This is a genomic window from Microcoleus sp. BM001215392, from assembly GCF_036700185.1.
In the GTDB taxonomy this organism is placed as follows: Bacteria; Cyanobacteriota; Cyanobacteriia; order Cyanobacteriales; family Microcoleaceae; genus Microcoleus.
Genome location: NZ_JAUBOJ010000013.1, coordinates 1917 through 43690 on the forward strand (window position 1 = coordinate 1917; position 41774 = coordinate 43690).

Sequence of the window (41774 nt, forward strand, 5' to 3'; positions counted from 1 at the left end):
TGCAAAGTCAAATCGAGACAGCCGAGCAAAATCAAAATCAACTACAATCTCAAGTTTCCGAATTACAACAGCAGTTAGAAACAGCGCATCAAGAACAGTTGCTGCTAAGCTCGCAACTTTCCGCAGCGGGCGATCGAGAATTTGCGGAATCTGAATCAGCGCCAACAACAGGATCTACTTCGGCTGGCGGATTGGGAAAAAGTAAAGAATGGGTGGTTTGTCAAGAGGGTAAAGGCCATTATACAACTATTAGCGAAGCGGTAAAAAATGCTGCTCCCGGTACGCGGATTTACGTACAGCCAGGTTTGTATAGAGAAAGTATAATTCTCGACAAAGATGTAGAAATTATCGGCAGCACAGCCGGGGGAAAAGTCACTGTTGAAAGCACCGAATCAAACTGCATCAAAATGCAATCAGACAGTGCTTTAGTGCGCGGTTTAACAATGATTTCCACTGGGAAATTTTATGCTGTAGATGTTCGCAAAGGCGAGCTAATTGTAGAAGATAGCGATATCACTTCGGCGGGCTACTCTGTGGTAGGAATTTGCGGGCCTCAGGCTGATTCTATACTCCGCCGCTGTCAAATTCATGACGGGATCTGGAACGGAATTTTTATTTCGGATGATGGTAAAGCAACGGTGGAAGATTGCAGTATTTATGAGAATGGCAGTCTGGGAATCGGTGTGGGATTAGGAGGAAAATTGATCGCGCGCCGCTGTCGGATTAACGGTAATGGAACAGAGGCGATCGCTGTTTATAGAAATAGCATTGCTACGGTGGATGATTGCGATTTAACGGGCAATGCTGGGGGTGCTTGGCGGATTGCAGATAACGGATACGTGCGCGGGAAAGACAATCAAGAATAGAAGAAAGTTCGGCAACGGATTTTGTTTGTAGTGAGGACTTTAGTCCTTATTGGCTAGAAATCAAAGAGATGACTGAAGTCGTTACTACGAACTTTAAAATTAATTTTAGTTTTGGATGCCTAACAATCGAGCGGGATTTTCCTCGCTCATTAAATCAATTTCTGGCTGAGAAATGCCTTCATTCATCAATTTTTGCACAAATAACTTGTAACCTTCGGCTGGTAAAGGATCGGGTTTTCTTCCCAAATCTGTACTCAGGACAAAATGCTCGGCACCGATGAGTTTTATCGCTGCTACCATCCGATTAATTGATACGTGATGCCAGTTTCTGTGTCCCTTGTCGGCGGCATTTTCTCCCATCAAATCGTTGACAAATGCGAGTTCTAGAAAAGCTCCCATTGCGGCGGCTGTTTTCATGTTTTCTAGGGACAAACCGGGTACGTCGGCCATGGCGTGGGTGATCAGGATGTTTTTAATGTTGAGAAGGTTGGCTGCACCGACAACTGCCATCACTTCTGCTGAGGAAATATGCCCGGTTTCGAGCACTAAATTCTCCTTGGCTACAATCTTGAGTACCGCTGCTGTTTCCGGTGAAATTTTGCCGTTTTCTGCTACTTTAATCCCGATTCCTGACTTGTGAAAAACCTTTAAATGATGCTGGGCATCAACGGTTGGCAGCCACACTACTTTACCGTATTTGCCGCCGATGCGGTGCATTGCTTCTACAGCGTCGGGATTAAGCCCACCTACGGCACGATTGAGAACAATTCCCCCGAAAACCTGGATTTGCGGTACAATTTTGTTGACTAGAACTGCGCGCGCTGCTGTGCTGCCATAGTGATTTTTTAAGACAACTGCTTTCATGTGCGATCGCGCGGCTGACTCAGCTACCTCAAAATCGTCTAACCGGCGGGGAATCACATCGGGAGACGAATGGATGTGAAAGTCGATCGCACCTTCTATCGGCGAATCTCCGACAGCAGAAACAGGCTGGCAAAACCCACAGCAAACAATACAAAAAATTGCAACTATGGCGGCAATTTTTAACTTAATCGATCGCACAAAAAACACTTAATTTTTACGCCAGCTAACTTAAACAAAGTCGATATTGTACCAATTCTGGGGAAAGTCATCCCCTTTGTGATGTCGCAAAAGTGCGTCGCTTGTGAAATATTGGTTTGAGGCGAGAATTGTTCGCAGCGAGGCACCCTACGGCTTCCAGAATATTAGTTCGTAGTGTGGAATGCAAGTCCGCAAAATGCTGCGGACTTGCATTCCACACTACGAACCGTTAAAGAAAACATTTAATAGCATTTGCCAAATCTGCGGCATACTCTTCGTGCAGGCCCAAAGAACCAGGGATAACTCGGGATTCCACACCTGGTAATTGAGCTAATACTTCCATTTCTGCCTTAGATTTTGGCGGCGCTTTCTCAGCTATTGCTACCATTACCGGCACTGCCAAATTTTGGAAGTTGGCGACAAATTCTTCCCGGGTTTGTGCCGGATCTAAGCCACCAGTTACAAAGGCGGCTGAACCAAATCTCGCACCCGCTTTCTGGGTGACTTTCCACTTATTTTCGATGAAATCCGGCGTGACTTTTGCTGCATCGCTGTAGACGTGGCGGCGGTACATCAAAGCCAGGAATGATGGCGCAGTGTTCAGTTTGTAAAGGAATTGACCGAGTAAGGGCGATCGCACTAATTCTCTCACAACTTTGTGCCAACCGCTTTGCTGTTTGCTCATTGTCGGTAAAGGCCCGCGCCAAGTCGGTGCAGCTAACACAATCTTCGACCAAACATTCGGTTTTGATTGTGCTAATTGCATCGCATAACCCGCAGCATGACCGGCTGCAACTACAGCCACAGAACTGTTAAAAGTAGATTCAACAAAATCCTTCATAAATTGATGGTACAATTGCGGTTCGTAGTCGGTGCGCGGGCGATCCGAGTCGCCGAAACCAGGCCAATCTACACTCACAACTTGAAAATTAGGAGCTAACAATTCCGCTAAAGGACGCATTTCTGCTCGCGTCGAAACCGTACTGAAAGCTGGCAGCAATAAAATCGTGTTTCCCTGTCCTAGAGTTTCGTAAATAACTTTAATTTGTGTTCCTTTCCAGTTCCAGAGATATTCCCGAACTGCGGCGCGATAGCTGTCAGAATTAGATTGGGTTAAATCAGCAGTCTGAGTCACGGCTTTTTCTCCTGTTAATTTGCTTCTGCTTGCGCGCTCACTTCGCAAGCCAGTGCCTTATTTCTCATCATTTGAAAAATGTTGTAAAATCCGTTAGCGCGGGAAGGTGTCAGGCTCACATTCAATCCCGTATCTTGAATGAAATCTGGGGTAACTTTGACTATTTCCGCAGGCGTCAATCCGCTCAAACCTTCGACGAGCAAGCCAACTAATCCTTTGACTAACTGAGCGTCTGAATCGCCTTCAAAGGAAACTTTTCCGTCGGCTAAATTTGCAGTAATATAAACTTGCGATACGCAACCAGAAACTTTGTTTTCCGGCAGTTTATTGCTTTCGGGAAATGCTGGGAGTCGCTTAGCATACCACAGCAGTTGTTCGTAGCGCTGTTTCGGGTCAGAGTGTCGCTGAAAGCGCTGGACTATTTTAGCTAGAGTTGCGGGTAGCGCGGTATTTGCGGACATGATTTCGAGTAGCGGTTTACTAGGCTAATATTATACATTCTATTTTAGCAGCAGGTGCGATCGCCCTGCAACATCTGCCTTCGTCTGCGTTCGTCTGCGGTTAAAAATTCTAGACCTAAACTTTTGCTAAAACTCGCGTTTGTTGAGCTGTTGTATAATTAGATTTGGGATAATTTTGGATATCTAAAAAGTCGATCGCCCTGATGCGATCGATCGCCCATCCCCATAGGTTATTGTAGAGCAAAAGTGCGATCGTCCGTAAATCTCAAATGTCGCAACGATCGCGATTTTACAAAAAAACATTCGCCCCGCGCACCCTCAACTCGCCTGTAACGGTGGCAAACCTCGCAACTGGCGCAGAGAATTCATGCAAACCGGGCAGTCGCAGCCAAACAACGCCACGGCGGCATCGCTTTCTTCTTCCGTAAAGTCCATCATCGCCACAGGCTGGCCATCCGGCGACTTCGAGCCGATTGTCTGTTTAGGATTAGCAGCAGCGGTTTTTGCCGGAAGGCGCACGCAACTCAGACGTTGGGTGTGGGGCGATCGCACGCAGGTGGGCGCATCAGCCGATTTTCCCGGTGTTTCGCCAATGCTTTGAGTTTGGGCGATCGCACCCAAAGACATCACAGATCCAAACAGCGTCGGACTTACAAGTAAAGTGAGGAGCAATCTATTCATTGGTCGTCCTTAAGAACTTCAACGTACACAGTAGCCGATTATCTGTGGCAATTCAACAAGGTTTTTTGCCTGCACCAGTACAGTTTGCCGTTATTAAGGCTAAAAACCCGAATATTTTTCGATCGAACTTGCAATAATTCCCGGTATTCGCAATCACCATTTGGCGATCGGTATCACCTGCGCTTCCATATTTAAGATTTGTTGCATTTTTAGTAAATCTAGCTTGCCAGTGATAAAAAATTACTCCTATTTGGGTAAAATAATGTCACCAACGACAACTCAAAGCAGCGAACAAGTTTACATCAGAAACCAGGTGAGGAGTGATGAGCACAGTTTTAGTTGTGGAAGATTCCCGCAGCCAGCGGGAGTGCATTTCATATCAGTTGAGATGCAGCGGATTGAATGTCATTCAAGCATCAGACGGTGTGGAAGCGCTGGATCGAGTTGAGAAAAATTGCCCGGATTTAGTATTATTAGATATCGTAATGCCCCGCATGGACGGTTACGGTGTTTGCCGTTTAATTAAAGCTAATCCCGAAACTCGGAATATACCAGTAATATTTTTAACCGGGAAGGGACAGCAGCTAGCTTTGTTCTCCAGGGCGATCGATCGCGCCGAGGCCTATGTTAGCAAACCTTGGCAGCCCAGGGAACTTTTGGCAACTATCAAAAAAGTGCTGATTAATGCCGATATTAAGTTCGATCGAGCTTCGGCTGACGCTTGGACAGAATACGGAATTTTAAACTTAAATACCATAGAACTCTATCAAAGCCGCGCCGATGCTTGGACAAAATACAGCGCCCAAATTATTAAATTGTACGATACCAGCTTAGCGGCTTTCCAACAAGCTTTGGCAATTGAACCCAGCCACTCAAATGCCAACAAATATCGCAACCGAGTTCAAAAAATCCGGGCAATTTTGATGAAAAAGATTGAGCAAAATCAACCTTGCAAAGTCTGCGATTATTATTACGGCAAAGACGGCATCAATTGCGCGGTGCATCCCGCCGGCCGCCCTCAACCTGTTTGTCGCGATTGGGAGTTTAATTAAGTTGAAATGAAAACTAATAACCGCGCTTACTTGGAAAAATTGCTGCAAGAAAGAAACGAGCGACCAGAAAGAATGGCAGAAATTGATGCCAAGATTAATGCCAGTTTCTGCCAAAATCACGTAATTTTGGTAATGGATATGTCGGGATTTTCGCGAACGACAGTCCGCTACGGAATCATTCATTTTCTGGCAATGATTCACCGGATGCACGGAATTGTCAAACCGATAATTGCCGAATGTGGCGGTACTGTTGTTAAGGAAGAAGCAGACAATATTTTTGCAGTGTTTTCCGATGTAAAATCGGCGGTGGAAGCTGCAATCGACTCTCTGAAACAAACGGCGGCTGTCAACACGACTCTGCCGCCGGAGATGGATATTTACCTCTGCATTGGTATTGGCTGCGGCGATGTTTTGATGCTGGAAGGAGAGGATATGTACGGATCGGAATTTAATCTAGCAGCCAAGCTGGGAGAGGATTTAGCCCAACGGGGAGAGATTTTGCTTACCTCAGCAGCGTTTGAAAAATTGGCAGGTGATAAGCAAGATTGGGAAAGATTGGAATTTTCGATTTCGGGTTTGGAATTGGTGGCGTACAAGCAGGTATCATCTACTTAATTTATCTCAGGTTTTTTTCAGAATTCCCGAAAATAAAATTAATAATCTCCCGTGTTAAATCAAAGAAACCGGGTTGTTTCTGAATCTCTCGACTACGACATAGGATTTTAGTAAAAACCCGGTTTCTCACTACCTGTCCAGGAATATTAAATTTAAAATTAATGATTGACGAACCAAAAAATTGGAAAAATATTAATTTATCTGCGATTAAGCAGCGACTTGCTTGGGTACAACAACAGCCGGATGGAGTTATTTTTTGCCAAGAGTCGGGAGTACACTATGTTACAGTTAAAAAAGATCGAGGTCAAATTAAGCTATCTTTAGTAGAAAAGGTGAATTTGTATACAGATTTGTTGCAATCTGTGTTCAACCTCAACAATCCCCTGCATTTAGTTTCAGAATATACTCAAGCGATGATGTTGGGTTTATTGTGGCAAAATCAACCTAAAAAAGTTTATATAGCTGGGTTTGGCGGTGGCAGAATTCCGTTAGTTATGCACCATTATTTGCCGGAAACTGTTGTAGAATGTGCTGATGTAGATGCGATCGCCCTGGAAGCAGCAATCGAGTGTTTTGGAGTGCAGTCAGACAGCAGACTCAGCGTCGCAATCCAAGATGGGAGAGAGTATCTAGAACAGCAAAGCCCAGATGTGCAGTATGATATAATCATGACTGACGTGTTTTTTGGCAACGGCTACTCTTCGCACCGCCTAGCAACTAAAGAATTTTATGAACTTTGCCAAAAACATTTGTCAACCGCCGGAGTTGTTTTGGTAAATCTGCTGCAAAGAGATGAATTTTATGCGGACAAGGTAAAGACTTTTCAAAGCGTGTTTTCCCAGGTATGTGTCTGTCCTTGGAAGGATATTAATAGCGTTTTAATTGGGACTAACGGCCCTATTTTAGAGAAAGATGAGATTGTTTCCAGGGCAAAATATGTGCAAGATGGACATGAATTTTCGTTTGCTTTGACAGATAGAGCTCTTGATGTCAAAATAGGTTCAGAATTAGCTCAAATTATACCTAATTTAGACAAAGCTCAAATTTTGACCGACGATTTGCCACCCCCCGGTTATTTTGATTGCTGGTTATTTTGATTGATATCCAATACAACAAAACTGGTTCGATCGTTCGGACTTTAGTCCTCCGAAAATGAGGACTAAAGTCCGAACGATCGAACTTCATCAGTATTTTTTTTACCGGATTGGATATAATTTATCCTTTAATATATTCAGCCATTTGCTTTTCTAGGCGATCGATCAATGTATCGACATCCGCTGCTGCGAGTTCAAAACAATCAGGAGGTGCGGGGTCAATTTCAAACAAAATTAGCTTGATTTCACCTTCGCCGATCGCCAAAATCGCCACCTCTTTCTCGGGTTTGTGAGCGTTTAGCACTCCTAAAATTTCCTGAATATGACTTTTAACTTTACGGTTTAACTCTTCTACTGCCTCTTTTTTACAGTAGACGAAACGCGGCGTTCCGGCAATATCAATGCCCAAAATATCGTCGCTTTCCTCTCCCCTTTCCTGAAACAGCCCCCAAGCTAAAGCCGCCAATTCTTGTTTGTTGGCAGCCACAAATTTATCTAATTTGCGGCGCCAGTTACTTTGATTTTTTTGTTCTGAATCAGGCCCACCAAATAAAAACATTTTTTCTCTTTGCTTGTAGAAACTAATATCTTACGGTTATTGGTTATTTGTTATTTGTTATTTGTTATTGGTTACTGGTTATTTGTGATTCGTTATTGGTTATTAGAAGACTGTGAATAACTAATTACCAATGCCCAATGCCCAATGCCCAATGACCAATTACCAATTAGCAAATTCAACCTAAAAGCGCAGCGCTTTTATTTTATACCAGATTGCACGCGCCAGAGCGACGCATAAACTCCATTATGTTCGATAAGTTGTTCGTGATGCCCCGATTCTACCACTTGCCCCTGTTCCATGACAAAAATGCAATCGGCATTGCGCACAGTAGAAAGACGGTGGGCGATCGCAATGGTAGTCCGATTTTTGGTAATTCGTTCGAGCGATCGCCCAATTGCGGCCTCCGTCTCGTTATCCACTGCTGAAGTAGCTTCATCGAGAATCAAAATCGGCGGATTCTTCAACACAGCCCTGGCGATCGCAATCCGCTGGCGCTGTCCCCCCGACAATTTTTGACCGCGTTCCCCTACAATAGTGTTGTAACCATCCGGCAATTGCGCGATAAACTCGTCAGCTTCCGCTATTTGAGCAGCATTTAATATCTCTCGCTCGCTCGCCTCAAAAGTGCCGTAAGCAATATTTTCAGCCACCGTACCGTGAAACAAGAATACATCTTGACTCACCAATCCGATCGCTCTGCGCAAATCTTTTAAATTCAGGGTACTTAATTCTATACCATCGAGATAAATCTGACCGTATTGTACCTCGTACAGCCTCATAATTAATTTTACCAGCGTACTTTTTCCCGAGCCAGTCGCGCCCACAATCCCAGTAGTTTTCCCCGCCGCCAGAGTCAGGGAAAAATACTGCAAAATCGGTTTTCTTTGATTGTAATAAAAGGTAACATTTTTAAATTCCAGCGTGCCTTTAATCGAACTAACCGGCAGCCGAATATCGCCCGTGCGAATTGCGATCGGCGTATCCAACAAATTCATCACTCGATTAGTAGAAGCCATAGCCCGCTGGTATCGATCCATAGTATCACCCAGCCGAGTCAGGGGCCACAGCAACCGCTGCGTCAAAAACACCAAAACGCTGTAAGTTCCCACCGACAACCTGCCCGCCACCACCTCCAAACCGCCCAGAAATAGCGTTGCAATAAACCCCAAGAAAATCACCACCCGAATCAACGGAATAAAAGCCGCCGAAAGTACGATCGCCCGTCGGTTGCTTTGGCGGTAAGCGTTGCTTTGGGTTTCGATGCGCCCAGTTTCATAATCTTCGGAAGTAAAACTTTTAATAGTAGTGATTCCCGTCAGATTATTCGACAATTGCCCGTTCAAAAAACTCACCTTTTCCCGCACGTCAGCATACAGCGGAGCGAGGCGGTTTTGAAATGCCAGCGAACCCCAAACAATCAAAGGAATTGGCAGCATTGACAGCACAGCTACCCCAGGAGATGCCGCAAAAAAAGCCGTGCTAATCACGATAACCGTAGTAATTACCTGAATTACCTCATTAGCGCCGCCGTCCAAAAAACGTTCGAGTTGATTGATATCATCATTGAGAATAGAAATCAGTCCACCCGTGCTGCGTTCTTCAAAATAAGCTAATTCTAATTCCTGCAAATGGCTGTAAGCTTCTACACGCAAGTCGTGTTCAATATCTTGAGCCAAATTGCGCCACAAATAATCATAGGCATATTCAAAAATAGATTCCAGGGCCCAAACAATCGCGCTCACAAGAGTAATAATTGCCAGTTGCCAAACGACATTTTTTATGCCCCAGCGAGCGAGGATAGAATCTTGTTGTTTCACCACCACATCCACGGCAATACCGATTAATGCTGGCGGTGCTAAATCAAAGAATTTATTCAGCAGCGAACAAATACTTGCTATCCAAGTTTTCAGGCGGTAGCGGCGCCCGTACTTCAGCAGTCGCTTGAGAGGATGGACAGGTTTAGAGGGATTTGGTGACAATTGAGAATCCGTCATAGGGCATGGGGCATGGGGCATCGGAAATCGGGCCGAGAATTAAAAATTATAGGACTTATGCACGCTGACTTCAGAAACCGGGTTTCTGCGTATATTTTCGTTACTAAACGCAGAAAATCGTAGAAACCGGGTTTCTAGCCCCCCTATGCGCAATCCCTCAATTAGTAGGGCGTACCCTACCCTGATTTAATTTTTAATTCTCACATTCCCAGTTCCTAGGCTTTAAACGTTAACACTGGCTTCATTTTAGCGACTATCCCGACCATTTGCGCCTCAACTTGTACGTCAATTACTGGTTGAATTGGCTTGTAAGCGGCCGGGGCTTCTTCGATTCTACGTTCTTCCCGCAAGGTAATGCAATCTATGCCGGTTAATCCCAAAGCGCCGTCTGTTTTGTCAGCACCCTGGCGACTGAGATCGAAACGCGATCGCGCTCTTCCTGCACCGTGAGAAGCCGATCGCAAAAATCGATCGTTTCCCAAACCAACTAGCAAATAAGACGGCGCACCCATCGAACCAGGCACAATTACAGGCTGGCCAGAATGTGCGGGACAAGCGCCTTTGCGAGTCACCCAACCGGCACCTTCAGCTAAAGTAATATTGTGAGGCAAATCGTAAACTAAAGGAGCTTCGACATCCCCGAAAACTTGTCGCAAACGCAGTCGCAGAAGTTCTGCTAGCAACAAGCGGTTGATAAAACCATAATTGGCGGCCGTTGCTTCCGCTTGTAGGTAGCTGCTCACAAGTTCGGGATTGGCTTCGACAGACAGCGGAAACAGCCCGGATTCAGGGTATTTTAGGTTTTTCGGCCAGGCGGCGCAAGCTCGATCGCGCCACATACCGCCGATGTATTTGCCGACATTTCGCGAACCCGAGTGAATCATCAAAGCGATTTGTCCCGATCGCACTCCCCAAGTATAGGCTGTAGCTCGATCGACAACTTCTTCGACCACTTGAATTTCTACAAAATGATTGCCGCCCCCGATAGTCGCCAACCCGCCGTCCCTTACTGTGCCGTCGTTTGGGACTAATTCTTCCGGAGCCCATTTGACATCGCCATTCATGGAACCCCCTCCGAAAGTGTGTTCGCACTCAGCCGCCAACTGCTCAAAATCCGAATTTGCGGCGCTACCAATTGCCCGATCCAGCATACCATCGAGCCATCCGGGGATGCCGTGTTGGAACATCGCGCGGGCAGTTTTTGCAGTCATGCTGACATCGCGAGTACCGAAGAAATAATCGCCTTTCATCAACTCTACAAATCGATCGCGCTTTCCCAGAAATTGTTCGACAGACAAATCAGCAACGTGTAAGCGCATCCCGCAATTAATGTCGGAACCGACAGCAGCCGGAATCACCATTTTGTCAGTTTGGGCGATCGAGCCAATTGCCACACCCGCATCCCCCGGATGGAAATCTGGAGTAGCGCAGGCGCGACAAACACAACCACCTTGAGGGTGTCGAACATTCGCCAAATTTGCTAACTGTTTCAGCGCCTTTGCTTCCACCGGAAAACCCTCAGGAAGCAAAACTTCTGCTGTTATGGAACTAGGCTCTTGCCAGTTTTCTCTTGTAGCAAAAACATTTTCACTGTTTTGTGTTGTAGAATTGACATCTTGCCAGTCTTCTCCTGTAGAATTGGCATCTTGCCAGTTTTCTTTTAGAGAACTATTCAGACAAATCGAATAGACTTTGTTGTCGTAACTCACATCAAGACCTTGCCGAGACAAAGCTCGCAAAAGCCTGTTCAAATTTTTTGGCTGCTGCATAAAGAGTCTGTTGCGGGTTGCAATGCAACCCCCACAAATTGAAGAGATGTTGTAGTTAATCAAAGACTTTGGTTCAGCAGCCGCCATCTTTTGAGAGACAAGTTGAAGGCAACTTATCTAATTGTTACAAATATGGCATATTATTTTTACCCTGTCAACGTACCGAAACGATCTGCCTCAAGGGACGAGGGTGACAGGATTTAGGAACCTATTCCCGTTCTGAATTTTGGTGCTTTCATCCCCCAAAGGCCGCTCGTTTCCAGTTAGTTTTTCTGAAGTATAAATTAGAGAACTAAGAGTTAGGCTCAGTTTTCCAAGCAACCAGAATTTTCTTCAATTCCCGCCAATAACCCCCGACTTTTGTTTCTCCGAAAGCCTCCCGAATTTTTTGGAGCCTGCTGCTTCTTACAGGTGGCTGTCCGTAATAAAGAAATTGACTCATGTCTTTCGTCAGCCCGGGATTCATGAAAACTTTAACATCTTCGCGAGCCAAATATTTATCCCGAACCTCCTGCAAATATTCGTCTCGAGCATTTGTGTGAAATACCGTCCAGCTCGGGTCTTCCACCTTACACAAAGTATATTGCTGGTGCGCCTCCATATATGCGATAAATGCTTGTTCCAGCAAAAATCTGCCAAACTTATGTGTTCCTATAAATCCAGAAGCAATATATTCATCCAAACATTCTTGCATCACTGAAACGAAGGTACTGCGCTTCATCACTGAAAAATTGAGCGTGCAAGCCTGAATGAAGTACCACCCAGGCCAAGCATCGAAATGTTTAAAAGTTCGATTAAAAGCTCCGCCCACCGCAAAAATTTCATCTTTGTCCAGATAGTCGAGCGCTTCCTCTAACCAACCGTCGTGACCTTCTCTATAAGGTAACGTATCAATTTTAAAGAACAATACATACGGCTTACTAGCTATTGCTGCGGCCGTATACTCCTGAATAAAACATCTATCCTTATCATTGTCTTCATGATGCGGTACAATGACTTGCAGCTTATCAATTAAACCTTCTTGATAAAGTTCCCAGTAAACTTGTTGAGTGTCGCTATCGCTGCCACCGTCCACAACAATAACTTCCCCTGGTTTGCCTCCTAAAAACTTAAACCAATCCAGAAGAATCTCTCGATAGGCCAACCCATTGCCAAAATTGGCTGAGACCATCGACACTTCACTTAGTTTACTTAATCTATCGCTCATTAATTCTTTTTTCCAGAGTAATATGGCTTGGCTAGTCCCTTATAATTTACTAAAATTTTCTAGGAATGTCAATTTTAAATAAAATCATCATCGTAAAAATACTGAGCTGAGAATTATACTGCCTTTTTAGTTAGATTTGTAACAGAAACACTGCTGAAAACACTCCGGCTGTCATCAACCGGGTTTTTTACAGTTTACGCAAAAAACTTGGTTAATTCCAGACTCATCAACTAGCTGGTGACTTGTAGAGTTAATACATCGGGACTTGCGCGCAGAAATTTAAGAAACCGGGTGTTTCAACAGATATCCCGGGCGCTACACGCAGGATTGTGGGGTCAAATAAACCCGGTTTCAACGAAAAATCTTAGGTGTAGCAACCAAGCATCCACAAACGAACAGGGTTGTTTATCCCGTCCTAAATAACTTGGTTTCACAGCTTAAAAATGGCAAATCTTTAACCAGAGATCGCTTAAAGATAATATCTCACTGTTGTGACAACCCGACTTTTTTTAGCCAGCAAAGCCGCTTTCAAAAAGAAAGCCGTTTGATTGTGCAGCAGTCCCTCCCACCAATTTCGCGTCACAAAAGCCGGAATTATCAGCGTTAAGAACACTCCCGGCCGCCGTTCTTCAAACAAAGTCAAAAAGTGAGTCAAAGCCTCACCAACCGAACGGTAAGGCGATTCCAGAATTTCCAAAGGAATGTCAGACTGCAAATCTTGCCAAGCTGCTTGTAATTTTGCGCGATCGGTCAAACCTATATCTACATGAACTGCCACAACTTCATCCGCAATCAAACGAGCATAATCTAGAGCATCAAAAGTTCCCCGGTGCAACTGCCCCACCAACACCACCGCCGGATGTTTCACCGTCTTAACTTTAGGTCTGGGAGGATAAGATATGGGTTCTATTCCCTGAATGCTCAAGCGAGCCGCTACATAGCGATAGTGCCGGTGAATAGCTAAAAATAGACTAACTACGATCGGAATAGTTACTACCACAACCCAAGCTCCCAACAGGAATTTGGTAGCGACAATTACAGCTAAAACTCCGGTTGTTGCCACTGCACCAATACCGTTCATCACAGCACTAGATTGCCAGCCTTTGCCTCGCTCCTTAAACCAGTGAATTACCATTCCCGATTGGGAGAGAGTAAAAGAAGTAAAAACCCCAACCGCATACAGCGGAATGACTGCGGTGGTATCGCCTCGGAATATGATAATTAAAATAGCAGCGCAGAGGCTGAGCAGATTAATGCCATTAGAATAAACCAGTCGATCGCCCAACAGAGATAACTGCCTCGGCAAATACCCGTCACGCGCCAAAAAATAACAAAGTCGCGGAAAATCCGCATAACTCGTATTCGCCGCCAACAGCAAAATCAACAGAGTTGCTGCCTGCAAATAATAATAAAATATACCGACACCAAAAATATCTTTTCCCAACACAGAAAGCAGCGTTTCATCTTCTCTAGGAATCACTTGATAAATATGAGCTAAGTAACTAATGCCCAAAAACATAAATCCCAGAATTACTCCCAAATAAGTTAAAGTCAGGCGCGCATTCTTCCATTCAGGAGGCTTAAAAGCTAATACCCCGTCCGAGATAGCTTCAACTCCAGTCAGGGCTGTACAGCCTGCCGCAAAGGCGCGCGCGATCAGAAACAATCCCAAAGGTTCTTTAGCTGGAATATTTTCTAAAGCGGGCAAAACGTGACCTGTTGCCTGTTGGAATAAACCGCAGCCAATCAAGATAAAAATGCCCACGATAAACGCATAAGTTGGCACCATGAATATCTTGCCCGATTCCCGCAGTCCCCTGAGGTTGGCAAACATGATCAGGACAATACAAACTAAGCACAGTTCTACTGTATAGGGCAGCAGCGAGGGAACTGCTGAAGTCAAGGCTGCAATGCCAGCAGAAATACTCACAGTTACGGTGAGAATGTAGTCAATCATCAGTGAAGCTGCTGCGATTAAACCCGGATAAATACCCAAGTTTTCTCGCGCCACAATGTAAGCGCCACCGCCGTTAGGGTAGGCTTTAATTGTCTGTCGGTAAGAAAGCGCCACGATCGCCAACAGCAAAATAATAATTCCCGAAATCGGCAGCGATAAACTCAAACTGCTGCTCCCTGCTAGTAACAGCACCAGCAGAGTTTCTTGAGTAGCGTAGGCCACAGACGAAAGTGCATCGGAAGCAAGAACAGCTAGTCCTGTAGCGTTGCTCAGCCGTTCGTGAATAGATGCGCTGGTGGGGAGAGATTCACCCAGTAAAACCCGCTTGAGCCGAGAGTAAGTGTACATTGAAACTCAATATAGAGGCGTCCACAATCATAATCGACACGGGTACAGTTTGAAGTAATTTTGGGTTCACAAGTTGTAATTTTTTCTCGCTTGTTGAGTCAGCTTCAGCTTGTGTTCGAGAGCTTGCCAATTTTGGCTCTCGATATCGCCCATCAACTCGTCGAGACTGTCGCGGTAAATAGAGAGCGATCGCAACAATTCCTCGCGATTGTACTTGGCTACCATCACTCCCAGCTCGGGGTTGCCGCCGCCAACTCGGCTGGTGTCCCGAAAACCCGAACTCGCCAAATGTTGGGCTAAATTCACAATATCTCGATCGCCCTCTCGATCGCACGCAGCCAGCAGCGTAGCGCTAGCCATAAGCGGCAAATGAGAAATCCAAGCCACAGCTCGATCGTGATCCTCTGGCCCGCAACGGTAAACCGACGCACCCAGCAACCGGGCAATTTCCTCAACCTTCTCCACTGACTGCACCGGAGTCTGGGCTGTCGGAGTCACCACGTAAGGACGGCCCACAAACAAATCCCTTACCGCCGCCTCAATCCCACTTTCAGCAGTCCCCGCCATCGGGTGTCCCCCGACAAAATTCGGCCACAGAGCAGACACAGCCTGCACTATCGGTGTTTTTACGGAACCGACATCAGTTACAATCGTATCAGGGGAAAGATGGGAAATTAAATTTTGGACGATCGGCTCGATCGCGGATAACGGCGTGCAAATAAAAACTAAATCCGCTGCTGCCATCAGAGACAGGTGTATGCTGGCATCATTGACCACACCGCGTTCTTGGGCGCGATCGCAAGTCTGCTGTCGGCTCGAAACCCCAAAAACATCAAAGCCGCGCGATCGTAAATCCAGAGCGATCGAGCCACCAATTAAACCAAGTCCTACAATACCGATATTCATTAGCAATAAAATGGGGATATTTCGATACGGTACCGCCCCATGACAGTCGAGGAACTCCTGAAAAAATATGCCGCCGGAGAAAGAAACTTTGCCGGAATCAACCTGACTGAGGCCAACCTCAGCGGCGTCAACTTGAGCGGAGCCAACCTGACAGGTGCGAATCTGAGTGTAGCAAACCTCAGCGGAGCCAACCTCAGCAAAGCCAACCTTACCGGTGCCAAACTCAACATCGCCAGACTCAGCGGCGCCCATCTCGGCGGCGCCAACCTCACTGACGCCGACCTCAACGTCGCCTACCTAGTACGAGTTGACCTCAAAAAAGCCACACTCACAGGAGCCAAACTGATCAGAGCCGAGCTAATTAGAGCCGAGCTCAGCGGAGCCAACCTCAGCGGAGCCAACCTCAGCGGAGCCACCCTCACTGAAGCCACCCTCAGAGGAGCCAACCTCGCTCAAGCCAACCTTCGAGGCGCTCACCTCAGCGGCGCGTGCTTGACAGAAGCCAACCTCGAACAAGCCAACCTGCAAGGCGCCGACCTCAGCCGAGCCGACCTCAGCGGTGCCGACTTGCGAGGTACTGAACTGCGACAAGCCAACCTCACTCAAGCCATACTCAGCGGCGCCGACCTCAGCGGCGTCAACTTGCGCTGGGCCATCCTCAGCGGCTGCAACCTGCGCTGGGCCGACTTGAGCGAAGCCAAATTGAGCGGTGCCGACCTCAGCCGAGCCGACCTCTGCCACGCCAACTTGCTCAACGCCAGTTTAGTTCACGCCGATTTGTCAAATGCCTATCTGATCCGCGCCGATTGGATTGGAGCCGACTTAACCGGAGCCACCTTAACCGGAGCCAAACTCCACGCAGTTTCGCGGCTCGGCATCAAAACCGAAGGCATGACCTGCAAGTGGGTCGATTTGAGTCCCAACGGCGACCACAGCCAAATTTACTGGTTGAACTCTGGAGGAACCCACGAATTTTTTCACTCGTCCTTGCCCACAGTAAGGATTGTGATTGACTCGCCCTTAGACCAAGGCGCTCATTTTGCCCTAGCTGCAACTTATTACCAAATTGCCCAACAATACCCGACTTTAAGTCAGCCGCCCACCATCGAAGTCAGCTCTAGGCGCACCGTACTCGCCTTTAAAATGGACAGCGACGATAAATTATTTGCCACAGCTTACGTTGCCATCATTCCTTTTAACGACGCTGCTACAACTCAAAAAAACGTGATAGCTTTGATGAAAATGATTCAATCCCAGGATGCCAGCAAACTTAACGTCAAAGAATCAAAACACGTCCAACTATGCAGCAAAGCTCTCAACCAAGCTATCAGCAAGGTAGACCAAATTAAGATTTCAAGCTCTTTTCCCAAAATCGGCGAAAGCATCAACTTTTTTCAAATTCCCACACAAATGATTTTAATTAATTCCAGCGATCGAAGACTCAGCGTCTATCACCATCCAGCCTTCGGCAAGCGCCTGATCAAAAAATACGATTCTAACAATTCTACCTCCGCCAAGTTAGCCGAAATTACCAAATTGGGTCAATCTAATATCACTACCATTTTGGATTTTATAAAAGGCTTCCACAATATCGATGTCTGAGCATATTGCATCAAGTTACAAAAATGCTTATTCTATTTAAAAGTTGGCAAAACAAAGCTTTGTTCTAGCTAACACATCAGGGAAAGTCAAAAGCATGGACGCCGAAGAACTCATAGCTAAGTATGCCGCAGGAGAAAGAGACTTTACTGCCATCCTCCTGTGCGAAGCCAATCTCAGCAGGATCGATCTCAAGGGGGCTAATTTCAGCGAGGCAATTTTGAGCCTCACCAATATGAGCGGCACCAATCTGTCCGGCGCCAACATGAGAAAAGCCAAACTCAACGTTGCTAGACTCAGCGGTGCCAATCTCAACAAAGCCAACCTCAGCGGGGCTATTCTGAACGTGGCTAATTTGATTCGAGCCGACCTCAGCGAAGCCCAACTCGTGGAAGCTACGCTGATCAGAGCCGAATTGATTAGAGCCGACCTCAGCGGTGCTAACTTGAGCGGCGCCAACCTCAGCGAAGCAGATTTGAGAGAAGCCACGCTGCGAGAAGCCAATTTGGAGCAAGCAGACCTCAACGGGGCTCACCTTCGGGGCGCTTCCCTGACAGCGGCCAACTTGGAACGAGCTAACTTGCACAGAGCCGACCTCAGCAGGGCTGACTTGCGAGGAGTCAACCTCTGCAATGCCGAACTCAGACAAGCTAATCTGTCTCAAGCCAACCTCAGCGGCGCTGATTTGCGAGGCGCTAATCTCCGGTGGGCCGACCTCAGCGGGGCGAACCTGACGGGTGCTGACCTCGATGAAGCGAGATTGAGCGGGGCTAACTTGTACGGGGCAAATTTGAGCAATGTCAACCTGTTAAACGCTACCCTAGTACACGCAGATTTGACTCAAGCGAATTTGATTCACGCTGATTGGGTGGGTGCAGATTTGACGGGGGCGGCGCTGACGGGGGCTAAAATTTATGCGGTGTCGAGGTTTAATCTCAAAGCCGATGATATTACTTGCGATTGGGTCGATCTGAGCCCTAACGGCGATCGCAGTCACATTCAGCGCTTTACACCAGAAGAATCTCAACGGTTTTTTAATGCTACACCGCCGACAGTACAAATTATAGTCGATCGACCTCTCGACCCCGATGCCAACTTTGTCCTGGCGGCTACCTACCGCCAAATTGCCAGTCAATACTCGGGTTTGAGCAATCCTCCCAGCATAGAAGTTAATTCGCGGCGCACCATCATCTCATTTAGAATAGACCAAGACGAGCAACTATTTCCCACAGCTTTCGTGGCGATTACTCCGTTTAGCGACGCGGCATTTACTCAGAAAAATCTCATTACTCTGATTAAGATGATTCAACCGCAAAACGGCAATAATCTGGGCGTCCGAGTCTCAAATCTGGTAGTGCAATTGAACGTAACCCTCACCAAAACAATTAGAAAAATAGGAGAAATGAAAATTCAGCCGGTGCGGATCGATCGCGAATCGACATCAACTTTTTTCCAATCGCCTACCCAAACTGTACTGGCTAACTCTAGTGCCGAAAGTTTGATGGTTCACTATCACCCAGACTTTGGCAGAAACTTGACCAATTTGCCGGGAGTCAACAAAACCTCTATCGCCCCGGCAATTAAAGCCCAAAGATTCACAACTCCGCCATTAAACACTGTGATTGAGTTTGTCAAAAGTTTTTATCAAGTCGGCGATTAAATACTATAAATTAATTTGAAAAATTTGTATCTAGGTCACATAAAACTTAGCAGAGAACCATTTTATTCAGGTGTAAGCAATGGAAGCAGAAGAACTTCTCAAAAGATTTGAACTCGTAAAAAGATACACAGAAGGCGACAGAAATTTCACAGGAATCAACCTAAATGAAGCTAATCTCAGCCGCATCAATCTCAGCAAATCAATTTTAAGAAAGGCTAGCTTATTTGTCACCAACATCAGTGGCGCTAACTTGAGCGAAACTGACCTGAGCGAAGCTAACCTGAATGTGGCTAGACTCAGCAGCACCAATCTATCGCGGGCAATCTTAAATGGGGCTACTATGAATGTAGCAAATTTAGTGAGAGCCGATTTAACAGGAGCTCAATTAATCGGAGCGTCCCTGATCAGAAGTGAATTAGTCAGGTGCGAACTCAACCACACTAACTTTAGTGGCGCTAACTTGACTGAAGCCGATTTAAGAGAAGTAAAACTCACCCAAGCTAACCTGATGGGTGCTAATCTTTCCGGTGCAAACCTCAGAGGTGCTGAGGCTACATTAGCTAACTTTCAAGGAGCTAACTTGCACGGGGCAGATTTGACAAAAGCAGAAATTAACGGCGTCAATTTCTGCAATGCCGATTTAAGACAAGCTTCTTTGCAGCAGGCGAATCTCAGCGGTGCAAATTTGAGCGGAGCTAACCTTAAATGGGCAGATTTGAGCGGAGCCAACCTCAACGGCGCGGATCTGAGGGATGTTAAATTCAACGGAGCTAACCTCAACGGAACAGATTTAAGAAATACCAATTTAGCCAATGCTAGTTTGGTTCACGCTGATTTGACGGAAACTAATTTGATTAACGCAGATTGGGTCGGCTCTGATTTGACAGGGGCAACTTTAACAGGGGCAAAACTGTATTTAGTTCCCAGATTTGGCATCATCGCAGATGATGTTACTTGCCACTGGGTGGATATGAGTCCCGCAGGAGACCGCACTCTGGTTCAACAATTTAACTGGCCGTCTGAAGCGAGAAAGTTTTTAAATCATACGCCGGGGTTAGTGCGAATTGTGGTTGACGCACTTTTAGATCATTCAGCCAACAGCACTTTAGCAACAGCTTACAGCGAAATAGCTCGGCATTACGGGGAAATGAGCCGTCCTCCCAATATTGAAATCGGCTACCGTCGGACAACTCTAACTTTTAGGCTTGATAGCGACGAGCATTTATTGCCAGCAGCTTTTTTAGCGATTATTCCTTTTGATGATGCCTTAGAAACTCAGAAAAATATTGTGGCGGTTGGGAAAAATATCGTCAGTCAAGATTTGCAAAAAAAACGGATATTGCAGTTGTCGGAAGCATTAAATTCAGCGATGGATAATTTAAATGATGTGAAAACAATGCTGGAAAAATCCCTAAATTCTGGACAGCAAACAAATTTTTTTAAGTCGCCTACCCAAACTATTTTAATTAGTTCGGGGCTGGAGAGTTTGATTGTGCAGTCTCATCAAAATTTTGGTCGGCGCAGTGGAAATAATCAGGAGAGTAAATTCAGTTTGCCTGTGGGTCAAAAAGTAGTTGATTTTCTGGCAAGTTTTGATTATCTTGATTGAGAAATCCCAACTGTGAAATCGATTGATTGAGGTAGAAGTCCATAATTCGCTGCTGAGCTTTTTGCGATCGCACTCCGAGCCGCGCTGGCCCCACCATTTAACGATGGCACGGCTGGTGGCGCGGGCTTTGCGCTTGGGGCGCAGCGCTCTGATCCAAACGGGGCTGCCGGCGTCCGCTTACCGACAGCGGTATCGAGTCAGCTATTTGATGCCGATTTTGATGTGGCCCGAACCGGTGATTTTAGTGGCGCCGACACCGCTGCTGGAACATTTGCAGGAGGTGGAAATTCCGCGATTGCAAGAGTGGCTGCAAACTGATCGGCCGTTAGCGAAGCCCTCGAAGAGGATCGAGATTTATTCCCATCATGCCGCGGGACGAGGGTTGATGCTAGCAGATCCTGAATCTTGGCTGGCGTCTCGCTTGGCCCGAAATTCGGAACTTCACAGCAATATTCCGACAATTATTGACGGTGTGGATGACTTGGAAGTTTGGACCCGCCAGCAATTGACGGTGGGTTTGGCACCGGCCGATTGGACTGATTTAATGGAATCTGGGCCAATGGTGGCCGATGCAATCCTGCAAGCGCGAGTGTTGCTAACGCGGGCTGTGTTTCAGCATCCAGCGAAACCTGATGAGTGTTATTTGCTAGAAACCGCAGAGCAAAATATTTTGCAAGGGCTGTTGGAAACGATCGAACAAAACCCTGGGATTCCGCCTGCTTGGAGCAATTTTTGGCAGCGGTGGAACACAAACGGCAAACTGCGGTGGGCGCAAATTCATCGCTCTGCTGGGTCATTTTCGCTGTTTAGCGCGCCGGTGCAGGTGGCGGATGTTTTGAGCAAAATTTGGTCTGCTGTGCCTGTGGTGTTGATTGGTGGGGCGGTGGATGTGGAACAGAAGGCTCCGATCTTCCGGCAAATGATGGGATTGCCTGAGTTGACGAGTGTGAAGTTTTCGCCCGATCGACAAAACGAGTTAATTCAACTGTACATTCCGAACTGGCTGCCGCTGCCGAATACGCCGGAATTTCAGGGTGTTTTAATGGAAGAAATTCGGACTTTGCTGTTGATGAGTGCGTCGGTGGCTGGTTTGACGGTGCTGATTGTGGGCGATGTACCGCTGAAGGCTCGGATGGCGGCGATTTTGGCTTCTGAGTTCGGTACTCGGGTGCAGGTGGAAAAAACCGAGGTGGGCGAGAATGCGATTTTGGTGACTGGGTGGGAGTTTTGGCGGGAACATCAGGGGGAGTTGAGCGCACCTCACTTGCTGGCGATCGCAACTTTGCCGCTACCTTCTTTGGAAAATCCTTTGGTGACGGCGCGTGTGGCTTTTTATAAGGAGCAGCGGAGGGATTGGTTTCGGTTGTATTTGTTGCCGGCGGCGCTGAATGAGTTGCAGCGGGCGATCGCGCCGGTGCGAGAACGTCAGGGGGTTGTGGCGATTTTTGACAGCAGGGTGATTCACCGCAGTTACGGACAGCAGATTTTAGCGGCGTTGAGTCCGTTTGCGAGGATTGATTATTTGGATACGACTTGGTTGACGCAGGCTTGAGATGACCTGTTGTCCTATAATTTGGTTGTGATCGAATTGAAATCTAATTTAGCAGACAAAAATTATGGGCGAATCTAAGCGTCGTAAAGAGTCGATCGGCGATGGATACGGTAAAGAAGAGCGTATCTATCCCTGGCTACCAATTACGAAAACTCAAAGCGAAGATTTTCTGAAGTGGACAAGTCGCGGAAGCTGGGCGGGGATTAGTCTGTTGGTGGCTTGGTGGATTGTGGTGCGGTTTGTTGGCCCTGCTGCGGGTTGGTGGGTGGTTGATTGATAGTGAGGTGCGATCGACAATTGGGCGATCGCACATTGTGTCGAGTTTTCACTCGGAAACCAGCGGCTGATTTTTTAGGGAAATTTTAGTTGCTAATTGGGAGTCAGTATGTTATGGTATTTATCTGCGGGCGATTGGCACAGTGGTAGCGCGCTACCTTCACACGGTAGATGTCGCAGGTTCAAATCCTGCATCGCCCATAATAATTATTCTATTATAAATTTTTATTTAAAAAGCCGATCGCATCTATGCTGAATGTGAGTCTGTTCGGAAGTAAGTTAAGCTAGAGTAACAGACGCTCTTCTAATTGGTAATGGATACTTTTAAAACATGAAGCTCCCAAACTATGAAAGAGTAATTTATGAGCACAGCCCCTTAATTGAGGTTATTGCTCAACTTAGATTTCCAACTATCCTGAGAATTGCCAGCCAACAGCCTGTAGACTTTCAAGATAGTATTAGGTTTGAATACCCAATTTTTGAAACTTCTAGAAATTTGCAGATCCCGGTTGAGCTATCTAATCTTTTAACCCAATTCAGCTCAAATTTTACAAGTGGCCTGACTTCAAGTGACTTGAATTATCAATTTAAGTCAGAAGACTTGAGCTGTCAGATATCTTTAGACAAAAACTCTATAACGCTTGCCACGACGAAATATGAAAGATATGAAACTTTTATGGATAAATTTAAAACCGCTGTAGAACTTTTTGAAAAAATATATAATCCCTCTTTTTATTCACGAACAGGATTAAGATATCGTGATTTAATTATTAGGTCAGAACTAAATATTAAGGACAAAGAGTGGCATGAATTAATACCGCAACATATTGCTTCTGAACTATATACACCCGAAGTTGCAGATTCAATTCAAAACTTTGTTAAGAATTTACAGCTAAAAACTGAATTCGGTCAAGTTAATTTTAATCATGGGCTTGTTAACGTTAGGGACACAGAAAGAGGTATAGATGAAACAGCTTATTTATTAGATACTGATTTTTTTACTGAGGATAAAGTAGAAAGGAGTGAAAATGCCTGGAACATACTCGATAACTACAACCACACAGCCAGAAATCTCTTTCGCTGGAGTATCACGGAAGAATTGTACAGAGCAATGCGACCTCAACCAATATAATCCTATGCACGTAACAACTGGTGGTACTACAAGCAAAAATATAATTGGACACAGGTATGAAGTTTTACCAACTCCTGCTCAGACTCAGTATCGGCAAACTTTATCATCTGCTACTCCTAGCTTAAAAATCGAAGTTTCCATTGAATCACCTTTTAGTGGTGAATGGTTTGGTCAATTCAATGAAAATACCATTATTTGGGTTAAGTGTTTAACGCTACTCAATCTGCTTTTTGCTAACACTCCAGAAGGATTGGAAGAAGCATCTGAAGTGCTTGAACGCATGGTGGAATATTATAGTGACTGTCGGTCTGATTTAGGACAAACTACCTTACCTCAAGAATTAGGATTACTTACTGGTAGCGTATTACCTAGCGAAGTCAGACCACCTTTAGTCCTAGATATTGAGTAGCTAACCATGCGTAAACCTGGGATTTACAGAGCCTCCAATGACAAAGAGGCTCTCAGACAAGGGGAAATTCTGACTGGACTTATACAGATTAAACCAGTTCCAAGTGAATCTTCTCCAAACCTCGATCGAACTCAGTTTAAACCTATTGTTCATCCTTATGCAATTATTGTCACTCAGAACTGTGATTTAGATTGGGACTATAGCGCTAGGCAAAATCGAGACAAGCCTAATAAGTTGTTAAATTCTATACTTTGTTGTCAAGTACATACAGCTCAAGAAATTCGCTCCGACAAAACAGTCCAACTCAATTCAGCAGATTGGAATTTAGTAAAATCTAATCGTTATCAACAGTACCATTTTTTGGAGAAAATACCTCTAGAAGGTGAATCATCTCAGGAAGGCATACCAGAATTAACAGTAGATTTTAAAAAAATTTTTGCGATAGATGCTGAGTTCTTCTACCATCAAATAAATAATAATTTTGCTAAACGACGTGCAGTGCTTGAAAGTCCATATTTAGAAGACTTTTCACATCGTTATCATGACTTTCACGGGCGTGTCGCACTTCCTGCACAACATGAAAGTGAAAAGGGCGTATAAAGTAAAAATTAAGCAAGCATAAAATTAGAGAAATTTGGGCGGTTTCACTATCTCACTAAACCTCATAAAACACCACTTTTCATAATTAGTATAAATTGTCGCTTGACTTTGTAACACAAGCATAATACAATAACATTGTAGCTCGTGTCCCCGCCGGAGGTTTCCTCGTGACAAACCCCAATCTTCCTCAAAATTTCAACTTAATCGTGCCCGCCGGAACCCAAATTGTCGCCAAAATTGAGGTGAAAAACCCCGGCGGCGATCAATCTTGGAAACAAGGCGCAGTAGGTGTGATTGTCAAATCGCCTACGGACAATTCCCACGCATATTTAGTCAAACTCCCAGACGGAACAGAAGTTAGTCTGCGGCGACACGAATTCAGCATTCGCAAACAGTTTCAAAGCGAAGGATTAGAGTCAGGAGGAGATTTTCTTGCAGAATACAACCTCTATGATTCTGTAATTTACCGCTGCATTGTTGGTTCAAGAGCCTACGGTTTGGATAACGAGCAATCTGATACAGACAGGCGCGGGATTTACCAGCCGCCGGCAATTCTTCATTGGTCGCTTTATGGCATTCCTGAGCAATTGGAAAATAAGCAAGATCAAGAATGCTATTGGGAACTGCAAAAGTTTCTGGTTTTGGCACTAAAAGCTAATCCGAATGTGCTGGAATGTTTGTACACGCCTTTGGTAGAAACTGTTTCTCCTGTCGCGGCCCAATTGCTGGAAATTCGCGAAATCTTTCTGTCGCAATTGGTTTACCAAACTTACAATAGTTACGTTTTGTCGCAGTTTAAAAAGATGGAGCAAGACCTCCGCAATACTGGCGAAATTCGCTGGAAGCACGCGATGCACTTGATTCGCTTGCTGCTGTCAGGAATTACGGTGCTCAAGGAGGGGTTTGTACCTGTTCGGGTGCAGGATTTTCGATCGCAATTGCTATCAATCCGCAATCAGGAAATCCCCTGGGATGAGGTGAATCGTTGGCGGTTGAGCTTGCACGCAGAGTTCGATCGCGCTTTTGCTGAAACTAAGTTACCGGAACGTCCTAATTACGAGCAGGCTAATCTGTTTTTGATTAAATCGCGTCAAAGTGCGATCGGGAGTTGATTTATAATTCGGCGATTGAAATCGCTTCTTGTCAAACAAAGTCCGCCTCCGCGGACTGAAAGAATTGATAATTTTTATTGGTAAATATTGGAAAAAAATATGGTAGAATACATCTCCGAATTAGTCAAGATTATCTCCGATCGACCTTATCCGCTGCTGTTTGCGACTGTCAGCGGCTCGCACTTATACGGTTTTCCTTCCGCAGATTCTGACTTCGACTTGCGGGGAGTTCATATCTTACCGCTACCAAAAGTAATCGGACTGATTTGTGGAGACGAAACAATCGAAGTTTCGGAAGTTCGGGAGAAGATGGAACTCGATTTAGTCACTCACGATATTAAGAAGTTTCTGGAGTTGCTGTTGAAGCGCAACGGCTATGTGTTGGAACAACTGTATTCGCCACTGATAGTTTACAGTAGCGAGGAACATGAGGAGTTAAAGGATCTCGCCTCGAACTGCATTACCAAGCACCACAGCCACCACTATCTGGGTTTTGCTCAAACTCAATGGCGATTGTTTGAGAAACAAAGCCCGCGTCGGGTGAAGCCGCTGCTGTACGTTTACCGCGTGTTGCTGGCGGGGATTCATTTGATGCAAACAGGACAAGTTGAGGCGAATTTGGTTAAACTTAATGAGGAGTTCAAGTTGCCGTATATTCCCGATTTGATCGATCGCAAGTTGGCTGGGGCGGAAAAGTCGGTGCTGGAAGATACAGATATTGCATTTTATCACCAGGAGCGCGATCGACTAATTAATGTATTAGAAGAGGCAAGTTTTAACAGTCATTTACCGTCAAATCCTAATGCAAAGCTTGCTCTCAATGATTTTTTGGTAAAGGTGAGAATGGCATCTTTGAACTAAGCTGTTTTTATTTATAAATTGCAGGTGGAGGACGGGCGGGACGCCCATCCCACTCATGGTTGGGGAAGGTTTAATGATTCGGCGACGAGAGACTGTAATTGAATGCAATCGGCGCGAAGCATGGCGTCAGCCCGATCGCTTTTTTGATAAAATGAGATACAGTAAAAGTATTGTCCAAGCCTTGCACCATCAGAGGTAACAATGCAAATCACCTTCAGCCCAGATCAAACCCAAGTCCTTGAAGCTTTAGTAAAGCACGGTCAATATTCCTCCCTTGAAGAAGCAATTAACACAGCCTTGCTGTTATTAATTGACGACCTTACTTTATCCGATAGCAGCAACAACCCAAACTATTTATAGCCTTTCTCAGAAAGATGAGGTACTCATGGGAATGGGGCATTGGGCATGGGGCATAGGGCATAAGACTAGCGGGCATACCTCACTTTTTTGAGAAAGGCTATAGCTTGGGTTGAAGAAACTCGGAATAAAATCGATATAGCACGAGAACAGGCGCAACGCGGTGAGTTGCTCAATGCAGATGATGTATTAGCTCAACTTAGAGATAAGGTGAAAAAAGCTAGAGAAGTAATAGTATGAATCGCTTGCTAATTACAATAGAGGCGATCGCTTTCAACTGCTCATATACCTGAGAAAAGCGATATCTAACTCCCTCCGTTGCCGCGACTGTGCAACTGATCTAATAGATACTGCCAGATTTGCTCAATTCTTTCTTCAATTTGTTCTATCCGGCGTTCCACAGCCATAAAGTTAGCTTTGAATTCAGCAACGTCGATGGCAAAAATTTCTGATATTTTGGTAACAGCAGAAGTTAGGGCGTCGGTTCTTTCTGTTAACAAGTTAATTTTTCCTGTTAACAGGCTGATTTGCTGCTGGGATTCCTGCTGTTGTACGGCTATCTGATTAATGCGATCGGTTAACTGCTGTTGCGATTCCGCTAACTGCTGTTGCGACTCCGCTAACTGCTGTTGCGATGCGCCAAACTGGTTAATGCGATCGGCAAACTGCTGTTGCGATCGCGCGGTTTGTTCAAGAATAGCCTCAATTCGGTCTAGGCGATCGGTCATTTGCTTATTTCCTCAGTTTTTGCTGCTTTACTCCGCTTGGGCTTTGACTTGGGCGAGGTTTCGTTTTTAGATGGGCTCTTATTGCTGATTTCTGGGGTGTTTTCTGCAAGCCAGTTTTCTACGAGTTCCAATAAAACCTGGTTCATAGAAGCATTTTGGTAAGCACAAACCCATCGGAAGCGCGATCGCAAATCGTCATCGCAGTAAAAGCAGAGCTTGACTGGCTTATCTTTATCGGTATCGTTCATAACCTGTACTGGTGTCACTGTTTCTAGAGTGACACTAATGCCAGCTTTGTTCTATAGCAATTTTAGCTATTTAGTGACTTAGTGTTAATAGCGCTATAGCGCTAATATGCCAGATTCTTTAGTCCGCGGAGGCGGACATCGTTTGTATAGCAGCGGTTTCAACCGCCGAGTTTTTTCTTATTTCTCATACCTGCGCGGCGTGTAAACCCAAACATCTCCAAACTTCCGAGGAATAATCCGAGTTTGACTCGAACCGATAATTACTAAAGTTCTCATATCCGCATCTTCCGGCTGGAATTCGCCAAGAGTACAAACGCGCACGGATTGGCCCGATCGCCCGAGATTTCGCCCCAATACAACTGGGGTTTTAGGATCCCGAGTTTCTAACAAAATCTCGATCGCCCTTGAGAGTTGCCAAACCCGCTGTTTCGAGATTGGATTGTAGAATGCCATAACTAAATCCGCCGAAGCCGCCGCCGAAATCCGCTGTTCTATGACTTCCCAAGGCTTGAGAATATCCGAAAGCGAAATCGCACAAAAATCGTGTCCGAGAGGTGCTCCGATCGCAGCAGCGGCCGCCTGCATCGCGGAAATACCCGGTGCTACCCGAATGTCGATGCCTTCCCATTCGGGTTTAGCGTCAAAGTCGATCGCCTCAAACACCGCCGCAGCCATCGCAAAAATCCCCGGATCTCCCGACGAAACCACGGCGACGGATTTTCCCGATGCTGCTAAGTCTAAAGCAAAACGCGCGCGATCGATCTCTTCGCGGTTGTCGGAATCGTGCCTGTTTTGTCCTTCCCGCAGAGTTCCGGCTAAGTCGAGATAGAACTTGTAACCCACCCAATCCGTGGCTTCCCGCAGAATTTCCTTAACTTCCGGGGACATCCAAGCTGCGCCTCCGGGGCCCGTACCGACGATCGCCAGTTTGCCGCGGCCAATGCCGATCGCACTTGGATCGATCGGTTCGCTAGCAAGTGCGATCGCGCAACTAAAGGCGTTTGTGCGATCGTATCCGATCAACTGACTGTTTGCGCCCGCTGCTGTCTGGCTAATTTGGGCGGCGGTGACATCAAAACTGGAATTATATTGTATTAATTTAACTGTGTCGAATTCCACAAGTTCGGGAATATTTAAAAAACGAACTGGTACTTTAAAAAATTGACCGATCGCTTCTAAAGTCGGATTTCCCATCTCATGTTTTAAGGCAAAAAATCCGGCAACAGAAGCTGCTGCTAAATCTGCGTTTTCTAAGATTTGCTGCACGTAGGAAATTGCTATTTCCGGCTCAATATAGGATAGATTTGTCAGTGCAAATGCTGCAAGTTGCGGGTGGTAAACTAAACAGTCGGCTGTCGGTACAATGGCTTTTTCGGTGACGCGGATGGTTAATTGGGCTGCGGGGGCGAGCGGCAAATTACTCTCGGCAAGCCAGTTAGCAGCCCCTTCTAGCTGTACTTTCGCCCCGGCGAGCAAATTTGAAATAAAAGTCTTCGCATCCTCTGGATTCGCCAAATAATAGCCTTGGGGAGGACTCAGCAGGGCGGTGCGAAAGCGGATATCTCCGGTGGTGGTGATGGCGGGTTGTACGCCGAGGGCTGCTGCAATTTCTCTGGCTAAGTCGTTGACTCCGTGCAAACCTCCTAGCAGCGGTACAACGGCGCTTCCGTCTTCGGCGACTGCTAAGACTGGGGGTTCGGCGCGTTTGTCTGACAGCAGCGGGGCGAGGGTGCGGATGATGATTCCGGCGGCGCAGATGGCGATGATTGGGGTTTCTGTGGCGAATAGTTCTCGCAAGGTTTCGCCGAAGTTGCTAAAGTTGATGTCTGTGTCGGATGTGCGATCGACTAAACCATAAATCTGGGAACCAGGGAAGACTGTGGAGATTGTTTGGGCGATCGCTAGGCTGTTTTGTCCTAAGATAATTATTGCGGGAGGAACTCGATTCACAGTTTTAATTATGGCTATATTTGGATTGGTTTAATTATTTTAATCTGTTGTTACTTCAATCATACATATTTGACGACAGCCAGAAGGCGCGTTAGGCTTGCGCAGCGCGATCGCGCTAGGGCCCGAAGCAAGAGAAATTGATATTTTTTTGTGTGTCAGTGGCAAAAACATCTTTTATGTAATTTTCTGGATTAGTCTATCATACCAAATCTGGCTTTAATATCCTGTTTCTTTTTTGGTCGGCGGAGGCAGACATTGAAAAAGTTACTGTGTGGTTTTTTTAGTTTATTTTATGTAGGTAGTCATAATTATTAGGACACGGCAGTGCCGTTTCCCTACCTGTTAAGATTTTGCTGGCTATTTTTGATTAAATTAGGTTAATTGTACCTCCTATCTGTAGGCACGCGGCACTGCCGTCTCCTGGTTTCTTCGATACGAGTGGAACACAAACATCCTAGATAGTGTTTTTTGCTACATTCTGCAAAGCCGTCACCGTCAACAATGGTAGGTAAAACCACAAAGGACAGCTTTGAAATCGGCTGGCAAATAACCTATGAAACCTCGAATCATTGTTTGCGGCTTGGGCCACACGGGACACAAGATTTTTTGTTTGTTGAGACAGCAAGGGGCGATTGTGGTTGGTATTAGCGATCGCCCAATTCGCAGCGAAACTTCTGATGTGGTTGTCGGTAATTTGCAAGCAGCTTCTACTTTGTTGGCCGCGGGGATTCAAAAAGCCCACACTTTAGTCATTGCAGGTAATGATGATGCTATAAATTTGGCAGTTTTGATGCAGGCGAGGATTCTCAATCCTCAAATTCGCATCATTAACCGATTGTTCAATACTAGCTTGGGCGACAGAATCGATCAAACTTTGCCCGAACACGCTTCGATGAGTGTTTCGGCTTTGGCGGCTCCGGTTTTTGCTTTTGCTGCTCTCGGAAATCGGGCGATCGGACAGTTGCGTTTGTTCGATCGCACTTGGCCGATTCACGAGGAATATATCGATGAAGATCATCCTTGGATCGATCGACCGCTCAGCGATTTGTGGAACGATCGATCGCGAATGTTGATTTATTACCTCCCGGCTGCTAACAAAACTGATTTAGTATCGGCGGTGCTGGCGGGCCGGCAGTGTCAAAAGGGCGATCGGCTAATTGTGGCCACTCAGCCGACTATCCGCAGCCCCCAAAAAACTTTAGTTCAAAAACTCCTTAAAATCTTAACTAACCTGCGCCGATTTCAACAGCACAGCCAAGCAGCAGTAATTGTTGTACTGACGCTTTTGGCAATGATTGCAGTTGCTACTGTCACCTATATTTGTGTTGACGATAATATCTCATTTATCGATTCTCTCTATTTTTCAGTGGGGATGATTACCGGAGCCGGAGGCTATGAAAAAGTTGCCGAACAAGCTCCCGATAGCATTAAATTATTTACAGTTATGATGATGTTAGTGGGAGCCGGCATCATCGGCATTTGCTACGCACTGCTCAACGATTATGTATTGGGAACTCGCTTTACCGAATATTGGGATGTAGCACGAGTTCCGCAGCGCCATCATTACATTATTTGCGGACTGGGCGGCATGGGAATACAAATTGCTAAAGAACTGCACAATAACGGTTACGATATTGTGGCGATCGAGCAAGATCCGAACAGCCGCTTTCTAAACACGGCTCGCTCTATGCAAATTCCAGTAATTCAGGGAAGTGCCAGTTTGCCGGCAACTCTGGAAGCTGCCAATGTTAAGCAAGCATCTGCACTTTTGGCGGTAACAAGCAGCGATATGTCCAATCTAGAAATTGCCTTAACTGCTAAAGGATTGGCACCAAAACTGTCGGTAATTGTCCGCAATCAAGACTCGCATTTTGCTTTGATGGTGCAGCAAGTTTTTGAGTTTGAAGGAGTTTTGAACCCGACGGAATTAGCGGCTCCTGCTTTCGCGGCGGCGGCGATTGGAGGCAGAATTTTGGGCAACGGGATGACTGCTGACAGTCTGTGGGTTTCCTTGGCAACATTGATTACTCCCAAACATCCTTTCTGCGGCCACCGCATTCAAGATGCTGCTAAATCTGCTGATTTTGTGCCTCTTTATTTGGAAACTAATTGTCAAACTATTCACGGCTGGGATTTGCTGAATTGTTGTCTGAGTGCGGGGGATGTTTTATATTTGACGATGCCCGGAAATCGGTTAGATCAATTGTGGAGAACGACTTCGGAATTAATTAAAAGTTAAGACGATCTCAATCAATATTACTCTGCTTAAAATCTGTTCAGCAGTCAGTCATCCCCAATCTAAAATCAAAAATTAGAAATCGCAAATGGTATGATGTTGCCGATCGCCCAATTGGCACTACAAACCTGATAAACTGAGGCCTGTATAGTAAATAAAACTTACGCTTAACCCTCAGAAACCCGGTTTCTTCCCGTATTTCTCGTTACTCAACCCAAGATTTTCGCAGAAACCGGGTTTCTTAGCTTAAGTTCGAGTATAAATAACCAACAGACTCTCAATTAGTTGCGATTGATAATGAGAAAATTTTTAGGATTAGTTGTGTTTGGGATGATACTGGCGATCGCCTCTGTAGCTGTGGCCGCTCAACCTTTGTCCGTCGCTTATCCTCCCGCCAACCACAAAACAATCGCCGATCGCATTTTTCTGATCGGTACAGCCCCACCCACCGGACAAGTATCGGTAAATGGCCAGCAAATTTCCCGCACCAGCGCCGGCCATTTCGCCCCGACTTTTCCCCTGCAACTCGGCGAAAATGTCTTTAGCTTGCGTTACGACAAAAGCCAAGTCCTGCTCAAGGTGACGCGCGAGTCGAATCAGCCGCAAGTCCCCGCAGGCTTGGCTTTTGCCAAAGATTCCCTGACGCCGAAAGTCGATGTAGCCAGTTTACCCGGGGAATATATCTGCTTTGGCGCGATCGCCCCGGCGAATGCGCGAGTCGCGGTAAAATTGGCTGGGGTTGATATTCCTCTAAAAGCGCGATCGCAAGTCGAACTCCCGGACAACAAATCTGTCTTGTTAGGCGAAAACTCCCCCATCAAAAAAGGCAGCATGGAACAGTATCAAGGCTGCGCTATTACCCCCCCCAACTCCCCCTTAGCTGAGGGGCAAAATGAGTCTAATTCCCCCTCAGCTAAGGGAGAAAAACAGGATTTGGGAGTGCCTGTATTTGAGCTCGCAATCAACGATAAAATCATTACTCAAGCAGGTACTGGCAAGATTTCTATCCTATCTCCCGCCGATTTAGAAGTAGCAGAAGTCACAGCCGATCCGGGTGTTGCTAGAACCGGGGCGAGTACGGATTTCTCTCGGATGACACCGCTACCGAAGGGAACTCGCGCCACAGTTATCGGGCGCGAGGGAGAATGGATTCGCCTCGATTACGGCGCTTGGATCAAAGCATCAGAAGTGCGAATTGTCAAGGATGCAGTGCCTGCGCGATCGATTATTCGCAGCGCCAGATCGCGTCAAGTTTCCGGCTGGACAGAAGTTTTATTTCCCTTAGAAATACCCGTCCCCGTCACCGTCCAAGAAGGTGAACGCACGTTCACTTTAACGCTGTACAATACCACCGCTCAAACTGACATTATTCGCATCGACGATGACCCGGTAATTGCACGTTTGGCATGGCAACAAATCTCCCCGCAGCAAGTACAATATACTTTCAATCTCAAATCTGCCCAACAGTGGGGATATAAATTGAGATACGAAGGCACAACTTTGGTGCTGTCTTTAAAACATCCGCCGGCGAATACCAGCGCCGTGCCGATTTCTGAGCAAAAACCGCTGTCAGGAATTAAGATTCTGATCGATCCAGGACACGGCGGCCCGCAGGATTCCGGGGGGGTCGGCCCTACAGGCTACCGCGAGAAAACAGTGGCTTTAATTGTGTCGAAATTGGTGCGGGAGGAATTGGTAAATCGGGGCGCGAATGTGGTAATGACGCGGGTGGAAGATGTCGATTTGGATTTGCCGCCGAGGGTGGAAATGATTCAAAAAGAAGAACCTGCGATCGCAATTGCCATTCACTACAATGCTTTGCCGGATAACGGCGACGCCATAAATACCAAAGGCGTCGGTGCATTCTGGTTTCACCCGCAAGCACACAGTTTGGCAATGTTTTTGCACAATTATTTAGTTGCAAAACTGAACCGTCCGAGCTATGGTGTATTCTGGAACAACCTAGCCATGACTCGTCCTGCCGTTACTCCATCTGTTTTAATGGAATTGGGATTTATGATCAATCCCGAAGAGTTTGAATGGATTGTGAATCCGACAGAACAGAAAAAGTTAGCTTCGGCGATCGCTCAAGGCATTACCGAATGGTTTGCTTCGGTAAAATAACAGTTCGTAGTAAGGACTTCAGTCCTTCCAACCCAAGGAGATTAAATAAATGTTGAGTTTTAGTCAATCAAAAGCCTTTTTCATTGCCGCAGCATTTGCAAGTTTAAGTTTTTCACTTTACAGCTTTCCAGTGTTCGGGAAAGAGCAAAGTCTGGCACCCGAAAAAGTAGAAGCTTTAAAAAAGCAAACTCAATGCTCGTTTATTACAGGTGGAGGTGGGCCGGTTAATATTCGCAAAGGCCCCGGCAATAACTACCCAGTTGTAGTTAAACTCAAAAGAGGAGACGGAGTTCGGGCTGTCAGCCGACAAGGAAATTGGGTAAAAATTGCTGCCAGAACTTCTGGGAATGCTCCTAATGAAACTTTTACAATCCTTGACGGTTGGGTGAACAATCAATTTATTAATGGCTGTTCCGAAGACCAATTTGACAGGTGGCGGAAATAGGGAATTTAGCGATCGATCGGAGTTGTGGGGGCTGGTTTTACAGCAGAAAGGTCAACATTAGACTAAATCCTGCATCAATCTAGTTTGTCGTCGAGGCTCGCTCCCTTCCCATCCTCCCATCCTCCCATCGAAGATTAACATCCAGCGCTTCTTGTCCCCCCGAGTATCCTAGGGCCGCCGGGGGGATAGAAACCCCAATCGTCAGAGAGTATATCTGTGTTATATTTGAATTAGTTGTTGATACCAATTGTTTCAGAGATGGTGAATTCTGTGGGGGAAACCAATCCCTACAATTAGGAAAAAAATCTAAATTTCTATCTATCTTTAGGGGTGCCGATTCTAGTGATATTTTAGAGGACAACTGTTGCCAATTGCCCGTTGCTAATTGCCAAAATTGACAATTGCCAATTGCCCATTTCCAACAGTATTAATCGGTTGTTTTTATGTTTATTGCTGCTGTTTCTAACTTATTCGGAAGAATTGCTGAAAAATTAACTCTCAAAATATTTATAATTGTCCCCTTTGTTCTGCAAATTGTTGGGATAGTAGGGTTGATGATGACGATGTTCGTCGTTCCTGAAAACGACTTTATGATGCAAATTCACGCCCATACTCGCACGACTATCCTGCTGTGTATTGGGGCATTAATCTGGTCTACAAGTATTGCTATTTGCATTGTTACTGCTTATTGGATTGTCAAGCCAATTCTCGGTTCAAATACCAAAAATAAAAATATTGCTAACAAAAAAACGGGTAAACCAGCAGAAATTAACGGCGACGATCTAGTCGAAGAACGAGCTAGTTTATTTGACAATATGGCACTGCAAATGCAACAGTTTTTTGCCGAACAGCCATCTTTGAATGAAACCTTGGTACAAGATGAGAGCCGACTGAATCAAGTTCTAGAATCCATGGCAGTAGGGGTATTAGTTCACGATATTACCGGACAACTCATCTACGCCAATCAAACATCCCGGCAGTTACTCAATATCGAAACTTTACCCACAGCCAAAACCGAGGAATTGCCACTAACTTATCATATTTATCAGGCAGGAACCGAGCAGTTATATCCGGTAGAAAATCTACCTGTGGTTCGCTCGCTTCGGGGAGAACGAGTAAGGGTTGATGACATAGAAATTCGCGTGCCGGGTAGGACAGTTTCTTTAGAAGTTTACAGTACGCCTCTATTTGATGAAAATCAGAATATTGTCGGGGCGATCGCTACTTTTACCGACATAACAGATCGCCAGCAAGCACAAGCCGTGTGGCAAGCAAATCAGCGCCGCTATCAAACCTTAACAGAAGCTTCGCCCATTTGTATCTTCCACACAGATTTATCGGGTAATTGCATCTATGTCAATCAGCGGTGGAGTGAAATTACAGGACTTTCCTTAGCAGAAGCTAGGGAGTTAGGTTGGGCAAATACCTTACATCCAGACGATCGCGATCGCGTTTTGGCCGAATGGTACGAAGCAGCAGCCGCCAGACTGCCGTTTAAGTCAGAATACCGCCTAGTGCGTCAAGATGGCAAAATTAGCTGGGTCATCGGTCAGGCGCTGCCCGAAATCGCGAATGACCGAGAAGTTATCGGCTATGTCGGCACGATTACAAACATTAGCAATCGCAAGCAGATAGAGCAAGAAGTACGCCAATTGAGTATAGCTCTAGAAAATACTGTTGAAGGAATCTCCAGGCTGGACGTGCAAGGACGTTACATTGCTGCAAACAAAGCCTATGCCAGAATTGCTGGCTATCAACCCGAAGAAATGATCGGCATGGAATGGCCGCGAACCGTACACCCTGACGAATATGAAAAAATGATCGCTGCTTATCAAGAAATGCTCGCAATCGGCAAGGTAAAAGTTGAAACCAGAGGTATCCGCAAAGACGGCTCGATTTTTTACAAGCAACTCCTGATGGTAACAGCCTATGACGAGCAACAAAATTTCATAGGGCATTACTGCTTTATGAAGGATATCAGCGACAAAAAACAAGCAGAAGAATCGATACAGCATCAATTAGCAGTAATCGAAGCTGCTACTAACGGCATTGCAATTCTCAATAGTAATAATGAATATGTCTATCTGAATAAAGCTCATGTCACTTTATTTGGCTACAGTGATGCTAACGAGTTAATTGGTAAAACTTGGCAAGAACTCTACTACCCTAAAGAAATTAGTCGATTTGAGCGCGATATTTTTCCTAGCCTGTTGCAAAAAGGACATTGGCAAGGTGAAGCCACGGCTAAACAGCAAGATGGTACTACCTTTGCACAGGAATTGTCTTTAACCTTAATTGAGGGACAGGGGCTAATCTGTGTCTGTCAAGATATTAGCGATCGCAAACGAGCCGAAAAATCTTTAGTAGAAAGCGCACAGCGAGAAAAAGCGATCGCCACTGTCATTCAACGGATGCGCGAAACCCTGGATATTGAGACTATATTCAGCGCCACCACCGCAGAAATGCGGCAAGTCATCAAATGCGATCGTGTCGTCGTCTATCAGTTCAATTCCGACTGGAGCGGAAAATTTGTATCCGAGTCAGTGGAGGATGGCTGGATCTCTCTGATGCAGCAACAACAGATTAATCCTCACACCAACCATAGTTTTTGGTTGAATGACCCTAACTGCACTGCAAAAGCAACAATGTTCAAAGGCTTTTCCGAACCCATAGTCGATACTTATATGCAAGAAACTAAGGGCGGCTCTTACAGCAAAGGTGTCAGTTGCCGAGTTATCCCAGACATCTACAAAGCTGGATTTACCCCCTGTTATATCAACCTCTTAGAACAAATTCAAAGCAGGGCTTACATCATTGTTCCCATTTTTTGTGGCGAGGGACTGTGGGGATTGCTAGCCAGTTATCAAAATTCAGGTTCCCGTGCTTGGAGCGAAGCCGAAATAAATACTGTAATTCAAATTGGCCTTCAGTTAGGAGTAGCTTTGCAGCAAGCTCAATTACTCGAAGAAACTCAACAGCAGGCAGTACAGCTCCAACAAGCCGCCCGTGCCGCCGAAGCAGCATCCCTTGCCAAAAGTACCTTCCTCGCCAACATGAGCCACGAACTGCGAACCCCCCTCAACGGCATTATGGGCTATGCACAAATCTTGCAGCTAGACAAAGAATCTACACTTAAACAACGGCAAGGTATTGATATTATCTACAAGTGCAGCGAACATTTATTGACGCTGATTAACGATATTTTAAGCTTGGCTAAAATTGAAGCTAACAAAGTAGAACTTGAGCTAGAAATATTCGATTTTTCCGATTTTCTGCAAGAACTGTCAGGCATTTTTAGCCTCAAAGCTAACCAAAAATCAATTAAATTTACGTATATAGCTCTTACAAAACTACCCAAAAATATTTTTGCCGATAGCCACCGACTGCGCCAAATATTAATTAATTTGCTGAACAATGCGATTAAATTTACCGAAGGCGGTAGCGTAAATTTCCAAGTAGAAGTCAGAGCCAACAGTCAGGATAAATTAGCAACCAGCAACCACGAATTAAATGCCGATTATCCTTCCCATGCAAAGTCTCATTCATCCCAAAAAATTCGCTTTGAAATCGCAGATACAGGCTGTGGCATCCCGCCCGAACAATTGAAAAAAATCTTCTTGCCCTTTGAGCAAGTAGGAGATGTTTCTCGAAAAATAGAAGGTACAGGCTTGGGATTGGCAATTACTAAAAATCTGATTTCTTTAATGGGAAGTACAATTTGTGTCGAGAGCACTCCCGGAATTGGCAGCAAATTTTGGTTTGATTTAGACTTACCAGATACCTTAAATTCAACGGAATCAACCTCACTCAAATTAACCGACAGCATCGTTGGGTATCGAGGTCAAAAACAGAAAATTTTGGTAGTTGATGACCGTTGGGAGAATCGGTCTGTTATGATTAATTTGCTACAGCCTCTCGGCTTTGAAATCGCAGAGGCAGCAGACGGAAAAGCAGGTTTAGAAAAAGCTGTGGAATTCCAACCCGATTTGATTTTCTCAGACTTAGTGATGCCTGGGATAGATGGCTGGCGGCTGATCCGAGAAATTCGCCAATTACCTAATTTTCAAAGTACAAGTATCATAGCTTTCTCTGCCAGTGTCTTTAAAGCCGATCGCCAAAAATGTTTAGAATTGGGCTACAGCGATTTTCTCGCTAAGCCGATTATAGTGGCAGAATTGCTAGACAAAATCAAAATTAATTTAAATTTATCATGGATTTATCAGCCAGCAGCAACAAAGGAAAACTTGACGCAGGCTGTACCTGTAGCTGCGAACCCGCAGGAAATGACGGTGCCGCCCAAACAGGAATTGCTTGCCTTGTATCAAGCAGCTAAAGGCTGTTATGTTGAAGATGTCGAACGGGAAATTAGCCGACTGCAACAATTACAGTCCGAGTACAGTTTTTTTATAACCCGGATGCTAGAATTATCAGAAGATTTTGAATATGAAGCAATTGTCAAGTTGATCGAGCCATATATTGACAATTAATTATTGAGAATTTTTCAATATATTACTGAATGCTACCGAGCTTGATTAGACTTGCTTTGCATTCATTCACGAAAAATATTGAAATTATCTGCGTTAATAGTCGGTTGCATTTGGCTTGAAGGAGCGATCTAACATTTATGCAATCTTGTTTATTGTAAGAAAAAATATTTATCTTGCATGAAACTAATGTTTAATAGCCTAATTTTTGGGAACAATCTGCTGTTTAAATTCAAACACATTCGGATTTTTGGGATCGTAAAAAGCCCGCAACCAATGCAGGTTTGGAGAACCAAAAGTTTCAACTCTGGTAAAGTTTAGCAGTCTGGAAAGTTGAGTGTCATCGTCAAAACGGGGTAAAGGTTTGTCGATGCGGAAATAGTGAGTATCGCCGTGCACGAATACGACTTGTCCGGGAAAATTGGGGGTTTCTGTTTCCAAAGCTGCGATAAAATCGTTGTAGCCAGTTATTCTTTTGTCGGTTCGATCGAGTTCAAATCCGGGATTTGCTTGTGCAATTAGCATAATTCCTTTGCTGTTGCTGCGTTTGGCTGATGCAAAAGATTCTTCGATCCAAGCTAAATTAGCCGAATTGCGATCGGCATATTCTTTATCTTGTTCGGGAGTGCGGCCAAAATTGTTGTTACTTCCCGGCATATTTATTGCTAAAAATACAACTCCATTATAACTCCAGCGGACATTTTCGCGGTATTTAACAAACAGCGGGTTTTCGCTTTGGCGGGTGAGAGTCAAGGTACGCTTTCCCAAACTTTGAGTACCTTTGCTGAAAATTTCCCGCAGTTTAGCGAGTCTTTCTATGGGATTATTGTAACTGGCGTTATTTGAACGGTGACAGTCCGTCCATTCATTATCACCATAGGCGAGAATGAATGGCATTTCAAACTTGTTAAATAACTGCTGGCGGCTGACAAAAGTTGCATCATCGCAGACAGATCCGCCGCTTTTGATATCGCCGTCGTGGACGACAAATGCTGCGGGCGATCGATTGATATCTGCAATCAAATTCGGAAATTTTGCTTCTTGTTCGGCACTGTACGGCAAATCGCCGATCAAGGCAAACTCAAAAGGTTGATCCACAGAACTTTGAGCGTAACTCAAAATACCAAAGCTCGTAATTGAGAAGAAAACAATAAAGGCAATAACGAGATATTTTTGAGTCATTTATTTAAGGGCAACTAATTGAGTTCTTATAACTTACAAAATTGCGAAAAATAAACCGGAAATATTCAGAAAGATTGAGATTTATTCGCAGATACTTTTGTTGAAAAAATTAGTTTCCAGCCAGCGGTGCGCAAGTCCCAATGATGATATCATAGATGCCGATAAATCACTATTATAAAGTTATGACTTTTCGTCGGTTGCTTTCGGTAATTGCCGTGTTTGCGATCGCAAGCTGCGACATCCAAGAGCCAAAAACCAATACACAGCGTACAGAAAGCCGTAGCTTGCGGGGCCCGACGGCATCGCCAATTGCCACATCTGCGCCCGCAAAACCCAAATCTGAGATTAAAGAAGCGCAACTAATTGCTGTCGGCGACATCATGATGCACAGCACCCAAACGAGCTCGGGCTACGACGCAAAAAAGCAAACATACAATTTTGACAGCTTTTTCGCACCAGTGAAAAGTATCCTGTCAAAAGGCGATTGGGTAACGGGAAACCTGGAAACACCTTTAGCGGGCGCAGATGCGGGCGGATATACGGGATATCCGCTATTTAACGCACCGGTTGAATTACTGGATGCTGCGAAAAAAGCTGGATTTAATATCTTGACAACGGCCAACAATCATGCTTTGGATCGGGGAGAAATAGGAGTAATGAGGACGATCGCAAATTTGGGCGATCGCAAAATTGCGTCAACAGGAACAGCCAAATCAAAAGCAGCGGGTGATACGACTTTAATCATCACCAAAAACAACATATCGCTAGCCATGCTAGCCTACAGCTACGGCACCAACGGCATCCCGATCCCCAAAGACAAAGATTACCTCGTTTCGCTAATCGACGAAAAACAGATAATCAAAGACATCGCCAAAGCCCGAAAAAAAGGAGCAGATGCGATCGCAATTTCCCTGCATTTTGGCGACGAATATCAGCGACAGCCAAACACGCAACAAAAACAATTAGTTGAAAACCTCTTAAAAGCCGGTGCAGATATCATTCTCGGCAGCCATCCCCACGTCGTCCAGCCTTACAAAATCTTTAAATTCAAAGGAAAGAATGGCAAAACCAGAAAAACCGTAGCAATTTATTCAATGGGAAACTTTATCTCAGGTCAGACCCAAGATTATACAGACTTAGGTGTAATTGTGCAAATAAATATTCGCAAGATATTTCCCGAAAAAACCACAGAAATTACCAGTATCAAAACAATTCCTACTTGGGTACACCGCTATACCCTGAACAATAAATCTAAGTATCGCGTTTTGCCGTTAGAAACAACCGTCACTCAGAAAAAAGATGCGCTGCTAGCAACTTCGCAGTATCCAGTATTAAAAGCATATCTACAAGAGATGAACAATCATCTTAACTCATTGAATAAAAAAAATAAGACAGCGGTTGAAACCAGGTTTAGACAAACGAATTCCGCCTCCGCGGAATGAAGAAAACGGGTGCATCTGGTTTTTGAGGAGGGCGAAGCATGACCGCAGATAAGTTATTAGTT

The 41774-nt window shown here is 45.4% G+C and carries 35 protein-coding genes and 1 tRNA gene; 21 read left to right on the plus strand and 15 right to left on the minus strand.

Features of this window, described 5'->3' with window-relative positions:
- Nucleotides 1–866 (plus strand): right-handed parallel beta-helix repeat-containing protein (locus tag QT974_RS02855; RefSeq protein ID WP_333467019.1); only part of this gene is annotated, 866 nt, incomplete at its 5' end.
- Between the two features lie 105 nt (nucleotides 867–971).
- Here QT974_RS02855 and QT974_RS02860 read toward each other — a convergent pair.
- The 5 genes from QT974_RS02860 to QT974_RS02880 all read right to left on the minus strand — a co-directional run bounded on the left by QT974_RS02860 (nucleotide 972) and on the right by QT974_RS02880 (nucleotide 4205).
- Nucleotides 972–1928, minus strand: coding sequence for a DUF6282 family protein (locus QT974_RS02860; RefSeq protein WP_333467020.1), 957 nt, complete (start codon nucleotides 1926–1928; stop codon nucleotides 972–974).
- Between the two features lie 229 nt (nucleotides 1929–2157).
- Nucleotides 2158–3063, minus strand: a complete 906-nt coding sequence (locus QT974_RS02865; protein ID WP_333467021.1) for an alpha/beta hydrolase — start codon at nucleotides 3061–3063, stop codon at nucleotides 2158–2160.
- A 14-nt stretch (nucleotides 3064–3077) separates the two neighbouring features.
- Nucleotides 3078–3524 (minus strand): SufE family protein, encoded by a 447-nt coding sequence (locus tag QT974_RS02870; RefSeq protein WP_333467022.1) that lies wholly within the window; start codon nucleotides 3522–3524, stop codon nucleotides 3078–3080.
- 115 nt (nucleotides 3525–3639) lie between these two features.
- Complete coding sequence (locus QT974_RS02875) at nucleotides 3640–3768, minus strand: hypothetical protein (protein ID WP_333467023.1); 129 nt, start codon at nucleotides 3766–3768, stop codon at nucleotides 3640–3642.
- A gap of 74 nt (nucleotides 3769–3842) precedes the next feature.
- Nucleotides 3843–4205, minus strand: a complete 363-nt coding sequence (locus tag QT974_RS02880) for a hypothetical protein (RefSeq protein ID WP_333467024.1) — start codon at nucleotides 4203–4205, stop codon at nucleotides 3843–3845.
- Between the two features lie 323 nt (nucleotides 4206–4528).
- Between QT974_RS02880 and QT974_RS02885 the strand changes: the two genes are divergently transcribed.
- From QT974_RS02885 to QT974_RS02895, 3 genes are all read left to right on the plus strand, one after another.
- Nucleotides 4529–5257: a response regulator gene (locus QT974_RS02885; RefSeq protein ID WP_333467025.1), complete on the plus strand. Its 729-nt coding sequence runs from the start codon at nucleotides 4529–4531 to the stop codon at nucleotides 5255–5257.
- Between the two features lie 6 nt (nucleotides 5258–5263).
- On the plus strand, nucleotides 5264–5872 hold the full coding sequence (locus tag QT974_RS02890; RefSeq protein ID WP_333467026.1) for an adenylate/guanylate cyclase domain-containing protein: 609 nt from the start codon (nucleotides 5264–5266) through the stop codon (nucleotides 5870–5872).
- Nucleotides 5873–6033: 161 nt separating this feature from the next.
- Nucleotides 6034–6969: a spermidine synthase gene (locus tag QT974_RS02895; RefSeq protein WP_333467027.1), complete on the plus strand. Its 936-nt coding sequence runs from the start codon at nucleotides 6034–6036 to the stop codon at nucleotides 6967–6969.
- Nucleotides 6970–7087: 118 nt separating this feature from the next.
- Here QT974_RS02895 and ccmS read toward each other — a convergent pair whose 3' ends face one another.
- The 6 genes from ccmS to QT974_RS02925 form a co-directional block, all read right to left on the minus strand.
- Nucleotides 7088–7525: a beta-carboxysome assembly chaperone CcmS gene (gene ccmS / locus QT974_RS02900; RefSeq protein ID WP_333467028.1), complete on the minus strand. Its 438-nt coding sequence runs from the start codon at nucleotides 7523–7525 to the stop codon at nucleotides 7088–7090.
- Between the two features lie 197 nt (nucleotides 7526–7722).
- Nucleotides 7723–9519 carry an ABC transporter ATP-binding protein gene (locus QT974_RS02905; protein ID WP_333467029.1) on the minus strand — a complete coding sequence of 599 codons (1797 nt, stop codon included), beginning with the start codon at nucleotides 9517–9519 and terminating at the stop codon, nucleotides 7723–7725.
- A 215-nt stretch (nucleotides 9520–9734) separates the two neighbouring features.
- Nucleotides 9735–11288 (minus strand): RtcB family protein, encoded by a 1554-nt coding sequence (locus QT974_RS02910; RefSeq protein WP_333467030.1) that lies wholly within the window; start codon nucleotides 11286–11288, stop codon nucleotides 9735–9737.
- A gap of 292 nt (nucleotides 11289–11580) precedes the next feature.
- Complete coding sequence (locus QT974_RS02915) at nucleotides 11581–12495, minus strand: hypothetical protein (RefSeq protein WP_333467031.1); 915 nt, start codon at nucleotides 12493–12495, stop codon at nucleotides 11581–11583.
- Between the two features lie 469 nt (nucleotides 12496–12964).
- Nucleotides 12965–14800 (minus strand): APC family permease, encoded by a 1836-nt coding sequence (locus QT974_RS02920; protein WP_333467032.1) that lies wholly within the window; start codon nucleotides 14798–14800, stop codon nucleotides 12965–12967.
- Between the two features lie 66 nt (nucleotides 14801–14866).
- Nucleotides 14867–15706, minus strand: a complete 840-nt coding sequence (locus QT974_RS02925; protein WP_333467033.1) for a prephenate/arogenate dehydrogenase — start codon at nucleotides 15704–15706, stop codon at nucleotides 14867–14869.
- A gap of 39 nt (nucleotides 15707–15745) precedes the next feature.
- Between QT974_RS02925 and QT974_RS02930 the strand changes: the two genes are divergently transcribed.
- The 12 genes from QT974_RS02930 to QT974_RS02985 all read left to right on the plus strand — a co-directional run bounded on the left by QT974_RS02930 (nucleotide 15746) and on the right by QT974_RS02985 (nucleotide 26876).
- Nucleotides 15746–17308 (plus strand): pentapeptide repeat-containing protein, encoded by a 1563-nt coding sequence (locus QT974_RS02930; protein WP_333467034.1) that lies wholly within the window; start codon nucleotides 15746–15748, stop codon nucleotides 17306–17308.
- 94 nt (nucleotides 17309–17402) lie between these two features.
- Nucleotides 17403–18965 carry a pentapeptide repeat-containing protein gene (locus tag QT974_RS02935; protein ID WP_333467035.1) on the plus strand — a complete coding sequence of 521 codons (1563 nt, stop codon included), beginning with the start codon at nucleotides 17403–17405 and terminating at the stop codon, nucleotides 18963–18965.
- Nucleotides 18966–19044: 79 nt separating this feature from the next.
- Nucleotides 19045–20574 carry a pentapeptide repeat-containing protein gene (locus tag QT974_RS02940; protein ID WP_333467036.1) on the plus strand — a complete coding sequence of 510 codons (1530 nt, stop codon included), beginning with the start codon at nucleotides 19045–19047 and terminating at the stop codon, nucleotides 20572–20574.
- 22 nt (nucleotides 20575–20596) lie between these two features.
- Nucleotides 20597–22126 (plus strand): helicase C-terminal domain-containing protein, encoded by a 1530-nt coding sequence (locus QT974_RS02945; protein WP_333467037.1) that lies wholly within the window; start codon nucleotides 20597–20599, stop codon nucleotides 22124–22126.
- Between the two features lie 64 nt (nucleotides 22127–22190).
- Nucleotides 22191–22403 carry a DUF2839 domain-containing protein gene (locus QT974_RS02950; RefSeq protein WP_293198299.1) on the plus strand — a complete coding sequence of 71 codons (213 nt, stop codon included), beginning with the start codon at nucleotides 22191–22193 and terminating at the stop codon, nucleotides 22401–22403.
- Between the two features lie 128 nt (nucleotides 22404–22531).
- A tRNA-Val gene (locus QT974_RS02955) sits at nucleotides 22532–22603 on the plus strand.
- A 130-nt stretch (nucleotides 22604–22733) separates the two neighbouring features.
- Nucleotides 22734–23534, plus strand: a complete 801-nt coding sequence (locus QT974_RS02960; protein WP_333467038.1) for a TIGR04255 family protein — start codon at nucleotides 22734–22736, stop codon at nucleotides 23532–23534.
- Nucleotides 23535–23538: 4 nt separating this feature from the next.
- Complete coding sequence (locus tag QT974_RS02965; RefSeq protein WP_333467039.1) at nucleotides 23539–23943, plus strand: hypothetical protein; 405 nt, start codon at nucleotides 23539–23541, stop codon at nucleotides 23941–23943.
- A gap of 6 nt (nucleotides 23944–23949) precedes the next feature.
- On the plus strand, nucleotides 23950–24543 hold the full coding sequence (locus tag QT974_RS02970; RefSeq protein ID WP_333467040.1) for a hypothetical protein: 594 nt from the start codon (nucleotides 23950–23952) through the stop codon (nucleotides 24541–24543).
- 167 nt (nucleotides 24544–24710) lie between these two features.
- Nucleotides 24711–25655 carry a nucleotidyltransferase domain-containing protein gene (locus QT974_RS02975; protein ID WP_333467041.1) on the plus strand — a complete coding sequence of 315 codons (945 nt, stop codon included), beginning with the start codon at nucleotides 24711–24713 and terminating at the stop codon, nucleotides 25653–25655.
- Nucleotides 25656–25754: 99 nt separating this feature from the next.
- Nucleotides 25755–26516 carry a nucleotidyltransferase domain-containing protein gene (locus QT974_RS02980; protein WP_333467042.1) on the plus strand — a complete coding sequence of 254 codons (762 nt, stop codon included), beginning with the start codon at nucleotides 25755–25757 and terminating at the stop codon, nucleotides 26514–26516.
- A 201-nt stretch (nucleotides 26517–26717) separates the two neighbouring features.
- Entirely contained in the window at nucleotides 26718–26876 is a 159-nt protein-coding gene (locus QT974_RS02985; RefSeq protein WP_333467043.1) for a hypothetical protein, read from the plus strand.
- Nucleotides 26877–27178: 302 nt separating this feature from the next.
- Here the strand turns inward: QT974_RS02985 and QT974_RS02990 are convergent, their stop codons facing one another.
- From QT974_RS02990 to cobJ, 3 genes are all read right to left on the minus strand, one after another.
- Nucleotides 27179–27601 carry a hypothetical protein gene (locus tag QT974_RS02990; RefSeq protein WP_333467044.1) on the minus strand — a complete coding sequence of 141 codons (423 nt, stop codon included), beginning with the start codon at nucleotides 27599–27601 and terminating at the stop codon, nucleotides 27179–27181.
- Nucleotides 27598–27849: a plasmid partition protein ParG gene (locus QT974_RS02995; protein WP_293185086.1), complete on the minus strand. Its 252-nt coding sequence runs from the start codon at nucleotides 27847–27849 to the stop codon at nucleotides 27598–27600. The genes QT974_RS02990 and QT974_RS02995 overlap by 4 nt, the downstream gene beginning before the upstream one ends.
- A 177-nt stretch (nucleotides 27850–28026) precedes the next feature.
- A complete protein-coding gene (cobJ, locus tag QT974_RS03000; RefSeq protein WP_333467045.1) occupies nucleotides 28027–29799 on the minus strand; it encodes a precorrin-3B C(17)-methyltransferase in 1773 nt (590 codons plus the stop codon).
- A gap of 553 nt (nucleotides 29800–30352) precedes the next feature.
- Here cobJ and QT974_RS03005 point away from each other — a divergent pair.
- The 4 genes from QT974_RS03005 (at nucleotide 30353) to QT974_RS03020 (ending at nucleotide 39091) form a co-directional block, all read left to right on the plus strand.
- Nucleotides 30353–32038, plus strand: coding sequence for a potassium channel family protein (locus QT974_RS03005; RefSeq protein ID WP_333467046.1), 1686 nt, complete (start codon nucleotides 30353–30355; stop codon nucleotides 32036–32038).
- A gap of 294 nt (nucleotides 32039–32332) precedes the next feature.
- Entirely contained in the window at nucleotides 32333–34159 is a 1827-nt protein-coding gene (locus QT974_RS03010; RefSeq protein ID WP_333467047.1) for an N-acetylmuramoyl-L-alanine amidase, read from the plus strand.
- A gap of 49 nt (nucleotides 34160–34208) precedes the next feature.
- Nucleotides 34209–34604, plus strand: a complete 396-nt coding sequence (locus QT974_RS03015) for an SH3 domain-containing protein (RefSeq protein ID WP_333467048.1) — start codon at nucleotides 34209–34211, stop codon at nucleotides 34602–34604.
- Nucleotides 34605–35047: 443 nt separating this feature from the next.
- Complete coding sequence (locus tag QT974_RS03020; RefSeq protein WP_333467049.1) at nucleotides 35048–39091, plus strand: PAS domain S-box protein; 4044 nt, start codon at nucleotides 35048–35050, stop codon at nucleotides 39089–39091.
- 198 nt (nucleotides 39092–39289) lie between these two features.
- Here QT974_RS03020 and QT974_RS03025 read toward each other — a convergent pair whose 3' ends face one another.
- Nucleotides 39290–40270 (minus strand): hypothetical protein, encoded by a 981-nt coding sequence (locus QT974_RS03025; protein ID WP_333467050.1) that lies wholly within the window; start codon nucleotides 40268–40270, stop codon nucleotides 39290–39292.
- 182 nt (nucleotides 40271–40452) lie between these two features.
- Between QT974_RS03025 and QT974_RS03030 the strand changes: the two genes are divergently transcribed.
- Nucleotides 40453–41712 carry a CapA family protein gene (locus tag QT974_RS03030; RefSeq protein WP_333467051.1) on the plus strand — a complete coding sequence of 420 codons (1260 nt, stop codon included), beginning with the start codon at nucleotides 40453–40455 and terminating at the stop codon, nucleotides 41710–41712.
- The last annotated feature ends 62 nt before the right edge of the window (nucleotides 41713–41774 follow it).

What these genes read in the sequence shown, in the direction of transcription:
- QT974_RS02920 (WP_333467032.1), bottom strand. Translation starts at nt 14,800, where the DNA reads ATGTACACTTACTCTCGGCTCAAGCGGGTTTTACTGGGTGAATCTCTC.
- QT974_RS03005 (WP_333467046.1), top strand. Translation starts at nt 30,353, where the DNA reads ATGAAACCTCGAATCATTGTTTGCGGCTTGGGCCACACGGGACACAAG.
- QT974_RS02915 (WP_333467031.1), bottom strand. Translation starts at nt 12,495, where the DNA reads ATGAGCGATAGATTAAGTAAACTAAGTGAAGTGTCGATGGTCTCAGCC.
- QT974_RS03030 (WP_333467051.1), top strand. Translation starts at nt 40,453, where the DNA reads ATGACTTTTCGTCGGTTGCTTTCGGTAATTGCCGTGTTTGCGATCGCA.
- QT974_RS02985 (WP_333467043.1), top strand. Translation starts at nt 26,718, where the DNA reads ATGCAAATCACCTTCAGCCCAGATCAAACCCAAGTCCTTGAAGCTTTA.
- QT974_RS02965 (WP_333467039.1), top strand. Translation starts at nt 23,539, where the DNA reads ATGCACGTAACAACTGGTGGTACTACAAGCAAAAATATAATTGGACAC.
- QT974_RS02940 (WP_333467036.1), top strand. Translation starts at nt 19,045, where the DNA reads ATGGAAGCAGAAGAACTTCTCAAAAGATTTGAACTCGTAAAAAGATAC.
- QT974_RS02950 (WP_293198299.1), top strand. Translation starts at nt 22,191, where the DNA reads ATGGGCGAATCTAAGCGTCGTAAAGAGTCGATCGGCGATGGATACGGT.
- QT974_RS02890 (WP_333467026.1), top strand. Translation starts at nt 5,264, where the DNA reads ATGAAAACTAATAACCGCGCTTACTTGGAAAAATTGCTGCAAGAAAGA.
- QT974_RS02970 (WP_333467040.1), top strand. Translation starts at nt 23,950, where the DNA reads ATGCGTAAACCTGGGATTTACAGAGCCTCCAATGACAAAGAGGCTCTC.
- QT974_RS02930 (WP_333467034.1), top strand. Translation starts at nt 15,746, where the DNA reads ATGACAGTCGAGGAACTCCTGAAAAAATATGCCGCCGGAGAAAGAAAC.
- QT974_RS02910 (WP_333467030.1), bottom strand. Translation starts at nt 11,288, where the DNA reads ATGCAGCAGCCAAAAAATTTGAACAGGCTTTTGCGAGCTTTGTCTCGG.
- QT974_RS02990 (WP_333467044.1), bottom strand. Translation starts at nt 27,601, where the DNA reads ATGACCGATCGCCTAGACCGAATTGAGGCTATTCTTGAACAAACCGCG.
- QT974_RS02870 (WP_333467022.1), bottom strand. Translation starts at nt 3,524, where the DNA reads ATGTCCGCAAATACCGCGCTACCCGCAACTCTAGCTAAAATAGTCCAG.
- QT974_RS02885 (WP_333467025.1), top strand. Translation starts at nt 4,529, where the DNA reads ATGAGCACAGTTTTAGTTGTGGAAGATTCCCGCAGCCAGCGGGAGTGC.
- QT974_RS03020 (WP_333467049.1), top strand. Translation starts at nt 35,048, where the DNA reads ATGTTTATTGCTGCTGTTTCTAACTTATTCGGAAGAATTGCTGAAAAA.
- QT974_RS02935 (WP_333467035.1), top strand. Translation starts at nt 17,403, where the DNA reads ATGGACGCCGAAGAACTCATAGCTAAGTATGCCGCAGGAGAAAGAGAC.
- QT974_RS02960 (WP_333467038.1), top strand. Translation starts at nt 22,734, where the DNA reads ATGAAGCTCCCAAACTATGAAAGAGTAATTTATGAGCACAGCCCCTTA.
- QT974_RS02895 (WP_333467027.1), top strand. Translation starts at nt 6,034, where the DNA reads ATGATTGACGAACCAAAAAATTGGAAAAATATTAATTTATCTGCGATT.
- QT974_RS02995 (WP_293185086.1), bottom strand. Translation starts at nt 27,849, where the DNA reads ATGAACGATACCGATAAAGATAAGCCAGTCAAGCTCTGCTTTTACTGC.
- ccmS (WP_333467028.1), bottom strand. Translation starts at nt 7,525, where the DNA reads ATGTTTTTATTTGGTGGGCCTGATTCAGAACAAAAAAATCAAAGTAAC.
- QT974_RS02880 (WP_333467024.1), bottom strand. Translation starts at nt 4,205, where the DNA reads ATGAATAGATTGCTCCTCACTTTACTTGTAAGTCCGACGCTGTTTGGA.
- QT974_RS02980 (WP_333467042.1), top strand. Translation starts at nt 25,755, where the DNA reads ATGGTAGAATACATCTCCGAATTAGTCAAGATTATCTCCGATCGACCT.
- QT974_RS03010 (WP_333467047.1), top strand. Translation starts at nt 32,333, where the DNA reads ATGAGAAAATTTTTAGGATTAGTTGTGTTTGGGATGATACTGGCGATC.
- QT974_RS02905 (WP_333467029.1), bottom strand. Translation starts at nt 9,519, where the DNA reads ATGACGGATTCTCAATTGTCACCAAATCCCTCTAAACCTGTCCATCCT.
- QT974_RS03025 (WP_333467050.1), bottom strand. Translation starts at nt 40,270, where the DNA reads ATGACTCAAAAATATCTCGTTATTGCCTTTATTGTTTTCTTCTCAATT.
- QT974_RS02925 (WP_333467033.1), bottom strand. Translation starts at nt 15,706, where the DNA reads ATGAATATCGGTATTGTAGGACTTGGTTTAATTGGTGGCTCGATCGCT.
- QT974_RS03015 (WP_333467048.1), top strand. Translation starts at nt 34,209, where the DNA reads ATGTTGAGTTTTAGTCAATCAAAAGCCTTTTTCATTGCCGCAGCATTT.